Origin of the sequence: Sulfitobacter pontiacus, assembly GCF_040790665.1 — a bacterium.
In the GTDB taxonomy this organism is placed as follows: Bacteria; Pseudomonadota; Alphaproteobacteria; order Rhodobacterales; family Rhodobacteraceae; genus Sulfitobacter; species Sulfitobacter pontiacus.
In genome coordinates, this window is sequence record NZ_CP160849.1 from 2,846,699 (window position 1) to 2,902,630 (window position 55,932).

At 60.2% G+C, this 55,932-nt stretch carries 56 protein-coding genes, 1 tRNA gene and 1 other RNA gene (2 of these 58 only partly in view); 26 read left to right on the forward strand and 32 right to left on the reverse strand.

The window, feature by feature from the left end:
- The 3 genes in view from AB1495_RS14060 to AB1495_RS14070 are tightly spaced (at most 3 nt apart) and all read right to left on the reverse strand, a layout consistent with a single transcriptional unit that may run on beyond the window.
- A protein-coding gene (locus AB1495_RS14060; protein WP_074634889.1) for a gamma carbonic anhydrase family protein crosses the window boundary here: on the reverse strand, positions 1 to 235 show its beginning. The gene continues 287 nt to the left of window position 1, outside the view; 235 of the gene's 522 nt are visible here — the first part of the coding sequence; it begins with the start codon at positions 233 to 235; the stop codon falls past the left edge of the window.
- Positions 232 to 873, reverse strand: coding sequence for a guanylate kinase (gene gmk, locus AB1495_RS14065; protein WP_005853615.1), 642 nt, complete (start codon positions 871 to 873; stop codon positions 232 to 234). Before gmk ends, AB1495_RS14060 begins: the two co-directional genes overlap by 4 nt.
- Before the next feature lie 3 nt (positions 874 to 876).
- Positions 877 to 1,767, reverse strand: a complete 891-nt coding sequence (locus AB1495_RS14070) for a YicC/YloC family endoribonuclease (protein ID WP_074634888.1) — start codon at positions 1,765 to 1,767, stop codon at positions 877 to 879.
- Between the two features lie 228 nt (positions 1,768 to 1,995).
- Here AB1495_RS14070 and AB1495_RS14075 point away from each other — a divergent pair, with 228 nt between their 5' ends.
- Entirely contained in the window at positions 1,996 to 2,655 is a 660-nt protein-coding gene (locus AB1495_RS14075) for a PAS domain-containing protein (protein WP_074634887.1), read from the forward strand.
- Between the two features lie 97 nt (positions 2,656 to 2,752).
- On the opposite strand, the gene AB1495_RS14080 is transcribed toward AB1495_RS14075, so the two are convergent.
- Positions 2,753 to 4,123 (reverse strand): class II 3-deoxy-7-phosphoheptulonate synthase, encoded by a 1,371-nt coding sequence (locus AB1495_RS14080; protein ID WP_039912024.1) that lies wholly within the window; start codon positions 4,121 to 4,123, stop codon positions 2,753 to 2,755.
- A 204-nt stretch (positions 4,124 to 4,327) separates the two neighbouring features.
- Between AB1495_RS14080 and AB1495_RS14085 the strand changes: the two genes are divergently transcribed.
- Entirely contained in the window at positions 4,328 to 5,332 is a 1,005-nt protein-coding gene (locus AB1495_RS14085; protein WP_180827738.1) for a GlxA family transcriptional regulator, read from the forward strand.
- On the opposite strand, the gene AB1495_RS14090 is transcribed toward AB1495_RS14085, so the two are convergent.
- Positions 5,329 to 6,438, reverse strand: a complete 1,110-nt coding sequence (locus tag AB1495_RS14090) for a PQQ-dependent sugar dehydrogenase (RefSeq protein ID WP_074634886.1) — start codon at positions 6,436 to 6,438, stop codon at positions 5,329 to 5,331. The genes AB1495_RS14085 and AB1495_RS14090 overlap by 4 nt on opposite strands.
- Before the next feature lie 159 nt (positions 6,439 to 6,597).
- Between AB1495_RS14090 and AB1495_RS14095 the strand changes: the two genes are divergently transcribed.
- The 7 genes from AB1495_RS14095 to AB1495_RS14125 all read left to right on the forward strand — a co-directional run bounded on the left by AB1495_RS14095 (position 6,598) and on the right by AB1495_RS14125 (position 12,815).
- Positions 6,598 to 7,788 carry an ABC transporter substrate-binding protein gene (locus tag AB1495_RS14095; RefSeq protein WP_074634885.1) on the forward strand — a complete coding sequence of 397 codons (1,191 nt, stop codon included), beginning with the start codon at positions 6,598 to 6,600 and terminating at the stop codon, positions 7,786 to 7,788.
- Positions 7,789 to 7,878: 90 nt separating this feature from the next.
- Positions 7,879 to 8,658, forward strand: coding sequence for an ABC transporter ATP-binding protein (locus tag AB1495_RS14100; RefSeq protein WP_005853630.1), 780 nt, complete (start codon positions 7,879 to 7,881; stop codon positions 8,656 to 8,658).
- Entirely contained in the window at positions 8,655 to 9,221 is a 567-nt protein-coding gene (locus tag AB1495_RS14105; protein ID WP_074634884.1) for a hypothetical protein, read from the forward strand. Before AB1495_RS14100 ends, AB1495_RS14105 begins: the two co-directional genes overlap by 4 nt.
- A gap of 11 nt (positions 9,222 to 9,232) precedes the next feature.
- Positions 9,233 to 10,054: an ABC transporter ATP-binding protein gene (locus AB1495_RS14110; protein ID WP_074634883.1), complete on the forward strand. Its 822-nt coding sequence runs from the start codon at positions 9,233 to 9,235 to the stop codon at positions 10,052 to 10,054.
- A 21-nt stretch (positions 10,055 to 10,075) separates the two neighbouring features.
- Positions 10,076 to 10,504: a hypothetical protein gene (locus AB1495_RS14115; RefSeq protein ID WP_037964480.1), complete on the forward strand. Its 429-nt coding sequence runs from the start codon at positions 10,076 to 10,078 to the stop codon at positions 10,502 to 10,504.
- Positions 10,504 to 11,514 carry a branched-chain amino acid ABC transporter permease gene (locus tag AB1495_RS14120; RefSeq protein WP_005853635.1) on the forward strand — a complete coding sequence of 337 codons (1,011 nt, stop codon included), beginning with the start codon at positions 10,504 to 10,506 and terminating at the stop codon, positions 11,512 to 11,514. Before AB1495_RS14115 ends, AB1495_RS14120 begins: the two co-directional genes overlap by 1 nt.
- Positions 11,511 to 12,815, forward strand: a complete 1,305-nt coding sequence (locus tag AB1495_RS14125) for a branched-chain amino acid ABC transporter permease (RefSeq protein ID WP_005853637.1) — start codon at positions 11,511 to 11,513, stop codon at positions 12,813 to 12,815. Before AB1495_RS14120 ends, AB1495_RS14125 begins: the two co-directional genes overlap by 4 nt.
- Before the next feature lie 71 nt (positions 12,816 to 12,886).
- On the opposite strand, the gene AB1495_RS14130 is transcribed toward AB1495_RS14125, so the two are convergent.
- A complete protein-coding gene (locus tag AB1495_RS14130) occupies positions 12,887 to 14,437 on the reverse strand; it encodes a helicase HerA-like domain-containing protein (RefSeq protein WP_074634882.1) in 1,551 nt (516 codons plus the stop codon).
- A 524-nt stretch (positions 14,438 to 14,961) separates the two neighbouring features.
- Here AB1495_RS14130 and AB1495_RS14135 point away from each other — a divergent pair.
- Positions 14,962 to 15,600, forward strand: a complete 639-nt coding sequence (locus AB1495_RS14135) for an invasion associated locus B family protein (RefSeq protein ID WP_235208529.1) — start codon at positions 14,962 to 14,964, stop codon at positions 15,598 to 15,600.
- An 85-nt stretch (positions 15,601 to 15,685) separates the two neighbouring features.
- Here the strand turns inward: AB1495_RS14135 and AB1495_RS14140 are convergent, their stop codons facing one another.
- Genes AB1495_RS14140 through AB1495_RS14155 form a run of 4 tightly spaced genes read right to left on the reverse strand, consistent with a single transcriptional unit; the run spans position 15,686 to position 19,902 of the window.
- Entirely contained in the window at positions 15,686 to 16,894 is a 1,209-nt protein-coding gene (locus tag AB1495_RS14140; RefSeq protein ID WP_074634881.1) for a beta-ketoacyl synthase, read from the reverse strand.
- A 3-nt stretch (positions 16,895 to 16,897) separates the two neighbouring features.
- On the reverse strand, positions 16,898 to 17,155 hold the full coding sequence (locus tag AB1495_RS14145) for an acyl carrier protein (RefSeq protein WP_009824672.1): 258 nt from the start codon (positions 17,153 to 17,155) through the stop codon (positions 16,898 to 16,900).
- 35 nt (positions 17,156 to 17,190) lie between these two features.
- On the reverse strand, positions 17,191 to 18,288 hold the full coding sequence (lpxD, locus tag AB1495_RS14150) for a UDP-3-O-(3-hydroxymyristoyl)glucosamine N-acyltransferase (protein ID WP_074634880.1): 1,098 nt from the start codon (positions 18,286 to 18,288) through the stop codon (positions 17,191 to 17,193).
- A gap of 27 nt (positions 18,289 to 18,315) precedes the next feature.
- Entirely contained in the window at positions 18,316 to 19,902 is a 1,587-nt protein-coding gene (locus AB1495_RS14155) for a murein L,D-transpeptidase (RefSeq protein ID WP_074634879.1), read from the reverse strand.
- A gap of 355 nt (positions 19,903 to 20,257) precedes the next feature.
- On the opposite strand from AB1495_RS14155, the gene AB1495_RS14160 reads away from it, so the two are divergent.
- A complete protein-coding gene (locus AB1495_RS14160; protein WP_037944325.1) occupies positions 20,258 to 20,827 on the forward strand; it encodes a DUF882 domain-containing protein in 570 nt (189 codons plus the stop codon).
- An 82-nt stretch (positions 20,828 to 20,909) separates the two neighbouring features.
- On the opposite strand, the gene AB1495_RS14165 is transcribed toward AB1495_RS14160, so the two are convergent.
- The 10 genes from AB1495_RS14165 to acuI form a co-directional block, all read right to left on the reverse strand.
- Positions 20,910 to 21,365, reverse strand: coding sequence for a YqaA family protein (locus AB1495_RS14165; RefSeq protein ID WP_244268836.1), 456 nt, complete (start codon positions 21,363 to 21,365; stop codon positions 20,910 to 20,912).
- 65 nt (positions 21,366 to 21,430) lie between these two features.
- Positions 21,431 to 21,520: transfer RNA gene (locus tag AB1495_RS14170), tRNA-Ser, on the reverse strand.
- Between the two features lie 82 nt (positions 21,521 to 21,602).
- A complete protein-coding gene (locus AB1495_RS14175) occupies positions 21,603 to 22,322 on the reverse strand; it encodes an alanyl-tRNA editing protein (RefSeq protein ID WP_074634878.1) in 720 nt (239 codons plus the stop codon).
- Positions 22,319 to 24,661 carry a DUF3772 domain-containing protein gene (locus tag AB1495_RS14180; RefSeq protein WP_074634877.1) on the reverse strand — a complete coding sequence of 781 codons (2,343 nt, stop codon included), beginning with the start codon at positions 24,659 to 24,661 and terminating at the stop codon, positions 22,319 to 22,321. Before AB1495_RS14180 ends, AB1495_RS14175 begins: the two co-directional genes overlap by 4 nt.
- The gene (locus AB1495_RS14185; RefSeq protein ID WP_005853660.1) at positions 24,658 to 25,692 is read right to left on the reverse strand and encodes a cysteine synthase A; all 1,035 of its coding nucleotides are present in this window, start codon (positions 25,690 to 25,692) and stop codon (positions 24,658 to 24,660) included. The genes AB1495_RS14180 and AB1495_RS14185 overlap by 4 nt, the downstream gene beginning before the upstream one ends.
- Before the next feature lie 14 nt (positions 25,693 to 25,706).
- Complete coding sequence (locus AB1495_RS14190) at positions 25,707 to 26,840, reverse strand: NUDIX domain-containing protein (RefSeq protein WP_074634876.1); 1,134 nt, start codon at positions 26,838 to 26,840, stop codon at positions 25,707 to 25,709.
- A gap of 4 nt (positions 26,841 to 26,844) precedes the next feature.
- Positions 26,845 to 27,285, reverse strand: a complete 441-nt coding sequence (locus AB1495_RS14195) for a TrgA family protein (protein ID WP_005853664.1) — start codon at positions 27,283 to 27,285, stop codon at positions 26,845 to 26,847.
- Between the two features lie 32 nt (positions 27,286 to 27,317).
- Positions 27,318 to 28,526: a cyclopropane-fatty-acyl-phospholipid synthase family protein gene (locus tag AB1495_RS14200; protein ID WP_037964449.1), complete on the reverse strand. Its 1,209-nt coding sequence runs from the start codon at positions 28,524 to 28,526 to the stop codon at positions 27,318 to 27,320.
- Positions 28,527 to 28,603: 77 nt separating this feature from the next.
- A complete protein-coding gene (locus AB1495_RS14205) occupies positions 28,604 to 30,025 on the reverse strand; it encodes a deoxyribodipyrimidine photo-lyase (protein ID WP_074634875.1) in 1,422 nt (473 codons plus the stop codon).
- A 134-nt stretch (positions 30,026 to 30,159) separates the two neighbouring features.
- Complete coding sequence (acuI, locus tag AB1495_RS14210) at positions 30,160 to 31,152, reverse strand: acryloyl-CoA reductase (RefSeq protein WP_074634874.1); 993 nt, start codon at positions 31,150 to 31,152, stop codon at positions 30,160 to 30,162.
- 189 nt (positions 31,153 to 31,341) lie between these two features.
- Between acuI and AB1495_RS14215 the strand changes: the two genes are divergently transcribed.
- The 9 genes from AB1495_RS14215 to AB1495_RS14255 all read left to right on the forward strand — a co-directional run bounded on the left by AB1495_RS14215 (position 31,342) and on the right by AB1495_RS14255 (position 37,654).
- A complete protein-coding gene (locus tag AB1495_RS14215) occupies positions 31,342 to 32,085 on the forward strand; it encodes a FadR/GntR family transcriptional regulator (RefSeq protein WP_037964440.1) in 744 nt (247 codons plus the stop codon).
- Positions 32,086 to 32,115: 30 nt separating this feature from the next.
- Positions 32,116 to 32,462, forward strand: a transfer-messenger RNA (tmRNA) gene (ssrA, locus tag AB1495_RS14220).
- 262 nt (positions 32,463 to 32,724) lie between these two features.
- Entirely contained in the window at positions 32,725 to 33,546 is an 822-nt protein-coding gene (locus tag AB1495_RS14225; protein WP_074634873.1) for a glycosyltransferase, read from the forward strand.
- Between the two features lie 154 nt (positions 33,547 to 33,700).
- The gene (chrA, locus tag AB1495_RS14230) at positions 33,701 to 34,957 is read left to right on the forward strand and encodes a chromate efflux transporter (protein ID WP_074634872.1); all 1,257 of its coding nucleotides are present in this window, start codon (positions 33,701 to 33,703) and stop codon (positions 34,955 to 34,957) included.
- A gap of 72 nt (positions 34,958 to 35,029) precedes the next feature.
- Positions 35,030 to 35,500: an SspB family protein gene (locus tag AB1495_RS14235; protein WP_005853671.1), complete on the forward strand. Its 471-nt coding sequence runs from the start codon at positions 35,030 to 35,032 to the stop codon at positions 35,498 to 35,500.
- Between the two features lie 113 nt (positions 35,501 to 35,613).
- Positions 35,614 to 37,008, forward strand: a complete 1,395-nt coding sequence (gene fumC, locus AB1495_RS14240) for a class II fumarate hydratase (RefSeq protein WP_005853673.1) — start codon at positions 35,614 to 35,616, stop codon at positions 37,006 to 37,008.
- On the forward strand, positions 37,005 to 37,181 hold the full coding sequence (locus tag AB1495_RS14245; protein ID WP_005853675.1) for a DUF4169 family protein: 177 nt from the start codon (positions 37,005 to 37,007) through the stop codon (positions 37,179 to 37,181). Before fumC ends, AB1495_RS14245 begins: the two co-directional genes overlap by 4 nt.
- Complete coding sequence (locus AB1495_RS14250; protein WP_064216470.1) at positions 37,178 to 37,411, forward strand: ribbon-helix-helix domain-containing protein; 234 nt, start codon at positions 37,178 to 37,180, stop codon at positions 37,409 to 37,411. The genes AB1495_RS14245 and AB1495_RS14250 overlap by 4 nt, the downstream gene beginning before the upstream one ends.
- A gap of 9 nt (positions 37,412 to 37,420) precedes the next feature.
- Entirely contained in the window at positions 37,421 to 37,654 is a 234-nt protein-coding gene (locus AB1495_RS14255) for an N-(5'-phosphoribosyl)anthranilate isomerase (RefSeq protein WP_074634871.1), read from the forward strand.
- A gap of 48 nt (positions 37,655 to 37,702) precedes the next feature.
- On the opposite strand, the gene AB1495_RS14260 is transcribed toward AB1495_RS14255, so the two are convergent.
- The 4 genes from AB1495_RS14260 to AB1495_RS14275 form a co-directional block, all read right to left on the reverse strand.
- Complete coding sequence (locus AB1495_RS14260) at positions 37,703 to 38,596, reverse strand: fructose bisphosphate aldolase (protein ID WP_074634870.1); 894 nt, start codon at positions 38,594 to 38,596, stop codon at positions 37,703 to 37,705.
- 69 nt (positions 38,597 to 38,665) lie between these two features.
- Positions 38,666 to 40,018, reverse strand: a complete 1,353-nt coding sequence (locus AB1495_RS14265) for a cytochrome P450 (protein ID WP_074634869.1) — start codon at positions 40,016 to 40,018, stop codon at positions 38,666 to 38,668.
- Positions 40,015 to 41,241 carry a hypothetical protein gene (locus tag AB1495_RS14270; protein WP_074634868.1) on the reverse strand — a complete coding sequence of 409 codons (1,227 nt, stop codon included), beginning with the start codon at positions 41,239 to 41,241 and terminating at the stop codon, positions 40,015 to 40,017. The genes AB1495_RS14265 and AB1495_RS14270 overlap by 4 nt, the downstream gene beginning before the upstream one ends.
- 56 nt (positions 41,242 to 41,297) lie before the next feature.
- Complete coding sequence (locus tag AB1495_RS14275) at positions 41,298 to 42,050, reverse strand: cytochrome c biogenesis CcdA family protein (RefSeq protein WP_037945030.1); 753 nt, start codon at positions 42,048 to 42,050, stop codon at positions 41,298 to 41,300.
- A 104-nt stretch (positions 42,051 to 42,154) separates the two neighbouring features.
- On the opposite strand from AB1495_RS14275, the gene AB1495_RS14280 reads away from it, so the two are divergent.
- The gene (locus tag AB1495_RS14280; protein WP_074635194.1) at positions 42,155 to 42,382 is read left to right on the forward strand and encodes a sulfurtransferase TusA family protein; all 228 of its coding nucleotides are present in this window, start codon (positions 42,155 to 42,157) and stop codon (positions 42,380 to 42,382) included.
- A 99-nt stretch (positions 42,383 to 42,481) separates the two neighbouring features.
- On the opposite strand, the gene AB1495_RS14285 is transcribed toward AB1495_RS14280, so the two are convergent.
- Positions 42,482 to 45,409, reverse strand: a complete 2,928-nt coding sequence (locus tag AB1495_RS14285) for an Rne/Rng family ribonuclease (RefSeq protein ID WP_074634867.1) — start codon at positions 45,407 to 45,409, stop codon at positions 42,482 to 42,484.
- Between the two features lie 567 nt (positions 45,410 to 45,976).
- On the opposite strand from AB1495_RS14285, the gene AB1495_RS14290 reads away from it, so the two are divergent.
- Positions 45,977 to 46,261: a hypothetical protein gene (locus AB1495_RS14290; RefSeq protein WP_074634866.1), complete on the forward strand. Its 285-nt coding sequence runs from the start codon at positions 45,977 to 45,979 to the stop codon at positions 46,259 to 46,261.
- A 22-nt stretch (positions 46,262 to 46,283) separates the two neighbouring features.
- On the opposite strand, the gene AB1495_RS14295 is transcribed toward AB1495_RS14290, so the two are convergent.
- Genes AB1495_RS14295 through purC form a run of 5 tightly spaced genes read right to left on the reverse strand, consistent with a single transcriptional unit; the run spans position 46,284 to position 51,131 of the window.
- The gene (locus tag AB1495_RS14295) at positions 46,284 to 47,618 is read right to left on the reverse strand and encodes a sigma-54 dependent transcriptional regulator (protein ID WP_009824697.1); all 1,335 of its coding nucleotides are present in this window, start codon (positions 47,616 to 47,618) and stop codon (positions 46,284 to 46,286) included.
- Positions 47,619 to 47,622: 4 nt separating this feature from the next.
- Positions 47,623 to 49,383 carry an ATP-binding protein gene (locus AB1495_RS14300; RefSeq protein ID WP_005853695.1) on the reverse strand — a complete coding sequence of 587 codons (1,761 nt, stop codon included), beginning with the start codon at positions 49,381 to 49,383 and terminating at the stop codon, positions 47,623 to 47,625.
- A gap of 36 nt (positions 49,384 to 49,419) precedes the next feature.
- A complete protein-coding gene (gene purQ / locus AB1495_RS14305) occupies positions 49,420 to 50,088 on the reverse strand; it encodes a phosphoribosylformylglycinamidine synthase subunit PurQ (RefSeq protein ID WP_074634865.1) in 669 nt (222 codons plus the stop codon).
- On the reverse strand, positions 50,088 to 50,318 hold the full coding sequence (gene purS / locus AB1495_RS14310; protein WP_074634864.1) for a phosphoribosylformylglycinamidine synthase subunit PurS: 231 nt from the start codon (positions 50,316 to 50,318) through the stop codon (positions 50,088 to 50,090). Before purS ends, purQ begins: the two co-directional genes overlap by 1 nt.
- 51 nt (positions 50,319 to 50,369) lie before the next feature.
- Positions 50,370 to 51,131: a phosphoribosylaminoimidazolesuccinocarboxamide synthase gene (gene purC / locus AB1495_RS14315; RefSeq protein WP_074634863.1), complete on the reverse strand. Its 762-nt coding sequence runs from the start codon at positions 51,129 to 51,131 to the stop codon at positions 50,370 to 50,372.
- Positions 51,132 to 51,355: 224 nt separating this feature from the next.
- On the opposite strand from purC, the gene bmt reads away from it, so the two are divergent.
- Complete coding sequence (gene bmt, locus AB1495_RS14320; protein ID WP_074634862.1) at positions 51,356 to 52,369, forward strand: betaine--homocysteine S-methyltransferase; 1,014 nt, start codon at positions 51,356 to 51,358, stop codon at positions 52,367 to 52,369.
- Here the strand turns inward: bmt and AB1495_RS14325 are convergent.
- The gene (locus AB1495_RS14325; protein ID WP_074634861.1) at positions 52,366 to 53,451 is read right to left on the reverse strand and encodes a PA0069 family radical SAM protein; all 1,086 of its coding nucleotides are present in this window, start codon (positions 53,449 to 53,451) and stop codon (positions 52,366 to 52,368) included. The genes bmt and AB1495_RS14325 overlap by 4 nt on opposite strands.
- A 202-nt stretch (positions 53,452 to 53,653) precedes the next feature.
- Between AB1495_RS14325 and AB1495_RS14330 the strand changes: the two genes are divergently transcribed.
- Positions 53,654 to 54,352 (forward strand): cobalamin-binding protein, encoded by a 699-nt coding sequence (locus AB1495_RS14330; protein WP_005853706.1) that lies wholly within the window; start codon positions 53,654 to 53,656, stop codon positions 54,350 to 54,352.
- A gap of 65 nt (positions 54,353 to 54,417) precedes the next feature.
- Positions 54,418 to 55,056 carry a DUF1638 domain-containing protein gene (locus AB1495_RS14335; protein WP_074635193.1) on the forward strand — a complete coding sequence of 213 codons (639 nt, stop codon included), beginning with the start codon at positions 54,418 to 54,420 and terminating at the stop codon, positions 55,054 to 55,056.
- 61 nt (positions 55,057 to 55,117) lie between these two features.
- Here AB1495_RS14335 and AB1495_RS14340 read toward each other — a convergent pair whose 3' ends face one another.
- Positions 55,118 to 55,528: a SufE family protein gene (locus tag AB1495_RS14340; RefSeq protein ID WP_064216568.1), complete on the reverse strand. Its 411-nt coding sequence runs from the start codon at positions 55,526 to 55,528 to the stop codon at positions 55,118 to 55,120.
- Positions 55,529 to 55,648: 120 nt separating this feature from the next.
- Between AB1495_RS14340 and AB1495_RS14345 the strand changes: the two genes are divergently transcribed.
- A protein-coding gene (locus AB1495_RS14345; protein ID WP_074634860.1) for a hypothetical protein crosses the window boundary here: on the forward strand, positions 55,649 to 55,932 show its 5' portion. It continues 238 nt past the right edge of the window; only the first 284 of its 522 coding nucleotides appear in the window; it begins with the start codon at positions 55,649 to 55,651; its stop codon lies off the right edge, out of view.

Genomic DNA, 55,932 nt, shown 5'->3' on the forward strand with positions numbered 1-55,932 from the left:
TACAGTTTTCCCCCACGGTCAACGGGCATCCCGGGTCCGTATGAAAGACGCAGTTTTCCTGCACATTACTGCCCTTGCCCACGAGGATCAGCTCGTTATCGCCGCGCAGCGTACAGCCGAACCAGACAGAGGCATCTGCCTCGAGCGTCACATTCCCGATGACATTGGCATCGGGGGCAACCCATGCATCCGCGTGAACCTGCGGGGTGATATCGGCCAGAGCGTAAAGCGTCATTTCGTGTCCTCGAATTCTGATTGCAGCGCGCGCACATGATCCACCAGTTTCGGCTGCTGCGAAAGGCGCAATCTTTCGGCGGTGATGATCGACTTCAGCTTGGCCTCTGTTTCGGTCAGGTCGTCATTGACCAGCACGTAGTCGTAGCCGTCCCAATGGCTGATCTCGTCCCAGCTTTTCTCCATTCGAAGCGCGATGGTATCGGGGGCGTCCTGACCACGGGTTTCCAGACGCCGCCGCAGCTCTTTGATCGAGGGCGGCAGGATGAAGATCGACAGCACGTGCTGCTTGAGCGTCGAGTTGCTGATTTGCTGCGCGCCCTGCCAATCCACGTCGAACAGCACATCGCGGCCACTGTCGATCGCCTTTTGCACCGGTCCCTTGGGCGAGCCGTAATAGTTGTTGAAGACGCGGGCGTGCTCCAGCATATCGCCATCGTTCACCATGGCGCGGAAATCATCTTCGGCGGTGAAAAAATAGTCCTTGCCGTCTTCCTCGCCGACACGCGGTGCGCGGGTGGTGGCCGAGACAGAGAATTCAAGCGAGGTATCCCAATCGCGCAGCTTGCGGGCCAGCGTCGATTTACCCGCCCCCGAGGGCGAGCTGAGGATGATCAATAGGCCGCGTCTGTCGCTCATGTCTTACTCCACATTTTGCACTTGTTCGCGCATCTGATCTATCACCGCCTTCAAGGCCAGCCCGATCTGGGTCAGCGCGGTGTTTTGTGCCTTGGCGCACAGTGTATTGGCCTCGCGGTTGAACTCCTGCATCAGGAAATCCAGCTTGCGCCCCACGGCCCCGTCCTGCGCCAGCAAGGCGCGGGCCGCATCCACATGGGCGTGCAGGCGGTCGATCTCTTCGGTGATGTCGGATTTGACGGCGATCAGCGCCAGTTCCTGCGCCAGTCGGTCAGCGTCCACGCCTTCGGCATTGTCCAGCACCCGCGAAAGATTGCGTTGCAGCGTCTGTGCCATCTCGTCCTTGCGCGTCTCGGCCAGCGCGGCGGCCTGTGTTGTCAACTCTGCCACCTGCGCCAACTGCGCCTCAAGAACCTGCGCCAAGGCAGCCCCTTCGCGGGCGCGCATGTCGTTGAAATCGGCAAGCACCGTGGGGAATTCCGCCAGCAGTGTCGCGCAAAGGGCGGCCACATCATCCACCGTCGTCGCCTGTTCAAGCACGCCGCGCATGGTGACGATATCGGTCGCCTTGGAGGGCGCAAGCGAGATCCCCGCATCCATCGCGCGCGCTTCGATCTGGTGCAGCGCGTCCAGCACGACATCAAGCTGATCCGCGTTCACCGTCAATGCGCCAGAGCCATCCTCGCGGGTGATCCGTAGATTGCAGGTGACATTGCCGCGGGCGATGGCGGCGCTTAGCGTCTTGCGCAGGCCCGCCTCCAGCCCGTCGATCCAGTCGGGCACACGCAGGCGCAGGTCGAGCCCCTTGCCATTAACCGATCGCAATTCCCACCCCCAACTGTGCGGGCCGGACGCACCACTGGCCGAGGCGAAACCCGTCATTGAACGTATCATGGCATGGTCCTTGTCGATTGCGATTGTTGCGCGCCTTAAAAGGGAAAGTCGCAAATGGGGCAAGTAAAAAGCCATTCTGCCGCACGAGGTCTCCCCTTAACGGTCTGTTAACCAAGTTTGCTGTTATATCTACAAATTACCGCTGATTTGACTAAACTCAGGCAATACATCGCGGCCCTGCTGCCGCCCCCCGTCCTGCTCTTGTCCCGACCGCAATAAGGCTGCCCGATGAAACATCTTCCCCCTCTGGATGATATGCCCCAGACCGGCTCTCGCCGCGTGATGCCGCCCCCGACACCCGCGATGGTTGACGTGCGGGCCTATTGGCAGGGGCTTTGCCGTGGTCAGCCGGTTCCGTTCCGGTCACAGATCGACCCTGCACAGATCACCTCCGTGCTGGATCGCGCCTTTGTTCTGGAACGCAGGCGGTCTGAACTGGCGCGGTTTCGCGTCGCCGGATCGCAGCTGTGCACTGCCATGGGGATGGATCTGCGCGGGATGCCGATGATCTCTCTGTTCGACCCGTCCGAGCGTCGCCGCTGCAGTGATTGGCTGGATCACATTCTGTCACAGCCCGCCACCGGAGAGATGACGCTCACCGCGGGGGATGCGGCCGTTCAGGCGCGTATGCTGGTGCTGCCGTTGCGCAGTGACATGGGGCAGATCGACCGGATGCTTGGCTGTCTGGAGATCACATCCAATGCCATCGAGCATCCGGGCTTGTATCGGATCGGCGATCTTGCCACGACACCGATCCCGCGCCCGCCACGGGCCGATGTGGCAGAGGAAACGCGCGCGCCCTGCCCCGAAGGTTTCGCCGATCCCGCCGCGCGTTTTGCCGCGCGGTCCGGTCGCAACCGGCCAGCCTATCTACGGGTCGTGAAGTAAACGGGGTAACCCCGATGGGACGCCCCCCGATGCCGCAAAAGAAAAAGGCCGCGCATGACGATATGCGCGGCCTTTCTTATTGCATGAGCTGCGGCAGTTAGCCGACGGCTTTGACCTGTTGGTTCGCCCGGCGTGCCGACAGTTCCTCGGCCACGAGGAAGGCAAGCTCCAGCGACTGGCTGGCGTTCAAACGCGGGTCGCAGGCAGTGTGGTAGCGGTCAGACAGGTCTTCGTCCTGAACGGCGCGGACACCACCAGTACATTCTGTCACATCCTGACCGGTCATCTCAAAGTGGACACCACCGGGCACGGTGCCCTCGGCCCCATGTACCGCAAAGAATTCACGCACTTCGCGCAGCACGGAATCAAAGGGCCGCGTCTTATAGCCGCTTGAGGATTTGATCGTGTTGCCATGCATGGGGTCACAGGTCCAGACGACATTCGCGCCCTCTTCCTGCACGGTCTTGATCAGACGCGGCAGGTGTTCACCGACATTGCCGGCCCCGAAACGCGCGATCAGGGTCAGGCGACCCTCTTCGTTTTCGGGGTTCAGCTTGTGCATCAACAGCTTGAGGTCATCGCTGGTCATCGTCGGGCCACACTTCAGGCCGATGGGGTTCTGAACGCCGCGGGCAAATTCCACATGCGCGCCATCGGGCTGACGTGTCCGGTCGCCGATCCAGATCATGTGACCCGAGCCCGCCAGCCATTTCCCGGTCTGGCTGTCCTGACGGCACAGTGCCTCTTCGTATTCCAGCAGCAGCGATTCGTGGCTGGTATAATATTCCACCGATTGCAGGGTATGCGCCGTCTCGGACGTGACACCCGCCGCCGCCATGAAATCAAGCGTGTCTGAAATGCGGTTCGCGATCTCGCGGTATTTTTCCGCCTTTTCGCTTTCGGTAAAGCCCAAAGTCCAGCCGTGCACCTGATGCACATCGGCATAGCCGCCGGTCGAGAATGCGCGGATCAGGTTCAGGGTCGCGGCGGCCTGTGTGTAGGCGCGCAGCATCTTTTTAGGATCGGGAATACGGGCGTCGGCGGTAAAGGCGAGCTCGTTGATGATGTCACCGCGGTAGCTTGGCAGTTCCACCCCATCCACGGTTTCAGTCGGCGCTGAACGCGGCTTGGCGAACTGACCCGCCATGCGGCCCAGCTTGATCACCGGCACTTTGGCACCGTGGGTCAGCACGATGGCCATCTGCAACATCACCTTGAAGGTGTCGCGGATCATATCGCTGCTGAATTGTTCGAAGCTTTCGGCGCAATCGCCGCCCTGAAGCAAGAACGCCTCGCCACGGCCCGCCGCCGCCAGATGCTTTTTCAGCCGCCGCGCTTCACCCGCAAAGACCAACAATGGATAACGGGACAATTCAGCTTCGACCGCGCGCAGCGCGTCCTGATCAGGATAGTCGGGCATCTGGATCCGCGGTTTGTCGCGCCAGCTTGATTTTGTCCAATCGGTCATCATTTTTCTCCGAAGTCCGCAGCGCCCGAAGTGTCAGGCGCAAACATTGTGAAATTGTGGTATATAAAGGTCTGGCCCAAGTGACCAGAACCGAAATTCAACCTATTGACCTTCGCCCCCGCCCGTGGGCAAGGTTTTCGGCAGGTTTTTGAGGGCAGCGCCCACTTTGCCCCAACGTATAACGCAAACCTGAAAGGCGACGTGATGAGTGACACCCGTCTGGCCAACCGCATTCTTCCTGACGCTGAAAAGACACGGCGCTTTGTCTTTGTGCTGCTGGAAAACTTTACCATGCTCAGCTTTGCCTCGGCGGTGGAATGTCTGCGCATCGCCAACCGCATGGCGGGTCGTCCGGCCTATGACTGGCGTCTGATCGGCGAGGATGGCGGGCGCGTGCGCTGTTCGGCTGGGGCGGAATTTACGCTGGATGGCGATCTGGACGATCTGGGCCGCGACGACACGCTGGTGGTGTGCAGCGGCATCGACGTGCAGGCGGCGACGACCAAGAAGCTGCTGGGATGGCTGCGCCGGGAGGCCCGCAAGGGCATGATGGTCGGCGGTCTGTGCACGGCCGCCTTCACGCTGGCCAAGGCCGGATTGCTGGACGGGAAGAAAGCCACGATCCACTGGGAAAATCAGGATAGTTTCAGCGAAGACTTCGAGGATGTCACCCTGACAAAATCGGTCTTTGTGGTGGACGGCAACCGGATGACGACAGCGGGCGGGACATCCTCGATCGATCTGATGCTCAAGCTGATTGCCGACGATCTGGGCGAGGATCTGGCAAATGCCGTTGCCGACCAGCTGATCTATAGCTCCATCCGCACGGACCAGGACACGCAGCGTCTGTCGGTGCCCACCCGTATCGGCGTGCGGCATCCCAAGCTGGGTCAGGTCATCCAGATGATGGAGGCCAATATCGAAGAGCCGATCAGCCCGTCCTCATTGGCGCGCGATGTCGGCATGTCCACGCGGCAGCTTGAACGGCTGTTCCGCCGCTACCTCAACCGCAGCCCCAAACGCTATTACATGGAACTGCGCCTGCAAAAGGCGCGTAACCTGCTGATGCAAACGGATATGAGCGTGATCAACGTGGCGCTGGCCTGTGGCTTTGCCTCGCCGTCGCATTTTTCCAAATGCTACCGTGCGCATTATAACACGACACCTTACCGCGAACGCGGGTCGCATGCGGCCAAGCCCGTCGCCTAATCGTTACTGATCCGGTACACCGCACCGTTCCCGACCGAGATAAACCAGATCGCGCCGTCCGGTGCCTCTATGATGTCGCGCACCCGTGCCGTGGCGGGGGTAGAGATTTGCGCCACCTCGGCCAGCGGATCGCCCTGTAGCCGCGCGATATAATTGAACTTGAGCGAGCCAACGAAGATATCGCCCCGCCACTCGGGAAACATCTTGCCCGAATAGACCAGCAACCCCGAGGGCGCGATAGACGGGTCCCAGTAGAAGGCGGGCTGCTCCATCCCCTTCTTCGCGGTGCCTTCGCCGATCTTGGCACCGGAGTAGTGACGCCCGTAGGATATCACCGGCCATCCGTAATTCGCGCCCTTGCGGACCGCGTTAACCTCGTCTCCGCCGCGCGCCCCATGTTCTGACACCCAAAGATTGCCCTCCAGATCAAGCGCTGCCCCTTGCGGGTTGCGATGCCCGTAGGACCAGATTTCCGGCAGCACGTCGTCGCGCCCGACAAACGGGTTATCGGCGGGCACAGTACCGTCACGGTTCACCCGCACGACAGAGCCGTTGTGCTGCCCCAGATCCTGCGCCGCCGGACGGTCGCCGCGCTCTCCGACGGTGACGAAAAGCGTGCCATCGCGCGCCTCGACCACGCGGCTGCCAAAGTGCTGACCGGCGGCAGACCCGCGTGACATGGTAAAGAGATCGCGTAGATTTTCGAGCCGCGCACCATCCTGCGACAGCTCTGCCGCGGCAAGCGCGGTACCGGCCCCACCCTCAAGCGCCTTGGCATAGGTCAGGAATACAGTGCGCGATCTGTCAAAATCCCGTGCCAGCGTGATATCCAGCAAGCCGCCCTGCCCTGCGTCAACGACCTGCGGTGCGCCGGTAACCTCTTGGCTGGTGCCCTCGCGGACCCGCAGCAAGCGGCCGTCGCGTTCGGTGACCAGCACGTCCCCATTTGGCAAAATCGCCAGCGCCCAAGGCGTCTCCAGCCCTGACACCTGCTGGGTGATCCGCAGCTCTTGCGCGCCAAGGCCCGACGGGCCCATGACCGATCCGGCTATGACCAACGCCCCGATGGCCCGTGCGGCCTGATGTATCATCCCCCCGCGAAACATGGCTTTCCCTCTTCATACAACCTATCCCTGCAAACCTAGCGCAGACAAAGCGTCGATCCACATCATCTTGCGCCACTTTACCTAGGGATAACGCTTTTCTTTTCCAAAATCGCCGCATAGGCTCTGGCGCAGAACACCATGTTCAACAGGGAGAGAAACATGAAAAAGATGCTTATGGCCACAACGGCTGCAGCATTGCTGGCCACCAATGCCTATGCTGACGCGCATAGCAAGGACGTGAAGCTTGGCGTGATCTTTGGCTACACCGGCCCGATTGAATCGCTGACCGGCATCATGGCATCCAGCGCCGAGCTGGCCATGAAAGAAGTCACCGACAGCGGCATGCTGATGGACGGGGCAACAGTCACCCCCTCGCGCGCTGACACGGGCTGCGTCGATAACGCGCTTGCGGTATCCAGTGCGGAACGCCTGATCGCCGAAGGGATCAACGGCATCGTGGGCGCGGCCTGCTCTGGCGTGACCGGCGCGATCTTGCAAAACGCGGCGCTGCCCAACGGGATGGTGATGATCTCGCCCTCCGCCACATCCCCCGGCTTGACATCGATGGAAGACGACGGTCTGTTCTTCCGCACCGCCCCCTCCGACGCCCGTCAGGGCGAGGTCATGGCAGAGGTGCTGATGGAAGAAGGCATCAAGGAAGTCGCGGTCACCTATACAAACAATGACTACGGCAAGGGTTTGGCCGACGCGTTCCAGCAGGCCTATGAAGCTGCGGGTGGGACAATTACCATCTCTGCCGCACATGAAGACGGCAAGGCCGATTACTCTGCCGAGGTTGGCGCGCTGGCCTCTGCCGGTGGCGACCGTCTGGTGGTTGCGGGCTACGTCGATCAGGGTGGATCGGGCGTTGTGCGTGCAGCGATTGATTCAGGCGCGTTCGACACGTTCCACTTCCCCGACGGGATGATCGCGGCGAACCTTGAAAACAACTTCGGTTCCGAGTTGGACGGCTCCACCGGCCAGCACCCCGGCACCGATAGCCCCGGCGCTGACAAATTCACCGCGCTGGTCGACGGTGCCTTCGACACCACATCGCCCTTCGCACCGGAAAGCTATGACGCGGCAGCTCTGCTGATGCTGGCGATGCAGGCCGCAGGGTCTTCCGATCCGCAGGTCTATAAGGATCAGGTCATGTCGGTTGCGAATGCCCCCGGCGAAAAGATCTATCCGGGTGAGCTGGCCAAAGCGCTGCAAATCCTCAAGGACGGCGGCGAAGTCGATTATGAAGGCGCAACCGCGGTTGAACTGATCGGCCCCGGTGAATCCGCTGGCAGCTACCGTCAGATCAAGATCGAAGACGGCAAGATCACGACGGTTCAATACCGCTAACATCACATGACGTGACAGAAAACAGCCCGGTGCATTGCGACCGGGCTGTTTTTGCAACGGGGCTTCGGCACCGCACGGGGAGACTACAAAATGATCGTCGTAGACGACATCCATAAACATTTCGGCGGGTTCCACGCCGTGGACGGGGCCAATCTGACCATTGGCAAAGGCACGATCACCGGTTTGATCGGCCCGAACGGTGCTGGCAAAACGACGCTGTTCAACGTGATCGCGGGGGTGTTGAAACCGACCTCGGGGCGCGTGACGATGGACGGCGAGGATATCACCGGCCTGCCCCCCCATACGCTGTTTCACAAAGGGCTGCTGCGGACCTTCCAGATCGCGCATGAATTTTCGTCGATGACCTGCCGCGAGAACCTGATGATGGTGCCCGGCGATCAGGCGGGCGAGACGCTATGGAACACGTGGTTCGGGCGCAAGCGCATCGCCGATCAGGAACGCGCCTTGCGCGCCAAAGCCGACGAAGTGCTTGAGTTTCTGACGGTGGAACATCTGGCCGAGCAGAAAGCGGGTCAGATCTCCGGCGGTCAGAAAAAGCTGCTGGAACTGGGGCGCACCATGATGGTCGACGCCAAGATCGTGTTCCTTGACGAGGTCGGGGCCGGTGTGAACCGCACGCTGCTCAATACCATCGGTGACGCGATCATCCGTCTGAACAAGGAACGCGGCTATACCTTTGTTGTGATCGAACACGACATGGATTTCATCGGCCGTCTGTGTGATCCGGTGATCTGTATGGCCGAGGGCAAGGTTCTCGCTCAAGGCACCCTGCCCGAGATCAAGGCCAACGAACAGGTGATCGAAGCCTATCTGGGCACCGGGCTCAAGAACAAGGCCGTGTCTGCATGAGACGGATGGCCACCGCATTGACGCTCTGCGCGGGATTTGCCCTGCCGCAGGCCGCTGCGGCCTGTGCGCAGCTGTCGGCGCAGGTCTGGATGTGCGATCGGGGCACCCCGTGGGAAGAAGCAACCTGGGACACGGTCGGCGACGGCTCTACCCGCTATCTGGGCGAGGTGATCCTGAACTTCACCGAAGAATGGCCCGGGTACGACATCGCCGACGGCACCTCGACGCTGGAAGAGCAATACGAGACCTATAGCGCCTGGATCGCGGCGGATGGCGGCCCTGCCCCGGACGTGCTGAAGGTCGACCGGATCGACACCCCGATGGGCACGACCCTGCGGCACATGCAATATGACGAGATCGAAGGCGACCGCACCATGAGCGCGGTCATGTTGTCGGATGTCGGATCAGCGCGGATTATGCTGTATCTCGATACCACCGACACAATGCCTTTGGATGAAATGGACAAGATGTCCTTTGAGGTGGCCATGATGCTGCGCGACACATGTGCGGATGAGATATCCTGCGCCGCGCCCATCCCCGCGGCAGCCCTGGACACCGAATGAAAGAGACTGACATGAGCAACCCATACGGCGACCGGGGCAATAAGGACCTGTCGATCGCGAACCCCAAAGGGCAAGGCACCGCGCAGCCGGTCAAAGGGGGCGGCAAAAGCCACCCCGCGCCGGCGGGCCCCTTCCTGATCGGCGACACGATGACGGGCGGCTATGGCAAGGGCCCCGATATCCTGCACGGCTGCACCATCGCCGTCGAAAAGGGTGAGATCGCCGTCATCGTCGGTCCCAATGGCGCGGGTAAATCCACGGCGATGAAGGCGGTCTTTGGCATGCTCGACGTGCGGCAGGGCCATGTGCGGCTGGACGGCGAAGACATCACCTCGCTGTCGCCGCAAGACCGTGTGGCCAAAGGCATGGGGTTCGTGCCGCAGACCTCGAACATCTTTACCTCGATGACGGTGGAAGAAAACCTCGAGATGGGGGCGTTCATCCGCCGCGATGATTTCCGTGATACGATGGCGCAGGTCTATGACCTTTTTCCGATCCTCAAGGAAAAGCGCTATCAGGCCGCGGGCGAGCTGTCGGGCGGGCAACGCCAGCAGGTCGCTGTGGGCCGCGCGTTGATGACGCAGCCGAAGGTGCTGATGCTGGACGAACCCACCGCTGGCGTATCCCCCATCGTGATGGACGAACTGTTCGACCGCATCATCGAGGTCGCGCGGACTGGTATCCCGATCCTGATGGTGGAACAGAACGCCCGCCAAGCGCTGGAGATTGCGGATAAGGGCTATGTTCTGGTGCAAGGGGCCAATGCCTTTACCGGCACGGGCAAAGAGCTTTTGGAAGACCCCGAAGTTCGCAAATCCTTTCTGGGGGGTTAAGCGATGCGATGGACCCTTCCGATGGCCCTATTGGCAACCACGGCGCCAGCCTTGGCGCAAGACAGCGTTGCCACGACCGCAGCAACAGCCCCGACCGCCGCAGCCGCTACGGCCCCCGCAGAGCCGTTCCAGCAGACGATTGCGATCGCCTGCCGCTTTACTTGGGAATGTGTGGAGAACGAACCCTGCACCGAGACAGAGTTCACCCCCGACATCACCGGCAACGCAGGCGGAGCCTCTGCCGATGCGCTGACGGTTCAATCACAAATGGTCAGCGACGCCGAAACCGTCGACATGACTGGCACGAAACAGGTCAAGGCGCTGTCCCTGACGGGGGGTGGGTTTGATGCTCGCCACCTGCTGAGCATCGCCGCCGACGGGGCCTCCCGTTATACCGTGCATTACGCTGATGGGCCGATTGTCATCAGCTATCTAGGGACATGCAAATAATGGATTTACTCAACGCTTTCATCGCCTTGGCCAACTATGTGCTGGTTCCGGGCATCGCCTATGGGTCGCAACTGGCGCTTGGTGCGCTTGGGGTGACCCTGGTCTATGGGATCTTGCGGTTCTCGAACTTTGCCCATGGCGACACAATGGCGCTTGGCGCGATGTCCGCCGTGCTGATCACCTGGGGTTTCCAGTCGCTAGGGCTGAGCCTGGGGGTCCTGCCGACTGCCCTGCTGGCGCTGCCATTCGCGATCATCATCACCATCGGGTTGCTGCTTGGCACGGACAAGCTTGTCTATAGTTTCTACCGCGAAAAGAAGGCCAAGCCGGTGATCTTTGTCATCGTCTCGCTGGGGGTGACATTCGTCTACAACGGCATCACCCGCTTTATCATCGGCGCAGAGGATCAACGGTTTCTGGATGGTGAACGCTTCATCATCTCGGCCCGCGACTTCAAAGAGATGACGGGGCTTGAGGAAGGTCTGGCGATCAAAACGACCCAAGGGCTGACCGTGGTGACGGCTGTCATCGTGGTTGCCGCATTGTTCTGGTTCCTGAACAAGACACGCTCGGGCAAATCCATGCGCGCCTACTCTGACAACGAGGATCTGGCGCTGCTGTCGGGCATTAACCCTGAACGCGTGGTCATGATCACCTGGATCATTGTGGCCTGTCTGGCGACCACCGCCGGCGTGCTGTACGGCTTGGACAAGTCCTTTAAACCCTTCACCTATTTCCAACTGCTGCTGCCGATCTTTGCCGCCGCGATCGTGGGCGGTCTTGGCAGCCCGATCGGGGCCATCGCGGGGGGCTTTGTTATCGCATTCTCCGAGGTGACGATCACCTATGCGTGGAAAAAGGTCTTTGGCTACCTCGCACCCGAGGGGATGGCCCCCGACGGCTTGGTGCAGCTTTTGTCCACCGACTATAAATTCGCCGTCAGCTTCGTGATCTTGTTGATCGTGCTGCTGTTCAAACCCACAGGTCTGTTCAAGGGGCAATCGGTATGAACGAGACACTGAAAAACACCGCTCTTTTCGCCATTGTCGCGCTGCTGATCGTACTGACCGGGCTTGCGCAAAGCTGGAACGCGGCGCTGCTGATCATCGCGATGGGGCTGATCTCCAGCATCATGGCACTTGGCGTGAACCTGCAATGGGGCTTTGCGGGGCTGTTCAACGTGGGCATCATGGGGTTTGTCGCCCTTGGCGGTCTGGCCGCTGTGCTGATCGGCATGCCCCCCACGCAAGGCGCATGGTCCGCGGGGGGCTGGGGAATCCTCACCGCCCTGCTGATGGGGGCCGCGACGATCATTCTGGCGGTTCAGGTGATGAAACGCATGGCCAAGGGATGGCTGCGCACGCTGGTTGTTCTGGTGGTGCTGGTGGCAGGGTTCTTTATCTTCCGCGCCCTGCTCGACCCGTCTGTAAGCGCGGTCGAGGCCGTGAACCCCGCGACCACCGGCTATCTTGGCGGGCTTGGCCTGCCGGTGATCATCGCCTGGCCCGTGGGCGGGCTGTTTGCAGCCGGAGCGGCCTGGCTGATCGGGAAAACCGCGCTTGGGCTGCGGTCGGATTACCTAGCGATCGCGACCCTGGGCATCGCCGAGATCATCATCGCCGTGCTCAAGAACGAAGACTGGCTGTCGCGGGGCGTCAAGAACGTCATTGGCATCCCGCGTCCCGTCCCCTATGAGATCGACCTGCAAAATAACGCGGGCTTTGTCGAACAGGCGGCCGGCTTCGGACTGAACCCGGTAGAGGCATCGACGCTTTGGGTGAAATTCCTGTATGTGTGTCTGTTCGCCGTGGTGCTCTTGGTGCTGATGTGGCTAAGCCAGCGGGCGCTGAATTCGCCCTGGGGCCGCATGCTGCGCGCGATCCGCGACAACGAGGTCGCGGCCGAAGCCATGGGCAAGGACGTGACCGCACGGCATTTACAGGTGTTCATCCTCGGCTCTGCCATCTGCGGGATTGCCGGCGCGATGATGACCACGCTGGACAGCCAGTTGACGCCCGGATCCTACCAGCCGCTGCGCTTCACCTTCCTGATCTGGGTCATGGTGATCGTTGGCGGGTCCGGCAACAATCTGGGGGCCGTGCTGGGGGGCTTTTTGATGTGGTACCTTTGGGTGATGGTTGAACCCATGGGGCTGTGGCTGATGCAATTGGTCACCGCAGGCATGTCCGACGGCTATTGGCTGAAAGACCACCTGATCGAATCCGCGGCCCATATGCGGTTGATGACGATGGGGGCGGTCTTGCTGCTGGTATTGCGGTTCAGCCCGCGCGGGTTGATCCCCGAGAAGTAAAAGAAAAGGCCTTATCCCTTGCGGGATAAGGCCAGCCTTCGGCGAGGATTTATTGCCATTTGGAAGCGCGTTCAGCGTCCTTTGAACAACCCGCCCAAGATTCCGCGCACGATGCGCCGGCCGGTTGTGCCTTTCAACTCCTTGATCACCACACTCGCGATGGCACCGCCAAAGCTGTCGTCGCTTTTGGTCGTGCGTTTCGAGGTCGAGCGCGTGACCCGTTTGCCCGCATAGCGCCGCGCTGCATTGAATTCGCGCAAGGCGGGGGATGTGTCTTCGGCCTCGGCTTGTTCCTCGGCCTGTGCTGCCTCTTTCGCGGCGTCTTCGGCGCGTTTGGCCAGCATTTCGAACGCGGAGGCGCGATCAAGGCGGGTGTCGTATTTCCCCGCCATCGGGCTTTGCGCCATCAGGGCGGCGCGGGTGGCCGGATCGATCGGACCAAGCTGCGAGGATGGGGGTCGGATCAGGGTGCGTTCCACGATGCCGGGGATCCCTTTTTTCTGCAGCATGGAGGTCACCGCCTCGCCCACGCCCACATCGCGGATCGCGTCTTCGGTCTCAAAACGCGGGTTCTCGCGGTAGGTTTCGGCGGCAAGGCGCAGCGCCTTGCGATCACGCGCGGTGAAGGCGCGCAAGGCGTGCTGGATGCGGTTGCCCAATTGGCCAAGGATATCTTCGGGCACGTCTGCGGGGTTCTGTGTGATGAAATACACGCCCACGCCCTTGGAGCGGATCAGCCGCGCCACCTGTTCAACCTTGTCGACCAGCGCTTTGGGGGCGTCGTCAAACAGCAGATGCGCCTCGTCGAAGAAGAACACCAGTTTGGGTTTATCGGGGTCGCCGACCTCGGGCAGTTCCTCGAAGAGTTCTGACAGCAACCACAGCAGGAAGGTCGCGTAGAGCTTGGGCGACTGCATCAGTTGGTCGGCCGCGAGGATATTGATAAAACCGCGCCCGTCCGTGTCTGTGCGCATCAGGTCGGTGAGCGCCAGCGCAGGTTCTCCGAAGAGATCCGCCGCGCCTTGGTTTTCCAGCACCAGCAAGCGCCGCTGGATCGCGCCGACCGACGCCGACGACACATTGCCGTAGCGCAGTGCCAGGGTTGAAGCGTTTTCCCCGATCCAGACCAGCAGCGCCTGCAGATCCTTGAGGTCCAGCAGCGGAAGCCCGTCTTCGTCAGCGACGCGGAAGGCGATGTTAAGGATACCTTCCTGGGCCTCCGTCAGATCGAGAAGCTGCGCCAGCAGCAAGGGCCCCATTTCCGAGATTGTCGTCCGCACCGGATGCCCCTGTTTGCCGAACATATCCCAGAAGGTGACCGGAAAGGCGCTGTAGTCGAAATCGTCAAAGCCGATGGTCTGGGCGCGCTCTGAAAAAGGGGTGTGCAGCTTGTGGCTGGTAGAGCCTGCCTGCGCCAGACCTGACAGATCGCCTTTGACGTCGGACAGAAATACCGGAACCCCTGCGGCGGAAAACCCTTCGGCCAGGATTTGCAGCGTGACGGTTTTGCCTGTGCCTGTGGCCCCCGCGACCAATCCATGACGGTTGGCATAGCCGATGTTGAGAAACTGTTTCGTCGCGTAGTCTTCGCCACCGCCGCCGATGAAGATATCATTTGTCACGTATTTAATTCCTTTTGGGCCAATAACCTGCAGCCAAAGTGCAGGGCGAGCATACAAACTTAACCTTTTCACACCATAGTGATTTTGTCGCCGGTCGTGATGTCCTTTTCGTGCTGGCGGCACTTCCTCCCTGTCAGACTTGGCCGCGCCTTCGGGTGCGGCCCTTTTTACATTTGAGGTCGGATTTACGCGCTTGAAACCGCTGTAATATTTTCTGTTGACGGTTCACGAATGCTTTCGTAACGTGCTTTCAATAAGTCGGCCAAGTCCGACGGGGAGAACGAAGAACAGGGAAAAGGACGCTTGGCGTCCTTTTTTCTATTTACGGCTTCGTCTTTTACCAAAAGTTGCTCATATCCATGTTCCAATTAGGCGAAATTTTGCCTTAAATCACGACAGTTTCAGCGCTATCGTCCTGACATTCGCTTTGGCGCATGGTAGATGGCGTCGAATTTAACTGATTTGGAACGAGCATGAAAAAGTATATCACACTTCTCCCTCTCTGCGCGGCGATGGCTCTGACTATGCCCGTTTCCGGTTACGCACAGACTGCAGCCACGGAAACACCCGCAGCAACAGACGCCCCGGAAACGGCGGAGCCGACCGCTGAAGCGGCACCCGCGACGGAAGAAAACACCACCACCGGCAGCAGCACCGACGTACAGTCGCAGCTGAGCCTTGGTGAAGATGCCGACGGGGAGCCGACCCTGGGCAAGCCCTACACCAAAGAGGTGATCGGTGCCTGGGAGATGCGCTGCATCAAGACCGAAGAAGAGGTCGACCCCTGCCAGATGTACCAGCTGATGGATGATGGCCAAGGCGCGCCTGTCGCCGAATTCTCGTTGTTCCGCCTGCCAGCGGGCGGTAAGGCGACAGCCGGTGCCACTGTGGTTGTGCCCTTGGAAACGGCCCTGCCCTCGCAGCTGACGCTGACCGTCGATGGTGGCAAAGCGCGCCGCTATCCTTTCGCTTTCTGTAACCCCGTTGGTTGCTACGTCCGCATGGGCCTGACCGAAGCCGATGTCGCCGCGTTCAAACGCGGGAAAGAGGCCGTGATCACCATCGTGCCCGCGCTGGCGCCTGACCAGAAGGTAGAACTGTCGCTGTCGCTGGACGGGTTCACCGCAAGCTTCGACAAATCTTCGGTTGTTGAAGACCGGTAAGCAAATGTTTGGCCCTCGGGCCGTTGAGACAACAAAGCCGCCCCGTTTGACGTGGGCGGCTTTTTCATGGGCGGTATCGCAGCCGTCAGATCGCGCGCAGCGCCAGTACCGCGTTCATGCCGCCAAAGGCAAAGGCGTTGGACAGCGCCACCGTAACCCGCGCATCGCGGGCCACATTGGGCACAACATCCAAGGCGCAGTCGGGGTCGGGCTCTTCGTAGCCGATGGTGGGGGCGATCACCCCGTCGCGCAGGGCCATGATGCAGGCCAAAAGCTCTACCGCGCCGGTGCCGCCGATCAGATGCCCATGCATCGATTTGGTCGAGCTGATCATCAGCCTGTCTGCATGGGTGCCGAACACATCCGCCACCGCCGCACATTCGGTTTTATCATTGGCTGCCGTGCCCGTGCCATGGGCGTTGATATAGCCCACCTCCTCCGGATTGATCCGGGCGTCGTCCAAGGCGCCTTTGATCGCGCGAGCAGCACCCGCCTTGGACGGCATCACAATGTCCGACGCGTCAGAGGACATGGCAAAGCCCGATACTTCGCACAGGATATCGGCCCCGCGGGCGCGGGCGTGGTCATACTCTTCGAACACGAAAATGCCTGCGCCTTCGCCCTGCACCATCCCATTGCGATTGGCCGAGAACGGGCGGCAGGCGTCGCGCGACATCACGCGCAGCCCTTCCCACGCCTTGACCCCGCCAAAGCACATCATGGATTCAGATCCGCCCGTGACCATCGCCGGTGCCATCCCGCTGCGGATCATCGAAAATGCCTGCGCCATCGCGTGGTTCGAGGACGCGCAGGCGGTTGAAACGGTGAAGGATGGCCCCTTGAGGTGATGTTCCATGCTCACATGGCTGGCGGCGGCGTTGTTCATCAGGCGCGGCACCACAAAGGGATGCACGCGGTTCTTCCCTTCGGCATAGACCGCACGGTAGTTATCGTCCCATGTGCTGACCCCGCCGCCCGCCGTGCCAAGCACCACGCCGGATTTCGCCGAGAGCTCTCCTTTGAACTCTAGCCCCGATTGGCGGATCGCCTCCGCCGCGGCGGCAAGGGTGAACTGGGTGAACCGGTCATAAAGCGCGATCTTCTGGCGGTTATACTGGCTTTCGCCGTCAAACCCGTGGACCTGACCGCCGATCTTGATCGACAGCCGATCCACGTCGCGGAAATCAAGCGGCCCGATTCCACACACTCCGTTGCGCATGGCCGCAAGCGTTTCGGGCACGTTCAATCCCAGCGGATTGACCGTGCCCGCCCCCGTAATCACGACACGTTTCACGCGTCAGGCCTGCTCGGCGCGCAGCCGTTCCACCCCTGCGACAATGCTGGCCACGCTAGAGATATCGAACCCCGTAGCATCCGGCTGGTTCGCGTTGAACGGCACCGATACGTCGAATGTCTCTTCAATCGCGAAGATGCTTTCGACGATGCCCATGCTGTCGATGCCAAGGCTTTCGAGCGTGCTGTTCATGGTGACATCCGATGGCGTCAGAAACGCTTGATCGGCGATAATGCTGATGACCTGATCTTTGATGTTCATCCTAAGTCTCCGTCAGAACGGGCCATGGATCGGCCCTAGCTTGTCTCACTGTCTTTGGAGGTGCCCATCTGGGATTTTAACGCCGCCACATCGCGAAGCAAGCGCGGCAAACGGCGCAGCGCTTTGTAGCCTTCGATCTGCTTGCCCATTTCCGTCGCGGGATAGCCCAGCAACGAACGGCCCGCGGGCGCGTTGGACAGGATCTTGGTGCCGCCGCCTGCGATCACTCCGTCGCCGATGGTGATATTGTCGCTGACGCCCACCTGTCCCCCCAGCACCACGTTGTCGCCGATGGTCACGGAACCGGCGATACCGACCTGCCCGCACAGCAGACAGTTTTTGCCGACCACAACGTTATGCCCCAGATGCACGAGGTTATCGAGCTTGCTGCCGTCGCCAATCACGGTGTTGCGAATGGTGCCGCTGTCAACCGTGCAGTTCATACCGCATTCCACGTCGTTCCCGATGGTCACACTTCCAAGGGTGTGAATACGGGTCCATTGTTGCGCTTTTGTGTCGCCGCGATCACCAAGGGTCTTGCGTGTCTGTTCCACTGTGCTGGGCTCGGCCGTCACGAACGAAAACCCGTCGCCACCGATCCGCGCGCCCGGTTGTGCGATGAAATCATCGCCGATGCGCACCCGCGCGCCGATGCTGACGTGATCGCGCAGATAGGCGTTCTTACCCAGAACCGCGCCTGTCCCAATGTAGCACTGCGGCCCGATGACAGAACCAGCGCCGATTTTCGCGCCCGCCGCCACAATCGCCAATGGCCCGACAGAGACGTGCTCGGCCAGTTCGGCAGTCTCATCAATAACGGCGGAGGGGTGGATGCCAGCCCCGAACCCCTGCCCCGGATCCATCATGCGGGTCAGTCCCGACATGGCAAAGCGCGGACGGTCCGGCAAGATGGCGGCGTTCAACCCCATCTCTTGCCAATCGGCATCGGGCCAGAGCATGGCCGCGCGGGCCGATCCGTCAGACAGCGATTGTGCGTATTTGGGGCTCATGGCGAGCGCGAGATCGTCGGGGCCCGCGTCTGCCGGCTCTGCCAGTTTGGCAATCGAAATGGAGGTATCGCCGACCGCTGGCAAGCCAAGCGCGTCGGCGATCTGTTGGATGGTGTAGGTCATGTGCGGTCTCCCCTTGTCAGGGACGAGTTAACCCTGAACCGCGCCCAATGCCACCCCCGCCTTGCTTAGCGCATCCCAGATACGGCCATCGCGACCATAGATGTCGGCGCGATACTGCGTATGGCCGCGCGGTGTGGTGAAGGCGGTGCGGTAGATGATGTGGACCGGCACTTCGGTATCCAGATGGACGAAAGTCTCGCGGCCTGTGGCCAGTTGCCGTTTGAAATAGGCGACAGGATCAGCCGCTTGCGGGGCCAGCAGCGTATAGGCGAAATCAAACGGATCGGCGAGCCGCACGCAGCCGTGGCTAAAGGCACGAACGTCGCGGTCAAACAGGCTCTTGGAGGGCGTGTCGTGCAGGTAGATGTTGTATTTGTTGGGGAAAATGAACTTCACCAACCCAAGCGCATTGGTCCGCCCCGGCTTTTGGCGCATGCCATAGGGGAAGGTGCGCGCTGTATAACGGCTAAAGTTCACAGACCCACGGCTGATGATCCGGCCACGATTATCGATCAGATCAATATGACCCGCGGCATTGGGGTTGCGCTGCATTGAGGGCAGATATTCCTTGGTCACGATCGACCGCGGCACCGTCCACGTCGGGTTGATGACGATATATTCCATCACATCCGAGAATTCAGGCGTCAGACGGTCCGATTGGTTCGCCCCCACGACCGAGCGTGTCTCGAAGGTGACCTGCCCGTTGTCGACAACGGACGTGGTGAAGGCGGGGATATTGACCAGCACGTGACGTGCGCCGCGTTCCTTGTTCAGCCAGCGTTCACGCTCCATCGCGACGATGACGGATTGCAGCCGCGTCTCGACGCTCTTGTTGATCTCGGCCATGGTGCCGGAGCCGGCAACGCCGTCCTCATTCAGACCGTGATCTTTTTGAAAGCTGCGCACCGCCTCTTGCAAAGTGGCGTCATAGGTCATCACGTTGGACCGTTTCAGATACCCCATCGACATCAACCGGTTGCGCAGCGCGACCACTTGCGTGCCTTGCGCCCCAGGCTTGAGCGAGGATGCAGGCACCGCGGGGCCCCAACCGCCTTGGGTCAGCAAATGCTCCATCCGCAGCTTTTCACGCATAAGGGCGTTATACTCCATCGTCCGCGGGCGCAGATTGCGCAGGAACGGTGTGGGATCGGAGGAGATGAAATCGGTGATATAGGTCTGACGGTCGCGGTATGGCACTTCGCGCACGATGGACGGATCAATGCGCGACGGCACCAGCACACCGGTTTGCAGATCACGGGCGTATTGCAGGAAAACGCGCGTCATCTCGACCTCGGCCAGCCCGCGATCCCGCGGGGTCTGCGCGTTTTTGAGCTTTTCCATCAGCCCTTGAGGGTCATAGCGTGCGACGGGCAGCCCGTGCAAATCAGCCGCGCGGATCGCTGACATAAGTGCGGCACGTCGGGCGCGCTGTGTCTCTGTCGCTTCGGTCCAGATCGGTGCATAGCCGTGGGTCCGGTAGTAGGCGGCGATATCCTCATCCCGCGCGGCGGCTTCGGCAACGGCCTGTTTGAACGCGGTCACCTGCGCAAAAGCGGGCTGCGGCGCGGTAAAGAGTGTCAGAGCGGTGGCAGCCGCCCCCAGAAAACCTGCCATGCGGCGAAATTTCCGCGATTGAATGCTTAAAATACGAGTCATTGATTCCCCCGAAATCGGTGAGCTTTGGATTTCCTAGATAGGCAGGGAACCCTATGCTCTTGTCCAATAACAATGCCCGTGAACTGAAAACTAAGGATAAATTGATGCTTATCGGCATCGCCCCTGTGGCAAATATGAACAACCAACTAAGGGTTGCGCAAAAATTCGCCTAAATTTGTTGATGGATGGAACCTTTTCGATTCAGCACTTGGTTCAAGAATCGCGCTATGCCATAAATTGTTGCATCTGGGGATCGATGGAAAACTCCGTGTAACATCATGGAACCAAAGGCAGAAGACGGGACATACAATCAATGACTGGTAAGAGCACTTCGGGCATGACCCGGCGCTCCGTATTGGGCGCATTCGCAGCGACAGCCGTAGCAGCGGCACCGACCTTCGCAAACGCAGCAGGATTTTTGCGTGGGGCCGGCGATATTCGTCGCATCAAGATGTATTCCGGCCGGACCGGCGAACGCATCGACATGATCTATTGGATCGAAGGCAACTACATCAAAGATGCCGTATCCGAGCTGAACTATTTCATGCGTGACTGGCGTACCGATGGCGTCAAATCGATGGACCTGCGCACCGTGGACATTATGGCCGCGTCGCATAACCTTCTGGATGTGTCCGAGCCCTATATGCTTCTATCCGGCTACCGCAGCCCGCAGACCAACGCGATGCTGCGTTCCAGATCGCGCGGTGTGGCCAAGAACTCCCTCCATATGCGTGGTCAGGCGGCTGACCTGCGTCTGGCATCGCGTTCGGTGAACCAGATGGCACGTGCGGCGATTGCCTGTAACGGTGGCGGTGTTGGTCGCTATTCCGGCTCTAACTTCGTGCATATGGATTGCGGTCAGGTGCGTAACTGGGGCGGCTAAGCGCCAGAGGACGACCACGGAAACAAAGCGCCCTCGGGCGCTTTTTTCGTTTCAAGACAACGCGCTATTCGGTCTCTTTCGCTCAGCCGATCCACACGAGCGTTACCCAGGCCAGCACCCCATAGCGCAATGCTTTGCCGATGCCGACGATTGCGACGAAGGACCAAAGCGGCTCTCTTAGCACCCCTGCGGTGACGGTCAGCGCATCGCCAACAACCGGAAACCAGCTGACCAGCAGCGACCAGCGGCCATAGCGCGCATACCACATCTCGGCCCGCGCCATTTGCGACGGGGATGCAGGAAACCAGCGCTTGTGCTGGAACCGCAGCACCGCGTGCCCCAGCCCCCAATTCACCACCGACCCCAAGACATTGCCCACCGTGGCAACCGCCAGCAACCCCAGAACCCCGTGCTGGCCATGGATCATCAGCCCGACCAGCACCGCTTCGGATTGCATCGGTAGAATCGTCGCTGCAAGAAAGGCGACCGCGAAAAGGCTCAGGTAACCGGTCATTGACGCGCCCGAACCAACGGGCATCTGACGACCCGTTCGGGGCATCGAAACCGATCACCGTAGAGGCGGAATATATCGTAAGGGGGGTATGGCGGACAGACAGGGATTCGAACCCTGGAGACGGTCTCCCGCCTACACACTTTCCAGGCGTGCGCCTTCGACCACTCGGCCACCTGTCCATTGAGGGGGTGTTTAACGTGACCTGCAGGCGGGGTGCAAGGGGTAAAACGCGCGAATTTCAACAAGATTTCAATGCGCCGTTCAGCTGTCGAGATGGACGTAGATCCGGCGGGTGCCGCGCCCCTTTTTCTCAATCTTGCCAAGGCGTACCGCGCCAATCTCTCCGGTGCGGGCAACGTGGGTACCGCCGCAGGGCTGCAGGTCGATCCATGCGTCACCCTCTCCGATTTGCACCAGACGTACGTTGGCCGCCGTGACCGGTGGTGCGACAGATAACGTCTTGACCAGTTCAGGCGCGGCTTGGAGTTCCTCTTGGGTGATCCAGTGATCCGTAATCGGCAAATCCTGCGCGATATAGGACGCCAACGCGTCCTCGATGCCGTCGCGATCCTCTGGCGCATCGGCAAGGTCAAAGTCGAGCCGCCCATGCGTGGCAGAGATTTGCCCTCCCACCACGGGGAACGGCACGACCACGGACAACAGATGCAGCAGGCTGTGCACCCGCATATGCCGGTGCCGGCGGTCCCAATCCAGCTTCTGCGTGACATGGGTGCCCGGCTGGGGGATTTCCTCGGGTTCGGCCGGAACCAGAATGATGGATCCGTCCAGCCCCTTGACCGTTGTCGCGATCGGCATGCGCTGCTTGTCCCAGTTCAGCCAACCGCTGTCCCCCGGTTGCCCGCCGCCCGTGGGATAGAACACCGTCTGGTCCAGCACGATCCCGCCCTCGTCGGTGATGGCGATGACTTTGGCGGCGCTGTCGCGGGCATAGGCGTTGGTGAGGTAGATCGGCTCGTTCAACTGTCCACTCCATCCTGCTTAGAGGGTTTTTCGCCCGCGCGGGTGCGCAGCCATACGTCCCGCTGGGGAAAGGGCACCTCGATGTTTTCGGCGGCAAAGCGTTCGACGATGGCGTGGTTGATATCGCTTTTGACCGACATCATCCAATTCACGTCCCGCAGGAAGGCCCGGATCTCGAACTCCAGCGCGTCGGCCCCGAAACGCACCAGCAGCACATTAGGCGCGGGGTTCGCAAGCACCAGCGGCTGGTCCTCCGCGATCTCGCGCAGGATCGCTTCGACACGGCGGGTATCGGTGCCATAGGCCACCCCGACCGAAATGATGACCCGCCCCACGGTATTGCCACGGGTAAAGTTGGTCACCGTACCGCTGACCAGATCGGCGTTCGGGACAATGACATCGGTGCGGTCAAAGGTTTCGATCCGCGTGGACCGTACCGAAATATCGCGTACATATCCGGACTTGCCACCGACCTCGATCCAGTCACCTTCGGAAATAGGGCGTTCGATCAGCAGGATGATCCCTGAGACGAAGTTGCTGACGATGTTCTGCAGACCGAAACCGATACCGACCGACAGCGCACCGGCAACGATGGCAAGAGAGCTAAGGTCAATGCCCGCCCCCGTAATCGCGGCCAGCGCGGCCAGAAAGATCCCGACATAGCCCAGCCCCGACAGCAGCGCGTTCTGCCCGCCGATGTCGATCTTGGTCTTGGGCAGGACATTGCTGCGCAGCGCCCCTTGCAGCAGCCGCGTGAGCAGATAGCCGATCGCAAAAATCACCGCGAAGGCCAGCAGGTTCGACGGCGAGATCTGGCTTTCCCCGATGGTGAACCCGCGCGAGAATGCGGCCCATAACTCGGTCAGGTCCGCGACCCGTGCGCCCCAGACCAGCGCAAGCACAGGCATCGCCAACAACAGCAAAATCAGACCGAAGAACAGCGGCATCAGCGCTTCGCGTGCGGCAATGCCCTGCCCCGTGATCGCGCCATAGACATCCGCAGAAAAGCGTTGCAGCGCCATGACCAGCCCCAGCACCGCCAGTGTCGTCACATAGGGACGCAGGATCGCATCCGACAGATCCTGATAGCCAAAGGCATACAGCAGCGGTGCCACCACAGAGACCGCAATAGCCCCCAGCCCGGCACTGCGTACAACCCGCGCATGGGACGACGCTTTGGTCATGCCATCGGCGTCTGGCGTATCCTCTTCGGGTTCACGGTAGCTGCGCAGGATACGACCGATCTGGAACAGCGCGAGGCTGGTCAGCACCGCCAGCGGGAATTGCACCACCGCGCGTGTTGCCAAGCTGGGGTCGCCGATTTCAAGCACCGTCAGCGCGACGATCGACAGGATCATCACGAAGGTGATCGCGTTCACGTAGAGCCGTGCGGATTTACGTTGCTGTGCAGACAGCGGCAAAAGCGCTTCGTCTTCTTCGCGGGCAAAGACCCGTTCGGACACCCAGCGGAACCCGAAGATAAGCAGGCCAATCAGCGGCAGCAATTCAACGACCTGTGTCGCGCGTGCGCCCAGAAAACCCGATTGCCGTGCCGCGATGGTCAGCAGGTAGAGCCCCACCAGCGGGAACAGGATGCGCAACAGGGAAACGACAAAGCGCCAGATCCCCATGCCGCGCGCCTGATGAACGCGCAGGGTATGCGCAATCTTCATCGCCCAGACACGGCCGCGGAACAGCAACAGCAAGCCTGCAATACCCGCGAAGAAAACGGTCGGCAGGTTGTTTTCCAACGTATTCAGCGCGCTGTCCGTATCCTGTTCAGCACTTTCCTGCCAGAAAGCGGCAAACGCATCCTGCATCTCGACCAGCGCGGGGCCCCAATAGGCGGGGTTCAGCGGCGACGGCGTGGTGCGTAACAGCCGTTCGGTCTGGCGTTCGCGAATGATCTTGTCGATCTCGCGCACCAGCCCGTCTGCGCGCAGAAACTCGCGCTCTGCGATCTGCACGGGGGCCAGCAGGGTGTTCAGCTGCTGGTTGATGTCGGCGCGGGTCTTGGCCACCTCTGGCGCTTCGGGTTCGGCATTTTCGCCCTCGGGCGCTGTGCCCAAGGCGGCAAGCTGGTCGCGCAGCGCGGCGATACGTTCAGCGTTCAGCGAGCGCGCGGCCTCGAACTCGGACCGGTAGTTGACGATACGCCCGCGCAAGCTGTCGAGTTCGGAAGTCGGTGTGTCGGCCTCTTCAACCGATTGTTCCGCCTTGACCGCAACACTATCCCATTGCTCCGCCGTTTCTTCGACGTCGGTCTGCGCGAAAGCCGCGGTCGTCAGGCAAAGCGCCAGAAGACCGCAGGCCAGAAGCCCCCTGAGCGTCGCGATCATTGGTCTTCGAAGACGCCAGGAATGGATTGTGGGGCGCGGTCCAGCCAAGCGGGCACGGGCAGATCTTTTTCGCGCAGGAAGTCGGGGTTGAACAGTTTCGACTGATAGCGCGTGCCAAAGTCGCACAGGATCGTCACGATGGTATGCCCCGGCCCCATATCCTTGGCCAGACGCACCGCACCGGCGACGTTCACACCCGACGACGCCCCAAGGCAAAGCCCTTCGTGTTGCAGCAGGTCAAAGACATAGGGCAGCGCCTCTGCGTCCGAGACGTTGTAGCTGAAATCGGGCGTGAACCCTTCGAGGTTCTTGGTGATGCGGACCTGACCGATACCTTCTGCGATTGATCCGCCTTCGGCGACCAGTTCGCCCTTGGTGTAATAGTTATGCAGCGCGGCCCCGTCCGGGTCGGCAATCGCGATTTTCACGCCTTTGGGCTGCAACGCCATGCCGATCCCGGCCAGCGTGCCGCCGGATCCTACCGCACAGCAGAACCCGTCAACCTTGCCGCCGGTCTGCTCCCAAATCTCGGGGCCGGTGGTTTCGATATGCGCCTGACGGTTGGCGACGTTGTCGAACTGGTTGGCCCAGATCACACCTTCATTCGTGGTGCGCGCCAGTTCATTCGCGAGCCGTTCCGAGTAGCGCACAAAGTTGTTGGGGTTGCGGTAGGGTGCCGCGGGCACCTGCACCAGCTCGGCCCCGGCAAGGCGCAGCATGTCTTTCTTTTCCTGACTTTGCGTTTCAGGAATGACGATCACGGTTTTGAACCCCATCGATGCGCCGACCAGTGCCAACCCGATACCGGTGTTGCCTGCCGTGCCTTCGACAATCGTGCCGCCGGGTTTCAGCGTGCCCTTCGCGATGGCATCCTGAATGATGAACAGCGCAGCACGGTCCTTGACCGACTGGCCGGGGTTCATGAATTCTGCCTTGCCGTATATCTCGCAGCCGGTTTCCTCGCTCGCCTTGCGCAGACGAATAAGAGGGGTGTTGCCAATGGCCTGCGCCAGATCAGATGCGACGTGCATGGGATGCTCCTAAATCAAGTTACATCCGGTGTAGCGGCGGGCGCTTCCAACCTCAAGCGTTCCCGATGCCGCGCAAGCCAGTAAGCGGCAATCACCAGCGGCGCATTGGCAGCTTCAAGCTGGTCTACCATCGTCATCAGCGCATCAAAGCCGATGAGATGGGACCGGATATCCTCGTTTTCGGCCTCAAGCCCGTTCACGCCGGTGCTATCATCGGGCAAATCGGCAAGGCCCAGATAGATATAGAAAAATTCCGTAGAATCCCCCGGAGAGGCATAGACTTCCGCGATTTTTTCAAGCTTGCGCAGGGTCAGACCCGCTTCTTCCTGCGCTTCGCGGTGCGCGGCGTCTTCGGGGCTTTCGCCCGGATCAACACGGCCCGCGATGGGTTCAAGCTGCCACTGCGCGCGATCCCCCCGCGCCACCGGCCCCATGCGCAGCTGCTCTACCAGCATCACCCGATCCCGCACCGGATCATAGGGCAGCACCAAGGCGGCATCGGTCGCGACGAAGACCGCACGCTCCAGCACATCGGTCATCGTGCCGTCGAAACGCTCGTGCGCGAGGTGATATTCGTTCAGCGCGAAATAATTGGTATAGGCGCGGTCAATCCGGTCGATCCGGACCTTGCCGTCCAGCGTCCCTGCCCCGTGTTTCGACCGAAGCGCATTCACCTGCGCCGCTGCCCGCGACCGGATCATCGGGAACATCTGCGCCACGCGGTCGGCGGTGTAGACGCCGAAATAATCCATCACCTCGCGCGCGGCAAAGCAGCTAAGCGCACCCCAATCTGCCTGCCACTGCGTCAGCGACCACGGGTCACGTGTTGTCCATTGATCGGGCCGCGCGAAATAGCCCAAAGCCTTTGCGCCGCTTTCCAACGTGATTTCTTGCAGGTCGTAGGCAAAGCTGCCCTCGTAGAAATTCAACCGGTCCAGATCGTTCTGCCCCAGCCCGCGCAGCAACACCCCTTCGGTGGATTGGCCCGGCGCTGGCACGATGCAGGGGAACGGCCCCTCGACCACGGACAAGGCGATGTGATCCGGCAAACGGTCCGGCGAGATGTCAAGCCGGTCCGCCGCGCGCCCCATCACGATTTCAAGAAGCGGCACATGGCGCAACGACCCATAGAGGAAAAGATCTGTCATCGGCTCAAGGGAACTTGCTGTCGATAAGGTTTGTGATCACGCCACTGACGGCACCGCCAATCAACACGACCGCGATGATCGGCACCGTCGCCATGATCAGGAAGTATTCGGCACCGATACCGATCATGCCCACCAGCGCCTCTCCGACACCGCCATAGCGGTGCATCATCGCATTCTCGATCATCTCGCGGCCTGCCTGGATGAACAGCCCCCAGAACACCAGAACCACGGCACCGGTCAGCCCGATGGTGATCCCTTCGGAAACGCCACCGCCCGCACGGGCCCCCATGACTCGCCACCCGACCGCGAGCCCGAGGGCAATATTGGTGGGAATGAAATACCCGAACTGGGTGGATTCAGGCATCAGGGGCATGATCATGCGCGAAAGGGCAAAGCCCATCAGCGCCAGGCAGAAAGCGGCTGTCAGGCGGGCAGCGGTCGGCATCGGGATTTCCTTAGACTACAAGCAATGCGCCCTCAGGCCGGACGCTTCACGGTAATCTGTGTCACATCGCAATTGCCGCTGTCAAAGGTAGACGCGCAAGAGGTGAGGTAGAAATCCCACATCCGCTTGAAGCGTTCGTCAAAGCCCATGCGCGCGATCTCTTCCCACTTCTCATTGAAGGTCGTATGCCAGCGGCGCAGCGTGACGTCGTAACTTTTCCCGAATTCGATAGACTTTTCAACGGCTAGTCCGGCATTCTCAACCTGTTGCTTCAACACCGTGGGGCTTGGCAGCATCCCCCCTGGGAAGATATATTTCTGAATGAAATCAACGCCTCGCTTGTAAACCTTCCAGCGACGATCCGGCACGGTGATGATCTGCAAGGTTGCTTGACATCCAGGTTTAAGACAGGCGTGCAACGTATTGAAATAAGACGGCCAGTACTGCTCCCCAACGGCTTCGAACATCTCGATGCTGGCAATACCATCGTAGGTGCCACGCTCGTCACGGTAATCTTGAAGCTTGAACTGAACAACATCGGCCAAGCCCGCGTTTTCAATACGTTCTTTGGCGTAGTTAAACTGCTCTTTGCTGATCGTGAGGCAGGTGACCTTGAGCCCGCGTTCCTTCGCTGCATATTCAGCGAAACCGCCCCAGCCGCAGCCGATTTCCAGCACATGGTCCCCAGCCGAGACCCCCATTTGATCCACCATAGAGGCATATTTCGCAGTCTGCGCCGCCTCTAGCGATTGTTGAAAGCCGTCCTCGAAAAGCGCGCTTGAATAGGTCATCGTGTCATCAAGCCACAATTTGTAGAAATCATTCCCCAAATCATAGTGATAGCTGATGTTCTTACGCGCTTGCTTCTTGCTGTTGCGCTGCAACCAGAAGCGCAGGGATTCAAATTTGCGGATCAACCCCATGCCGGGGAATGAATCGTAGATATCCTCATTCGCATGGGCCACGTCCATAAAGGCCTGCAGGTCCGGTGTGCTCCACCATTCGTCAAGGTAGGCATCGCTGAAACCAAGATCACCCTCCCTGATAAGACGCGCAAACAAGTCATTGTTATGGATACGAATTTCCGCAATGGGCAACGGGTTCTTTCCGGTTGCGCGAAAGCACCGCCCGTCGGGCAAAACAAAGTCGACCTGCCCGTTTTGCATTTCCTGCGCCATCGCAAAAACACGCGAGAAATATCGTGGAAGGGCAGTCTGCCCCTCGGTGCTGGTCAAAATCATTCGCTCTCCTGTATGCGCTCGGACGCGTATCTTATTGGTTTATGGGTGTTACGTGGGAGATCCACGTTTCATAAAGGTTAAAAGTTTCGCCCCTTATAGGCTTCAAGGGCTCGTTCGCGCCCTTCGTCCAGCGCGATGATCTTTTCGGGATAGTCATCATCCGCCGACAGGGGCCAACTGCGCGGGATCGCATCAAAGAATGCAAGCGCGTCCTTATGCGGATTGGCACGCCCTTCGGCGATCCAGCGACTGGCGTAGTCTCTATTCTTATCAAATTTATCCAGCTGTGTCTCGGGGTTGAACACGCGGAAATACGGGGACGCGTCCGGCCCCGACCCCGCCGCCCATTGCCACCCCATCGCATTGCTCGCGGGGTCCCAGTCGATTAGGCAATGTTCAAACCACTTTTGCCCGATGCGCCAGTGACACATCAAATGTTTCGTCAGATAGCTCGCGACGATCATGCGGCCCCGGTTATGCATGCGGCCGGTGACATAGAGCTCGCGCATGGCGGCATCGACAAAGGGTTCGCCCGTGCGCCCCTGTTTCCAGGCTTTCACCTCGGCACGGCGTTCATCCTCGTTCCAGGGGAAGGCATCCCATTCCTCGCGCCAGTTATCGGTCAGCATCCGTGGCGTGTGATGCATCAGGTGATAGGCAAACTCGCGCCACACCAGCTCTTTCAGAAAGGTCTCCGCCCCCTGTTTGCCGTCGTGCAGCGCGCGCTGTGCAGCGTGCCAGCATTGATGCGGACTAATCTCACCCAGCGACAGGTTCTCGGAAAGGTTCGACGTGCCATCGGTGCCGGGAATGTCACGGGTCTGCTTATAGTCGGCCACCCCATGCGCCATGAAGGCCCCCAGCCGCGACTGCGCGGCTTTTTCACCCAGACAGACAAACCGGCGTACCACATCGGCACCACGGTCCATCGCAGCCCCCAAGCCCCACCCGTCCAGCGCATCACTGTCGGGCCAGCTTTCCGGCGCGGGCAGGTCTGAAGGCGCGGACAGCGGCGGTTCAACATCGCGGGTTTTGACGTTGTTCCAGAACGGCGTATAGACCTTATAGCAGTCGCCCGCCTTGGTCTCGACCGTCCAGGGTTCGAACATAACGTGCCCCCCAAAGGATTTCGCCTCTATCCCGTCGTTGCACAGGGTCTCTTTGATCTTGCTGTCGCGCTGCACGCTGTCCGGATCATAAAGCCGCGACCAATAGACGGCACCCGCGCCCGTCTCCTTGATCAGAGCCTGTAATACCTCAAGCGCATCGCCTTCACGCAAGATCAGCCTGCTCGACACCCCCTCAAGACTGTCCGCCAGCGCCCCGATCCCCAAACCCAGACGCCATTTCGGTGCCGCGCCAAGGGCGTCGACACTCTTGTCCTTGATAAAGACGGGTATCACGGGCCGCCCCGCGTTTGCAGCGGCAGATAGGGCCGGATGATCGCTAAGCCGCAGATCGCGGCGATACCAAAGAAGGATGGGACTTTTATCGGACATGTCACACTTTGCGTTAAGGTGATGCAAAGCTAGTGCTGCCCCCGCAAGGTCAAGGCCGTACCTGTCCCTAAATACGCCAAACGGCGACCCCAAGGGGCCGCCGCCAGACAAATCGTAGCCGTCGTGCCGGTGGTTTAGCCGTTCACATCAACCACAACACGGCCCCGCACCTGACCGTTCAGGATGTCTGCCCCCAGCTTGGGCAGATCGCTCAGCGTTGCAGGCACGACCATATCCTCAAGCTTGGACAGTGGCAGGTCTTTCCCGATCCGTTGCCATGCGCGCAGACGGTTGTCATAGGGTTGCATGACGGAATCGATCCCCAGCAGGTTCACACCGCGCAGCAGGAAGGGGATCACCGTGGCCGGCAACCCTGCCCCACCCGCGAGCCCGACAGCTGCGACCGAACCGCCGTATTTCATCTGCCCCAAGACCCGCGCCAGCATCTCGCCGCCCACGGCATCAATGCAACCGGCCCAGGTTTCGGATTCCAGCGGACGTTTAACGGTTTCATTCAACTCTTCCCGTGCGACGATCTGCGTGGCACCGAGCGATTTTAGATAATCCGCCGTATCCGGGCGGCCCGTCACACCGGCGACCTCGTGACCCAATGCAGCAAGGATGGCGACCGCGACCGACCCCACGCCACCGGCGGCACCCGTCACCAGTACAGGCCCGTTGCCTGGCACCAGCCCGTGATCCTCCAGCGCCATGACAGACAGCATCGCGGTAAAGCCCGCCGTGCCCACGGCCATGGCTTGGCGGGTATCCAGCCCCTCGGGCAGCGGCACCAGCCAGTCTGCCTTCACACGCGCCTTTTGCGCATAACCGCCCCAATGGGCCTCGCCCACACGCCAGCCGGTCAGCACGACCTTGTCACCGGGTTTGTAGCGATCATCGTCCGATGCCTCCACGGTGCCTGCGAAATCGATACCGGGAATATGGGGATACTTGCGCACCAAGCCGCCGCCCGGCCCGATGCACAGCCCGTCCTTGTAGTTCACGGTCGAATATTCGACAGCAACGGTCACATCCCCCTCGGGCAAACGGTCAAGGTCGATCTGGGTGACCTCGGCATGGGTCTTGCCGGTGTCCTCATCCTTATTCACCATCAACGCATCAAACATCATTCCTCCTGTCTCGGACCGCTATTCAGGGCCCGCTTCATTTTGCCAGTAAACTCCGGGGAGCCCGAGGGGCTGGCCCCTCGGTTCCATGGGTTCAAGCTGCGCGCCAGTGGGGGTGCCCGCCGACTCACATCTTGCAAAATTAATGTCAGACAATTAAAGTTTTTCCAAACCATAAATGTAAGACATATGAATTCCACGCCAGAAACCGCCTCTGATCTGTCCAGCCATATTGCCGCGAACATCCGTGATGCCATCATCAAGGGCGTGCTGATCGTGGACGAACGCCTCCCCTCCGAGGCGGAGCTGTCGGCGCAGTTCAACGTCTCGCGCGCGACGGTGCGCGAGGCACTCAAGCGGTTGGCGGCACAATCTTTGATCCGCACGCAACGGGGGGCAACGGGCGGCGCTTTCGTCAATCGCATCAGCTTTGAAGCCGCCCAAGCGCAGCAGATCACCACCTCTACCCTGCTTTTGTCGATGAACGACGTAAGCTTCGAGACCGCCTGCGAGGCCCGCTTCGCGCTAGAGCGCGCCTGCGCGCCCCTGTCGGCGGCACGCAGGCAGGATCATCATTTGGACGCGATGCAAAACGCGCTTGCCGCGCAATCCGCCCCCGATCTGTCGGACGCGGGCTTTTGCGCGGCGGATGTCGCGTTTCACCGCGCGCTGGTCGATGGCGCGTGCAATCCGGTGCTGTCCTATCAACTCGCCGGTGCGGTCGAAGCGATGCAACCGCTGATGAACATGATCACCTTCACCGCATGGTCCCGCGACGCCATCGTCGCGCGCCATCGTGACATCGCCACCGCCATCGCCGCCCGCGACGCCGGTGCCGCCGCCCAAGGGCTGACCCTGCTTGAGGAAGAGACCCAGGCCCTCGCCCGCACCGTCTTTGCCCGCCGCAGCAAACAGATTGACGCGGCCCGATAGCCGCGGGTCACCTTTCGTTTTCAAAGCTTTCCCCTTGCAAAGCAAATCATGCCCCTTATATCTGGGGTGTCCTTCGGGACTATGGGTATAAACGCGCATGTAATAAGCGGTTCGGACCCGGGGGCGGTACCCGGCGACTCCACCAAACATCCGTCATTTGCGGATCATGGGGTCGAAATAGGATCGACGAACGTCTAAAGATGTTGCTTTATCTCGGCTGACTGCCACCGTTATCGGCGTAAAATGTACAATTGCAAATGACAATCGTGCTCCAATGGCGATGGCCGCGTAAGCGACCGGAACTATTGAAACTTAAGTCCTTACGTTTAGCGACCTAAGGCGGGGTTCGCAGGTACCTGGCAACAGAAACCTGCACTTAGCTCTCCCCCCGTAATTCCCCACCTTCAAGCGCATGATATGCAGTTTTCGCCTGCTTATGATCAGGCGGGTCATCGCCTGTGCTGCAATCAATCGGCAGCTTGCATAAGCACTTCGTCCGCTTCAGAATGAAGGGCAGAACACCCAAGCCCCTTGCCCCTGACTTTCAACGCGCACTTCGGGTTTGTTTGACTTGCAGTCAAAAAGTCCATAATTTTTAATAAGATACATTAACCGCCCACAACGCAGAGAAGCCGCTCAATGTCCCAATCGACTGAAATCCTTGTCTCAACTCGGTTCTCGTTTCTAGGGGCGTCAGGATGGCAAAGCGACTTCTCCAAAGATGCGGCGATGCTGTTCGATAAAAACAGGCTGTTGCGGCGGCTATGGCTGTTCAACAATATCGCATTGGCGAGCCTAGCGTCGCAAACGGACGATAACTTTCACCATTTCATCCTTTCCAGCGATCAGATGCCCGATTGGGCAAAATCAGAGCTGACCGATATGTGTGAAGACCGTTTAGGGGCTGGCAAGTTCACGATACAATTCGCGCCGCAGGGCCCGGCGAGGAAGTTTCAGCGCCACGCAATCGCAAAATTTGCAGGGAGCGATCCCGTGGCTCAGGTTGTCCTTGATGATGATGACGGGCTGTCTTCGGATTTCATCGCAACGCTCAGAGCGCATCTAGCGCAAGCCGAGCCGCTCGAAGCAGAGGGCACGCCCCATTTTTACACATTCCCAAAGGGGTACGCATTGGGCCTGCGTGACGACGAGGTTCAGTTATGGGCACATCGCTTTAAATTCATCAACTTGGGTCTGACGATGGTTGGCAGGAAAGACCATAAAAACATATTCGGCATCGGCCATATGGATGCACCGAAACGGTTCGGCTACACCAGCGACACTCGGAAACTCATGTATATCCGGACGTTGAGCGACGTGAACGACTCGCGTGTCAGCGTCGGTGAAAGATGGACAGAGGTCGAGAATTGGCGCGACGACGAGGACTTTAAATCAAGGTTCCCTTGGATGCTGGACGTGCCGTTCAAAGAGTTCAACGATTTCGATAGTTTGGCGCAATAGCAACCCGCGCCCCCTAACCTGACAATCTGCATCCTTTGAATGCCACCGCGCGTATATGCGGGCCGGGCCATGATCGCTGCCCCACCGGCGCTTGACCTCGGGGGCCGGTACTGCGACCTCTGGCGCGGGGCATCGTGAGAGGCATATGCGAGATATGAGTGTACCGGAATGGGGCCTGCTGGCGCACGTGTTCGGGCGGATCGGGGTGCTGTCCTTTGGGGGGCCAGCGGCCCAGATCGCCCTGATGCACAAAGAGTTGGTCGAGCGTCATCGCTGGCTTTCGGAAGACGGGTTTTTGCGCGCGCTGTCCTTGTGCATGTTGTTGCCCGGGCCAGAGGCGATGCAGCTGGCGACCTATGCCGGATGGCGGCTGCGCGGCACCCTTGGCGGGCTGTTGGCGGGGCTTTTGTTTGTACTCCCAGGGGCTGCGGTCATTCTGGTGCTGGCCTTTGGCTATGCCTATTTCGGCCAGCTTCCCTTGGTTCAAGCCGCGTTTATGGGGATCAAGGCGGCGGTCATTGTCGTGGTCTTTCAAGCCTTGCGCAATCTGGGACGGAAGGCGTTGCACGGGCGCGCGGGATGGGTGCTGGCCGCGCTGGCTTTTGTGGCTTTGTTCGTCTTTGGCCTGCCCTTCCCGCTGATCATTCTGGGTGCGGGCCTTTGGGGCGCTTTCGGTGCCACCGGGCACGGCAGCATGGCCGAGATTGAGGGGCTACATCACCGCCCTGCCCGCCCCTTCGGCGTCATCGGACTTTGGGTCGCGCTATGGGCGTCTCCGCTGCTGTTTGTCTGGGGTATGGGGAATGAATTCCTGCTCAAGATCGGGCTCTTCTTCTCGAAGCTCGCGGTGGTGACCTTTGGCGGCGCCTATGCGGTGCTGGCCTATATGGCGCAGACCGTGGTGCAGGATCACGGGTGGATCACCACCGAACAGATGATCGACGCCCTGGGGCTGGCCGAGACGACGCCGGGCCCTCTTATTCTGGTGACGGAGTTTGTCGCCCTGCTGGCGGGTTTTGCCCAATCGGGGCCATGGGGCGCGGTCTCGGCCGGGGCTCTGGCGCTCTGGGTGACGTTTACGCCCTGTTTTCTATGGATTTTCCTTGCCGGCCCGTATCTGGAGGCGATCTCGGCGCAGCCGCGGCTGGCGGGGGCCTTGCGCGCGATTACCGCCGCCGTCGTCGGCGTGATTGCCAATCTATCGGTCTGGTTCGCGCTGCATGTGATGTTTGAACGCGTGCTGCCTATGGCGCATCTGGCCGTGCCTCTTCCTGATTGGAGCAGCTTTGATCCCCTGGCCGCTGTGCTGACCGGTGTGGCGGGAGTGTTGATGCTGGGGCTGCGGTTCGGCTTTGTCCTGACGATGACGATAAGCGCTGCATTGGCCCTTTGCTGGCGCCTGTTGCTATAAATTTTTGCGCCCCCTTTTCACTGGTGCGAAATGCCGTATGCTATCGCCATCAACCAAGGCCGGAGAGAAGTAATGAGCCGAAGCATTGAGTATGGCAATCTGATGCACGATGCCATGCGCGGGTTAATTCGTCAGGTATTACTTGACGTTGCAGCCAATGGACTGCCCGGCAACCATCACTTCTTTATCACGTTCGACACCTCTCATCCGGATGCGGAACTGGCCGATTGGCTGTCCGACCGCTACCCCGGCGAGATGACCGTTGTCATGCAGCATTGGTACGACAAGCTTGAGGTCACCGAGGAAGGATTCTCGGTCACGTTGAACTTTGGCGATGCGCCCGAACCCATGTATATCCCATATGACGCGATCCGCACCTTTGTGGATCCGTCGGTGGAATTCGGCCTGAAGTTCGAACAGCAAGAACCCGGCCAGCAGGACGAGGACGAAGACCTGCCCCAGCAGGACGAAAGCGAGCTTGAGGTAGAGGAAGAAGCCCCCAAAGCCGCCGAAATCGTATCGCTGGACAGCTTCCGCAAGTAATCGACCGGTCAGCGCTGCCTTGTCGCCAAGGTTAGCGCCATCGGCTCATTGCACCGCTGCGGCCAGCGAGGTAAACCCTGATCAGACATAAGCCCAAGATCAGGAGCCTTTTCATGGCCGATACCCGTACAGAAACCGACAGCTTTGGCCCATTGGAAGTGCCGTCCGATAAATACTGGGGCGCGCAGACCCAGCGGTCGATCATCAACTTCCCCATCGGGTGGGAAAAACAGCCCGTGCCGATCATCCGCGCCCTTGGCGTCGTGAAAAAAGCCTGTGCGATGGAAAACCTGAACCAGGGCAATCTGGACCAGAAGCTGGCTGATGCAATCACCGCCGCCGCGACCGAGGTGATCGAGGGTAAGTTCGACGACAACTTCCCGCTGGTCGTCTGGCAGACCGGCTCCGGCACCCAGTCGAATATGAACGCGAACGAGGTGATCTCGAACCGCGCGATCGAGATGCTGGGCGGCGAGATGGGGTCGAAAGATCCGGTCCACCCCAATGACCACTGCAACATGGGACAGTCGTCCAACGATACCTTCCCGACCGCGATGCATGTGGCCATCGGCATGCAGGCCCGCGATGTACTGCTGCCCGGTCTGCAAAAACTGCACGACGCCCTGGTCGCGAAGTCCGAAGAGTTCAAGGACATCATCAAGATCGGCCGGACCCATACCCAGGATGCGACACCGCTGACCTTGGGTCAGGAATTCTCGGGCTATGCGCATCAGGTGAAAAAGGGGATCGAACGGGTCAACGCCTGCCTGCCTGACATCTATGAACTGGCCCAAGGCGGTACTGCCGTTGGCACCGGTCTGAACACCAAAAAAGGCTGGGCCGAAGCCGTGGCCGCGCATATGGCCGAGATCACCGGCCTGCCCTTTGTCACCGCGCCCAACAAGTTTGAATCGCTGGCCGCCCATGACGCGATGGTCATGTTCTCGGGTGCGCTGAAAACCGTGGCGGGATCGCTGTTCAAGATCGCCAATGACATGCGCTTACTGGGGTCCGGCCCGCGTTCGGGTCTGGGCGAGTTGATCCTGCCCGAGAACGAGCCCGGGTCGTCGATCATGCCGGGCAAGGTGAACCCGACGCAGGCCGAAGCGCTGACCATGGTCTGTGCCCATGTCATGGGTAATGACGCCGCCGTCGGCTTTGCCGGCTCGCAAGGGCATTTCGAGCTGAACGTCTACAACCCGATGATGAGCTATAACGTCCTGCAATCCATGCAGCTTTTGGGCGACAGCGCCTCGGCCTTCACGGACAATATGGTTGTCGGCACACAGGCCAATGTCGAACGTATCGACAAGCTGATGAAAGAAAGCCTGATGCTGGTCACAGCGTTGGCCCCCACGATTGGCTATGACAACGCGACCAAAGTCGCGAAGACGGCGCACAAGAACGGCACGACGCTCAAGGAAGAAGCAATCGCCTTGGGCTTTGTCGATGCCGAAACATTCGACCGCGTGGTGCGGCCGGAGCAAATGATCGGACCCAAAGAATGAGCGCCCCCATCAACCTCAACAAGGTCAAGAAAGAGCGCAACCGCGCCTCGCGCAAGGCCCGTGCCGATGAAAACGCGGTACAGTTCGGCCAGAGCAAGGACCAGAAAGAGGTTTTGAAAGCCCGTCTGGCGCAAATCTCGCGCAATCTGGAAGCCCATAAGCGCGACACATGAGCGCCCGACCGGTGAAACATTCGGTGACCCTTCGGGGTCACCGTACGTCGATCTCGCTGGAGGATGAATTCTGGCAGGAATTGCGCGACCTTGCGCAAGAGATGGACATGCCGATCAATGCGCTGGTGGCGCAGATCGATGCAGAGCGCGGCGTTGAAGCGGGGCTGGCCTCTGCGATCCGCGTCTATGTCCTGCGTGCATTAAAGGAACGTTTACCTTCGCGGGGGTAAGTTTCCCCCATGGTCAAACAACAGTATTCTCCATTGTCGCCCGAGGGCTGGATGCTCGCCCTATTCAGTTCGAAGGCCGCCCGCAGCGGGTGTGTCGTGCGGCGGAATGTCAGGGATGTCGAAAGATATGTAGGCCGCTACGCATTCGAGCAAGAACTGCTACGCCGCGGTTATCACGCTGTGGAAAATGCGGGCCAGCTCGTAATCTTTTGCAATCAGGAACCGATCCGCATTATTGTTTAGGGGTTTTCTTCCCAAGAAAACCCCCGCGGAATTTAGGAAAATTCCAATTTAGGCGACAGAGGCGTCGTAGATCTTGCTGATGTTCTGCCCCAGTGCCGTGTTGAACTCGGCATCCGACATCTTGACGTTCAGCCCTTCGGTCAGCGCACGCGAGAAGCTGGCGATCATCTTGGGGTTTTGCGTCAAACGCGCGCAGGCGTCTTCGGTGGAATACCCACCCGATAGCGCCACGACCCGCAGCACATTGGGGTGATCCGCAAGGCTGTCATAAAGCCCCGCAACTTCTGGCAGGGTCACCTTGAGCATCACCAGTTCCTCCGCCGACAGCGTGGCCAAGTGCTTCTCGAGCTCGGATTTCAGGATGTCTTCGGCTTCCGCCTTGCTCTCGGAATGGATGTTCACCTCTGGCTCGATGATCGGGACCAGACCGGCGGCGCAGACGGTTTTGGCGACGGCGAATTGCTGCGCCACAACCGACGCGATCCCTTCGGCGTTGGCGGATTGGATGACCGACCGTTCCTTGGTGCCAAAGATACCGGCGGCTTTCGCGCGCTTCAGCAGATCGTCCAGCTCGGGCATGGGTTTGAGCAACTGCACGCCGTTTGCTTCGTCTTCCAGACCTTTGTCGATCTTCAGGAAAGGCACGACGCCGCGGTCTTCCCATAGCAGTTGGGCCACAGGTTTGCCGTTAATCGTGTTGTCCATCGTGCGTTCAAACAGGATCGCGCCCAGAACTTTGTCAGAGGTGAAATCATCGGCCAGAATGATCCGCGCGCGCATGTCGTGCATGGCTTGAAACATCTCGGCATCGCCCGAGTAATCGGAAGGTTCAACGCCATAAAGGCTCAGCGCCTTGGGGGTCGATCCGCCCGACTGGTCCAATGCGGCCACAAACCCCTGCCCTGTTTCCATTTGTGTGCGCTGTGCGTCTGTCGTGGTCATGATGATCCTGGCCCTTATTGATTCCGTCGAATGTTCGTTTAACGCATCTATTCCCGCGATGATATATCGTTAGCGCCGGACAAAGCGCAGCAAAATGCCGTCTTTTGAACGAACTGTCAGATGTGCCACGGGAACAGGTGGCTTTTCGCCGACAACCTCTATGCGGTAATCGCGCAGGATACGCGACAGGATCAACGGGCCTTCGACCATGGCAAAGCCCGCCCCCGGGCAGACCCGCGCACCGGCGCTGAACGGCAGATATGCCTCGCGCTGGCATTTCTTGCCGTTCTCGCTGTGCCATCGCGCCGGATCAAACCCGTCGGGGTTGTCCCACAGGCGTTCGTGACGATGCAGATGCCACGGGCTGATCACCACCTGTGCCCCACGCGCCACGGTTCGGTCGCGGAACGTCGCGGGGCAGCTCGCTTCGCGCACCATCATCGGCACGGGGGGATAAAGGCGCAGTGCCTCGCGGAAGACATCGCGGCTTTGTTTGAGCTTGCCCATAACCGCAAAATCGCACTGATCGATTGACTGCGCCTCTTCGGCCAGACGGTCCTGCCAGTCGGGATGGGTCGCCACCAGATACATCGCCCATGCCAGCGCCGAGGCGCTCGTTTCATGCCCTGCAAGAAAGAAGATCGCGACCTGATCGACCATTTCATCGGTGGTAAAAGTAGAGCCGTCTTCGGGGTCGGGCGTGGTCATGATCTTGGTCGCCAGATCGTCGGGGGCGGTGCCCGCCTTGATCGCCTCCATCCGGTCGGCCGTCAGTGCGGTGATCAGTCGCCGGATCTTGGCGGCGCTGCGTTTAGTGTCGCGGCGGAACAACCGTGGCAGCCAGCGGGGCAACGGCACAAAGGCCGCGATGTTCAGGATCGGCTGGCTGCGTTGATAGGTTTTGAATTCGTCAAAGACCTCGCGCGCCATGTGGTGTTCGATGGGTAGAGAAAACAACGTGCGAAAGATCACATCCGCCGCCGCGTGGCTGGTCTGCGCCTCCACCTCTAGCGGCGCGCCATCATGAGGCGCAAGCCGTGCCGCCGCTGCCTCTGCCGCGTCCCAGATGGCGGGGAAGGTTTCGCGCAAGCGGCCCCCTTCAAACGCGGGGTCAATGATGCGCCGCTGCCGTTTCCATATCGCCCCGTTGGTCAGGAACACCGAATTGCCAAGCAGCGGGCGCAATCCTTCGCCGATCCGGTCTGACTTGGGATAATCGTCCGGGCGCGTCTTGAGCACGGTCTGGATCAGATCGGGCTGATTGATCAGATAACTGCGGAAGAACGGCGTCTTGAACTCTGCCATCCAGGCCCGATACAGCCGTGCGGGCTGCGCCGACAGGATGTCTTGGCGAAAGAGCCGCGCATAGCGCCAAAGCGACACTTTCGCGGGGCGGCTCTCGGGTTTGGGGGGCAGCATCATGGCGCGGTAGAGGTGAATTTATTCACCGGTTTGACAATGCGCGACCGGGATGCAGGCCGTCCGGCATAGCGTTCGGCCAGACTATGCGGGCCGGCGGTGATCTGGAAATAATCATAGTCCTTGGGCGCATCAAAGGCGCAGAGGTATTGGAAATGCAGCCGGAAAAACCGCCAGCGCAGCTCTTTCCAGCGGGCTGGGGTCAGCGATTGAGTGAAGGCCGCGGAAAACACCAGCGGCCAGCGTTTATCCTCGGGGGCAACGCCCGACACCGCTACCGGATCGCAAAGCGCAAAGGCACAGCCGTCGCCGGGGGCCGTGACATCGACCCATGTCAGACCCTCGCATTGGGACAGAAAGCGCAAATCGGCGCGCAGACGGTGGGCATCGCGCAGGAAGGACACCATCGGCACCACCTGCCCCAAGGTCATAAAGGCCAGCGCAGGCCCGTCAGCAGGGACACGGCCCGCCCGGATCAGATCGGCAAGGATCGACACCCCCAGATGCGCGCCGGAGGAATGGCCCACGACCAGCACCTCGTCCACATCAGACTTCAGCGCCTGTGCGATGGCATCCCCGAATTCGGTCATGCGCGTTTCAAGCGCGGGCGGGTTCGCCCCTCGCGTCGCGGCCCCGAAAGCGTAATCATGCATCAGGTAATAGGCGAAAAGCTTGCCATCGTGTTTCTTGAACCAGCGCAGCACCTGCCAGCCCAGCCCCACGCCAGCGGCGGCGACGATCCCCTTGAACCACGCAGGCCCGCCAAAGAAGGTCAGCCCCGCGTAGAGCAGCTTGCCCGCGAGGGCCGCGATCAACAATTGCAGCAGCAACATCCCCACCGGATAAAGCGCCGCAATCACTGGCCCCTTGCGCAGCTTCATCAACCGCCAAAGCGCACCCGACGCGATATAGACCCAAGCCGTCTGCACCAACTGCCCATAGGTCGCGAGGATCGAATTGCTCATGGAGATGCGCACGATGTCGGACCAGACGAGCACGTCGACCTGAGCCTCAACATCAACGCCATCGATATGCGCGGCGACGTTCCAGCCGTAGTTCCCGCCGCCCTTCTTGGGCGACAACGCGATCTGATAGTCCGAGATCTGCGCCTGTGCGCTGCCTTCCTTGCGGTAAAGCTCGCGGTAGCGGCGCGGATGAATGGGGTCATAGCCCGGGATATAGAAAACCCGTCGCGTCCTGACTGTCTGCTCTATGTTCTCGGCCATCGTTCACCCTGTATTTCGCCGCAGCTTAAACAGGTTTTCCGGCAAGAGTAAGGCGCCTAACCCAAGGATCCCAATGCAGGAAATGTTTCCAGCAACCAGAAAGAGAAGGTTGTAAACGCCCCCGTCAGCAGCGCCAGACCGACCACCACCAGCAAGATCCCCATGCCGCGTTCGATCAGCTTCATATAGGGCTTGATCCGGTTCATGACGTGGGTGGCGCGGGTAATGAACATCGCCGCCAGCAAAAAGGGAATACCCAAGCCCGCCGCATAGACCCCCAGCAAAAGCGTGCCGCGCGTGACCGAGGCTTCGGACGCCGCGAGCGACAGGATCGCGCCAAGCTGCGGCCCGATGCAGGGTGTCCAGCCGAAGGCGAAGGCCAGCCCAAGGATATAGGCCCCAAAGGACGTGCCGCCCTTGTCGCCCGCATCCAGACGCGCCTCTTGATCCAGAAAGGGAATGCGGAAGACGCCCAGGAAATGCAGACCAAAGATGATCACCACGATGCCCGACAGCCGCGCGAAGAGAACCTGATTTTGCAGGAAGAACGCCCCGAAGACCGAGGCCGTGAACCCCAGAATCAGGAACACCGTACTAAGCCCCATAACAAAGAACAGGGCCGCGATGACAGCCTTGCGGCGCGCGGCGGCGACCGATGACATATCGTTCAGGGTCACCCCGCTCATATAGGCGAGGTACGGGGGGACGATGGGCAGGACGCAGGGGCTCAGGAAGCTGATGATCCCGGCGGTCAGCGCGATGAGTATGGCGGGCAGTAGTCCCGCGTCGATCAGGTCAAATCCAAACATGACATCAGCCATAATCTGCTTTGTCCGGCGCGTCACCTGCTGTTGCGCGTGATCTCCGTCACAAGGTTGTGGACGCGTTGAAACATGTGGCTTATCTGAGGATCATGACAGATAAAAACTTTCTCGACGCGACGGGGCTTTTGTGCCCCCTGCCCGTGCTCAAAGCCCGTAAACGCCTGCAATCATTGGACTCTGGCGATCTTTTGACCGTGCATGCGGATGATCCCGCCGCGATCATCGACATCCCGCATTTCTGTGCCGAGGCAGGTCATAGCCTTGAAAGCGCCGCGATGGACGAAACGCCGCAGGCCTATGTGATCCGGAAAAGGTAGCTGACCCGCGGCATCACGCACCGCGGATACCGCAGATAAAAAAAGGCAGACCCGAAGGTCTGCCTTTTGTCGTTTCTATATGTCGGCGCAGGGGGCTATTTAGCCGCCCAAGGACCACCAGCCGCGCCGCTTGGGCTTGGCGGGTTTTTCGGGCTCCGCCTGCGGGGTCGCCTCGGGCTGAGGTACTTCGGTGACCGGTGGCTCCGGCTGGATTTCCTGCGCGGGCGGCATTTCCGTCGGGGTGCTATCGGGCACTTCGGTCGGGGCCGGCGTTTGCTCCACCTCGGCGGGCTGGGACGGCTGCGCGGGCGTGGGTTCAGGCGTCGGGATCGGCGTCGGCTCCTTTGCGGGCTCGGGCGTCGGCGCGTCTGGTGTCACCTCAGGCTCGGGCTTGGGCTCGGGGGTTGGCTGCTCTTTTGGCGCAGGTGTTTCCTCGGGCTCGGGTGCCTCTTCGACAGCCTCAACAGGGGCGGCCTTGGGCTTGCGCGTGCGGGTCCGCTTGGGTTTTGGCTTGGGCGCGTCTTCGGCGGCGTCCGCGTCGGCGGGGGCCGTCTCGGCCGGTTTCGCGTCCTCGGAGGTCTTGGCGTCCGCGTCTACGGTCGCTTCTGCCGCGGCATCAGCCTTGGGTTTGCGGGTCCGGCTGCGGGTGCGCTTGGGTTTGTCCTGCGGTTTCGCGTCATCAGAAGCGGCGTCTGCAGTCGCATCCGTTTTCGCGTCATCCTTGGCACCAGCAGTATCCGCCTCGGTTTGCGCGGGCGCGTCGCTATCGCCGTTGTCACCGTTGGTGTTGCTATCGCCGTTGTTTTCACCGTTGGCGGCATCATCCCCGTTGGATTTGCCACCCCGACGCCGCCGGCGACGACGACGGCGCTTGGGTTTCCCTTCGCCATCATTGTCATCGTCAGAGCCATTGTGCTGGTTCTGCCCGCCATTGCCGTTGCCGGTAGGTTCATTGTCAGCATTGTCCGCATCTGCTTCCGCATCGACATCCAGATCATCGACCTCGTCCATGATGGAGGTATCAACTGACACCACATGTTCGATCGGCGTGACAACGCGTGTCGCGGTCTTGAACTTTTCAAGCGAGAAATCGGGGCTGACCAAAGCGGGGTCGCCTTCGATGCGCACGGCCATGCCATAGCGGCCTTCGATGTGAGCGATATGTTCGCGCTTCTGGTTCATCAGGAAGTTGGCGATGCCCACGGGTGCCGTAATCAATACCTCGCGCGACCGTTTGCGGGTGCCCTCTTCCTCAATCTGGCGCAGGATCGACAGCGCAAGGTTGTCGTCCGACCGGATCAGGCCGGTGCCGTGGCAGGCGTGGCAAGGCTGGGTCGTCGCCTCGATCATACCGGGACGCAAACGCTGGCGCGACATTTCCATCAGGCCAAAGCCGGAAATACGGCCCACCTGAATACGCGCACGGTCGGTTTTCAGCTTTTCCTTCATCAGCTTTTCAACGGCGGCGTTATTGCGACGCTCGTCCATGTCGATAAAGTCGATGACGATCAGACCGGCCAGATCACGCAGACGCAACTGACGAGCGACTTCGGCGGCGGCTTCAAGATTGGTCTTGGTCGCGGTCTGTTCGATGGAGCCTTCCTTGGTGGCCCGGCCCGAGTTCACGTCGATCGCAACAAGCGCTTCGGTCACACCGATCACGATATAGCCACCCGAAGGCAGCTGTACCGTGGGGTTGAACATGCCCGACAGGTAGCTTTCGACTTGATAGCGTGCGAACAAGGGCAGTGTTTCGCTATAGAGCTTCACGTTCTTGGCGTGGGACGGCATGATCATCTTCATGAAGTCCTTGGCGATGCGGTAACCGCGTTCACCTTCGACAAACACCTCGTCAATCTCGCGGTTATAAAGGTCGCGGATCGAGCGTTTGATCAGGTCGCCTTCTTCATAGATCTTGGCGGGCGCGATGGATTTCAGCGTCAGCTCGCGGATTTGTTCCCACAGGCGTTGCAGGTATTCGTAGTCGCGCTTGATCTCGGCCTTGGTGCGTTGTGCACCGGCGGTGCGCACGATCAGACCGGCACCTTTTGGCACCTGAATTTCGTTTGCGATCTCTTTCAGCTTCTTACGGTCCGCGGCGTTGGTGATCTTGCGGCTGATGCCGCCCCCACGCGCGGTGTTGGGCATGAGCACACAATAGCGGCCGGCCAGCGACAGATAGGTTGTCAACGCGGCACCTTTGTTGCCACGTTCCTCTTTAACGACCTGCACCAGCAGGATCTGACGCACCTTGACGACTTCCTGGATTTTATAGCGCTTGGGCCGTGGCTTGCGCGCGGTGCGCAGATCGTCGTGATCATCGTCATCCGCCACGGATTCGATGCTGTCATCCTTGGAGGACGCATCTTTAGCCTTGGGGCTATCGTCGCTGTCATCCGCGTCGTCGCTGTCGTCCTGATCATCGGCATCAGGTTTTGCGGCGTCTTTCGCATCTGCTTTGGCGGCCTTGGGAGTGTCACCCTCTGCCTTGCTGTCATCGCCGTCTGGCTCTTCGACAGGCGTTTCGGCAACCCGCTCCATCGGAGAGGAGCCTTCTTCATCGTCCAGATCGACGGTCTGCATGCCGTTGATCTGGTCGCTGTCGGTGGCATCGGCGTCTTTGCTGACGGTCGCGTCATCGGACACGGTGTCTTCGGCCTTGGACTTGCTGCGGCTGCGCGAGCGTGTCCGGCGTTTGGGCTTTTCGTCTTCGTCTTCCTTGGCGGCCTGCGCTTCGGCATAGGCACGCTCTTCCTCCATCAACGCCAGACGGTCAGCGACGGGGATCTGGTAGTAATCGGGGTGAATTTCCGAAAAGGCGAGGAAACCATGACGGTTGCCGCCATAATCCACAAACGCGGCCTGTAACGAAGGTTCGACCCGCGTGACTTTCGCGAGGTAGATATTGCCAGCTAGCTGGCGTTTATTCTCTGATTCAAAGTCAAATTCTTCGACCTTGTTTCCGTCAACCACAACAACGCGAGTTTCCTCAGCGTGGGTGGCATCGATAAGCATTTTCTTAGGCATAAATCCATTTTGCACAGCTGCGCAAACAGCAGCCCCGGTGGGGCGCTGCGAGGCAGGGTATGTCTTGTCAGGGCGATGGGTGACGCGGCTAAAACAGGGCCCAAAAGGCCGCCTGTCTGTCTGCTCTTGGCGTCTGCGCGCGTCATCGCGGTTCTTCTCCGACATGGGTGGTGCGTACCGCGCCCCCATATCCATTAATTTACTGCGGTTGTCCGGCCAAAGGGACGGCGCAATCGTCAGCGGTTCTTGAGCCTTTTTTAAGGGCCTAATCGGTCTGCCTGGTCACCACATGCCGGGGAACCGAGGCATCGAAACTGTCTGGGGTCTGGTTTGCCATCCAAAGAGGCAAACAGTCCTACCTACAATTAACGGCAGAAGGCACCAAATGACAATGGGAAATCGCGTTTAGCGGCTTTGCAGATACGGGGGCCGATAGCGGTATCACGCCCCCCGCCGCCTTGCTTGACAAGCGTCGGTGCTATGGGAAAAGCTTTGCCAGCGGGTTTATGCCCGTGCCGCAGCCCTGTGACGGGATGCACAAAAATAAGACAGATAAGGATGATACGAATGCATATTTCCCTGCGCGCAGCCCTGTGCCTGCCGTTTCTGGCGCTTGCCGCCTGCGAAGACATGAGCACGATCGGCGGCAGCGACCCCGAGGGCCCGTCCAAGCGCAGTTGCATCCGTGCCGTGGAAAAACATACCGGCAAATCGGGCGGTACGCTCAACACGACCATCCCTATCGTCGAGACGGGCCAGCATATTGTCGATATCCCCGGCGGCCCGTCGTGGACCTGCTACACCGATGAAACTGGTGCAGCACGCGAGCTGATCGAGACGCGGCTCGGCTGAGCCTGTCTGCAAAATGCGGCGCTCAGAGGTAATCCGAGCGCTGCAATCCGTATTTCGCCATTTTCTCGTTCAGCGTCCGGCGCGGCAGGCACAACTCCTCCATCACACTGGCGATAGACCCTTTGTGCCGGCGCATGGTATTGTCGATCAGCATACGCTCGAAGGCTTCTACATATTCCTTCAGCGGCTTGCCGTCGGTGGTCATCACCGGCTGCATCTCTTCGTGGTCCGACATCAGCAGCGATGCGATAGAACCGGACCCGCGACGCGACTGCAACACGGCGCGTTCTGCCACATTGATCAATTGGCGCACGTTCCCGGGCCAAGGCGCTTGCAACAGTTGCGCGGCCTCTTGCGCGGAAACCTGCGGAGTCTCGCAGCCATATTCATCCGCGAATTCTTCGGACAAACGTGTGAACAACGTCAGAATATCCTCGCCCCGTTGGCGCAGCGGCGGCACGGTGATGCGCAGGGCGGCCAGACGATAGAAAAGGTCAGAACGCAGCGCATCTTCGGAGGTGCGCCCCGCTTCTTGCAGGTTCGAAATCGCAACGATCCGCGTTTCCGCAGGCGTGCCTTGGTCATTAATCGCACTCAGAAGACGGGCTTGCAGCGTCTCGCTGAGCGATTCAACACCTTCCAGCACCAAGGTACCGCCGCGGGCCTCCTCGATCGCGGGAAGCTGGGCGTCTTCTGGCATCATCGGACCAAACAAACGCTTGCTCAGCGCGTCTTCCTCTAGCGCGCCGCAGCTCACCAGCACGAACTTCTTGCCCGCGCGCGATCCCACGGCATGCAGCGCATGCGCCACCAGTGTCTTGCCCGTACCGGTTTCACCATCGATCAGCACGTGACCGTCGGCCTGACCAAGATCCAAAATATCCTCGCGCAGCCGTTCCATCACGGGCGAGCCGCCGATGAGCTTTTTCATCAGCTGGCTGCCGTCAGACAGCTCCCGACGCAGGGCGCGGTTGTCCATGACCAGACGGCGCGCGTTGGTGGCCTTCTTGGCCAGTTCGCTCATCCGGTCGGGGTTAAAGGGCTTTTCAAGGAAGTCGAACGCGCCGACGCGCATCGCCTCGACCGCCATGGGCACATCGCCGTGGCCGGTGATCATGATCACGGGCAGCGCACTGTCGGTCCCCATCAGCTTTTTCAGGAACTGCATGCCGCCCATGCCGGGCATCTTGATGTCGGAGATCACGATACCGGGGTAATCCGGCCCCAGCGTTTTCAACGCATCCTCGGCGCTGCCGAACGTCTCTGTGTCATAGCCCGAAAGCGCCAGCCACTGGCTGATCGACTGACGCATGTCTTGTTCATCATCAACGATCGCGATTTTCATTGCCTGAGCCATTGGTTTACTCTGCCGCCTGTGTCTTCTCTGTGCTGTCCATAATGGGCAGCTGCATTTCAAAAACCGCACCGCCATGTTGGCCGTTGCGGGCTGTCAGCCTGCCCCCCAGATCGGATACAATACCCGACGAGATCGCAAGCCCCAACCCGACACCATCGCCGGGCTGCTTGGTCGTGTAAAACGGCTCGAACAGGCTATCGAGATCTTCGATCCCGGGGCCATTATCGCGCACGGTAAGCGTCGCCGTCTCACCCGCTGATAGTATAATCTCTACCGTCGGGTTTCGTTCCGATTTGGTGGCATCCAATGCGTTGCGCAAGAGATTGACCAATACTTGTTCGATCCGCATGCGGTCCCCCATCACCTGAACAGGCTCTGCGGGCAGGATACGGTTGATCTGCACCTGACGCTGACGTAGCTGCGGCTCCATCATCGACAAGGCAGAGGCAAGCGCCTCCCCCATATCAAAGGGCGAAAACTGTTGCTGGCCCTTGCGCGCATAGCTTTTCAGCTGCCGCGTAATGGCCCCCATGCGTTCGATCAGATCGTCGATGCGCCCGAATGACGCCAACGCTTCCTCCAGCCGGTTGCGCTGCATCAACAGACGCGCGCCCGCCAGATAGGTTTTCATCGCGGCCAGCGGCTGGTTCAGCTCGTGGCTGACGGCGGCGGACATTTCGCCCAAGGCGGCGAGCTTGCTGGATTGTTCCAACGTCTGCTCGGCCACGGCCAAAGTCTGCTGCACCCGTTTGCGTTCCGCCACCTCGCGCTGAAGGGCGGCGTTCAGCGCGCGCAGCTCGGCGGATTCACGCTGAAACAGCGCGGCGCGCCCCGCCGTCCGACGGCTGAGAGCATAAAACGTCAACGCCAGCAGGATCGCAAAGCCCATCACCTCAAGCGCCAGTACCCCGTTCACCTTCTCGCGGACCGAAGCGTAGGTGGTGTAACTCGTGATCCGCCAGCCCCGAAACGGTATCCGTGACGACAGACGCATCACCGCCTCGCCCTGCAGATAGGCATCGGCAGGCAATGCGGTCCAGTCGGCGGTGGCCTTGATCGCGCGCTCGATGGCGCTTTGCGGGGTCTGGTTCGACAAAGCCTCGCTTTCCGTCAGACCGCGCCAGCGCGGTTCGGTCGCCATGATGATGTCACCCGTGCTGTCAGTGACAATCACCGCATCCGAGATACCGGCCCAGGCCCGTTCAAACCGTTGCAGATCCACCTCGGCCGCGATCACCCCAAGGTTGGTACCGCCTTCCTGAATACGGCGCGAATAGAAGAACCGGTAGCCGCCGGTATCGCGGGGAATAACGCTGAACACGGTCGAATTCGATCGCAGCGCGTCAACAAAATAAGCCTCTTGCCGGTGCGATGCCCCCAACCGGTTGCGGTCGGTCGCTGCCACCGTGCGCCCATCGATATCATAAAGCATCAAGGACGCCGCGCCGATCTCCTCTACAAAAGAGATCAATCGCTGGGTCGACAGGGAGTAATCAGATCGGGTCAGCGCCTCGATCAAGGCGGGATCGCGCGACAAAAGCTGTGGCACAATCGCGTTCTGGCGCAGCTCGGCCAGCAGGTTGCCGCTGTAGAGCGCGATCCGAAGCTCGGCCCGGTTACGTGTGCTTTCGGTAAAGCGATCCGTCAGCAGCTTGTTGGTGACCGAAATCGTGGCCACCGCAATGACCAAAAGCAAAGCAACCGCCAGCCGGACGCGCCAGCTGACAGATAAAGGGGCTTCACTAGAGGACGCAGACCGAAACATGGCGGCAATCTACGCGTCCTCACCGGTGCACTCAAGTCACGCTGTGACCAGAGCCCCCGCCAATGCGCGGAAGAGCGCCGCCCCGTCCGTGCCCCCATGCCCCGCATCCGCGGCGCGTTCGGGGTGTGGCATCATCCCCAACACACGACGGTTCGACGAAAGGATGCCCGCGATGTCGGACTGCGACCCGTTGGGGTTATCACCATAGGTAAAGGCAACACGATCCTCGCCATGCAGTTTGGCAATTGTATCGCCATCGGCAAAATAATTGCCATCATGGTGTGCGATCGGGATGTCGATCATCGCACCGGCCTCGTAGCCCGATGTGTAATCGCTGTCCGCCGTGGCCACGCGCAGCGGCACGGTGCGACAGATGTATTTTAGCCCCGCATTGCGCAGCAGGGCACCGGGGAGCAGACCGGTTTCGGTCAGCACCTGAAAGCCGTTGCAGATCCCGATGACATAACCGCCACGCTCCGCATGGGCCGCCACTTCGCGACAGATCGGAGAGTTTGCCGCAATGGCACCACAGCGCAGGTAGTCGCCATAGGAAAAGCCGCCGGGCACACCCACGATATCGACGCCCTCGGGCAGGCTCGTGTCCTTGTGCCAGACCATCGACACTTTGGCACCGACCGCCTTGAATGCCACCGCCAGATCGCGGTCACAGTTAGAGCCGGGAAAAACGATGACCGCTGCGTGCATCAGCTCATCTCCACTGTGTAGGATTCGATCACCGTGTTCGCGAGCAACTTTTCACACATCACCTCGACGTCGGCCTTGGTTGCGCCCTCGTTCAGGTCCAGCTCGATCACCTTGCCCTGACGCACGCCATTGACGCCTTCAAAGCCCATGGCCCCAAGCGCGTGGCGCACGGCCTCGCCCTGCGGATCCAGAACACCGTTTTTCAACATCACATGCACCCGTGCTTTCATGACGCGTCCCCTATCTTCATTTTGCAAAATAAACTCATCTGCGACGCCAGCCTAGTTGATCAACGTCGGTTTCATCATCGGTGTCGACGTCTTGGGCATGACCCCCAAACGTCGGGCGACTTCGGTATAGGCATCCGTCAGCGACCCCAGATCGCGGCGGAACACATCCTTGTCCAGTTTCTGGCCGGTTTCGATATCCCACAGACGGCAGCTGTCGGGGCTGATCTCGTCGGCGACGATCAAACGCTGGAAATCGCCCTCGTAGATCCGGCCCACCTCAAGCTTGAAGTCCACCAGCCGGATGCCCACGGCCATCATCACGCCGGACATGAAATCATTGACCCGCAGCGACAGGCTCAGGATGTCTTCCATGTCCTGCTGACCGGCCCAGCCAAAGGCGGCGATATGTTCCTCGGTGACCAGCGGATCGCCAAGGTCGTTGTTCTTGAAGTGATATTCCACAATCGGGCGCGGCAGTTGCATGCCCTCGTCAATGCCAAGCCGCGTGGACAGCTCCCCCGCCGCATAGTTGCGCACGACGATCTCGAGCGGGATAATCTCTGCCTGACGGATCAACTGTTCGCGCATGTTCAGACGTTTGATGAAATGCGTCGGCACGCCGATGTTGTTCAGACCGGTCATGAAGAATTCGGACAGGCGGTTGTTCAGCACGCCCTTGCCTTCGATCACCGCTTTTTTCTCGGCGTTAAAGGCGGTTGTGTCGTCTTTGAAGTGCTGGACAATGGTCCCCGGTTCCGGTCCTTCATACAGGATCTTCGCCGTACCTTCATAGATTTTCGTGCGACGGGCCATGCACATCCCTTCCAGACAACAGGCCGGTTGGAATACCCATCAGCCATTTCTAGCCTGTCACATAGTCCAAGCGCCCCTGCCACGCAAGCGCGCGCCCTGCCCTCATGGCGGTCATGCACGCAGAAACCATGGCGGCGGCTCATGACGATCATGAGAATAATGAAGTTGCGTCAACAGGGGCGTTGTGGGAAACGGCAAAATCACCCATTTAGCGGAGCGTTTTGATGTCCAACCCCCTCACCGATCTTCTGGCTGAAAAAGGCACGCTGCTGGCCGATGGTGCCACTGGCACGAACCTGTTCAACATGGGCCTGATGTCCGGTGATGCGCCAGAGATGTGGAACACCGAACAGCCGCAAAACATCATCAAGCTGTATCAGGGTGCGGTGCAATCGGGCAGCGATATCTTCCTGACCAACTCCTTCGGCGCGAATGCCTCGCGTCTGAAACTGCATGGCGCTGAAAAACGCGCCCATGAGCTTAGCCGCGTGTCCGCCGAGCTTGCGCGCGAGGTCGCGGATAAGGCCGGTCGCAAGGTCATCGTTGCAGGCTCCGTCGGCCCCACGGGCGAGATCATGGAGCCGGTCGGCCCCCTCACCCACGCGCTGGCGGTCGAGATGTTCCATGAAACCGCGGACGGGCTGAAAGCCGGCGGTGCCGATGTGGGCTGGCTGGAGACGATCAGCGCCCCCGAGGAATACCGCGCCGCCGCTGAAGGCTTCAAGCTGGCAGGGCTCGACTGGGTCGGCACGATGAGCTTTGACACCGCAGGCCGCACCATGATGGGCATGACATCCGAGGCGATGGTCGACATGGTGCATGACCTCGATTATGGCCCGCTGGCCTATGGGGCCAACTGCGGCACCGGCGCGTCGGATGTGTTGCGCACGGTGTTGGGGTTCGCCTCCAAAGGCATGCCGACGCCGATCGTATCCAAAGGCAACGCGGGCATTCCGAAATACGTCGAAGGCCACATCCACTATGACGGCACGCCCGAACTGATGGCCGATTACGCCGAGATGGCCCGCAACTGCGGCGCGTCGATCATCGGCGGTTGCTGTGGCACCATGCCGGAACATCTGGTGCATATGCGCGCCGCTCTCGACAGCCGGCCCAAGGGCGACGCCCCCACGCTGGAACAGATCGTGGAGGCCCTTGGACCGTTCTCGTCGGCCAGCGATGGCACCGATGGCGAAGGCCCCACCCGCGCACCACGCCGTGGCCGCCGCCGGGGTTAATCCCCGAAAAGATCCAACTGCGCGCTCGCCCGTTTGGGCGGGCGGAACAGATCGCAGCGCATCGGCGGCAATAGCGTATCCAGCCCCAACCGTTTGACCGCCAAGGTAAACCGCTGCGCAATCATCTCGGCATAGGGGCCTTCGCCGCGCATCCGTCGGTGCCAATTTGCGTCATATTCCTTCCCCCCGTGCATCTCGCGCAGCCGCGCCATGATGCGACCCGCGCGGTCAGGGTAATGCGCCGCCAACCATTCCTGCATCAAGGGCGATACCTCGCGCGGCAAGCGCAGCATGATCCAGCTGGCCGCGACGGCCCCCGCATCGCGCCCCGCTTCCAAAATCGTCTCAAGCTCGGGATCGGTCAGCGCCGGCACCATGGGGGACGCCATCACCCGCACCGGAATGCCTGCCTCTGCCAAACGTGCGATCACCTGCAACCGGCGTTTCGGTGCAGGCACCCGCGGCTCCATCAACCGTGAAAGCGTCGCATCCAGCGTCGTCACCGACACGCCCACGCGGCACAGCCCGCGCGCCGCCATATCCGACAGAATATCAATATCCCGCTCGATCAGACTGCCCTTGGTCACAATGGCAACGGGATGGTTCGCATCTGCCAACACCTCTAGCAACGCGCGCATAATCCGATGCTCTTTCTCGATCGGCTGATAGGGATCGGTATTCGTGCCGATCGCAATGGGGGCGACCTGGTATTTCTTCGCCGCCAACTCTCGTTTCAACACCTCGGGCGCCTCGGGCCGCGCGATCAGCCGCGTCTCGAAATCCAGGCCCGGCGACAACCCCAGATAGGCATGGCTTGGCCGCGCAAAACAATAGACACAACCGTGTTCGCACCCGCGATACGGGTTAATCGACCGGTCAAACGGCAGGTCCGGCGACTGGTTGTAGCTGATCACGGAGCGCGGAATTTCAACGCTTACTTGGGTGCGCAAGACCGGCAAAGGGTCATCATCGCCCGCCCATCCATCGGCCACAGCGCTGACGGTCAGCGGCTCGAACCGGCCCGGGCGGTTGCTGGATGTGCCCCGTCCGGGCAGTCTGTATTTGCGCTGTGCCTGATCCATTCAAATCTTTTGGAACAAACTAGGAACATGGTCAAGTATATTGGCCCAAGCCATTGTTTTACAGCACGATTGAGCGTAATTTCCCACCAACCAAAGCGTCGCACGCGGTGCCGGGTTTGTCGCAAAAAGCACGAAGCTTTCGACGTGTATGTGACAAAAAGGCACAAGCCCGCGCGGGTGAGTTAACCGATGAGGAACGACTATGTCGGATGAAGACGAAATTATCCTTGCCGATCTGGACGACGAAGAACTTGTTCAGCAGATGTTTGATGATCTCTATGACGGTCTGCGCGAAGAGATCGAAGAAGGGGTCAATATCCTGATCGAACGCGATTGGGCACCCTATGATATTCTGACCAAGGCGCTTGTTGGCGGCATGACCATCGTCGGGGCCGACTTCCGCGACGGTATCCTCTTTGTCCCCGAAGTGCTTCTGGCTGCGAACGCGATGAAAGGCGGCATGGCGATCCTAAAGCCGCTGCTGGCCGAAACCGGCGCGCCACGCGTGGGCAAGATGGTGATCGGCACGGTCAAGGGGGACATCCATGACATCGGCAAGAACCTTGTGTCGATGATGATGGAAGGCGCGGGCTTTGAGGTTGTCGATCTTGGCATCAACAATTCGGTCGAAGCCTATCTTGAAGCGATGGAAACCGAAGGGCCGGACATCCTTGGCATGTCCGCGCTGCTGACCACGACCATGCCCTATATGAAAGTCGTGATCGACACGATGGTCGAACAGGGCATCCGCGATGACTATATCGTGCTGGTCGGCGGGGCCCCGTTGAACGAAGAATTCGGCAAGGCCATCGGTGCCGATGCCTATTGCCGCGATGCCGCCGTCGCGGTGGAAACCGCCAAGGAATGGGTCGGGCGGAAACACAACGCCGCAAAGGCGTAAGCAGTTGATCTAGAACATAAAGGCCCTTCCCTACCGGAGGGGCCTTTTGCATGACGGAGCGTGAGATGAAGCCGCCCTCGGACCGTGATCTGACAGAAAAAGGCCTGCCGCTCGCCCCGCAGACGGGCCGCATTCTGCTGATCGCCTGCGGGGCGCTGGCGCGGGAAATTCTCGACCTGAAAGAGGCGAACGGCTGGTCGCATCTGGACCTGACCTGCCTGCCCGCCAAGCTGCATCTCTACCCAGAAAAAATCACCAACGAAGTCCGCGCAGCCGTTGAGAAGCACCGCGACAAATACAACGATATATTCGTTGTCTACGCCGACTGCGGCACCGGCGGATTGCTAGAGGTGGAGTGTGAGAAACTTGGCGTGCAGATGGTCGCCGGGCCGCATTGCTATAGCTTTTTCGAAGGCAACGACCGCTTTTCCAAGATCTCGGAGGACGAGATTACCACCTTTTATCTCACCGATTTTCTGGTCCGCCAGTTCGACGCTTTCATTATCAAACCCATGGGGCTCGACCGGCACCCCGACCTGCGCGATATGTACTTCGGGAACTACGAAAAGCTTGTGTATCAGGCGCAAACAGATGATCCCGCGCTCACCGCCAAGGCGAAAACATGCGCTGATAGGCTCGGCCTTGCCTTTGAACGGCGCTTTACCGGCTACGGCGATCTGGCGCGCACGCTCAAGGCGCTCTGATCTTCATTTTGCCAAATAAACTCAAATGGCACAGCCGTCGCCACACCCCACAGGCGCGCGTTCAACCCTGCTGTGCAGCCTCGCCGCGAATCCGTTCGATCATCGCGGTCAACCCGTTCGACCGCTGCGCTGAAAGATGTTCGTTCAACCCAAGGCGCCCCATCTCTGCGCGGGCATCGATGGCGCTGACCTCGGCCGCGGGCACGCCGTTATACAGTTTTTGAAGCACCGCAATCAGGCCTGAAACGATCATCGCATCGCTGGCCCCGTCGAAATGGAGCACGCCGTCCTCGAACTGCGTATGCAACCAGACCTGACTGGCGCACCCATCTACTTTGGTTGCGGGCACGCGCAGCTCTTCGGTCAGCGGCTCCATCGCCTTGCCCAGATCGATCACATGGCGATAGCGGTCTTCCCAATCGTCCAGAAACTCGAAATCCTCGACCAGTTCTTCAAATGCCTCTGTCGCCACGGTGCGTCCCTCTTTTCGCTTGCCAAACAGGTAGGTTGCACGATGCCAAAGGTCCACCCCCTTCCCAACGGGTCTGGGATGGGTTAGTCAAATATTACCGAAATTTCTACGGCGGACCCCATGCGCAAGACCTTTTCAGCCATCCTGGTATCGACCCTTGTTTTGACAGGCTGCGCGACCGTGCGCGACAGCCGTGTGAACCCGTTCAACTGGTTCGGGACCGCGCGGTCTGAACCGATCACCCGTCAGGAAGCCTCGACCAACCCTTTGATCCCGCAGCGGACCGGATTGTTCTCCTCCTCGCGGAATAAAGAGGTGGTATATGGCGGTCGCCCCTTCGACCAGATCATCGATCTGACGATTGAACAGGTGCCGGGCGGTGCCGTCGTGCGCGCCACCGGGCG

Coding starts and splice junctions, on each gene's coding strand:
- gmk (WP_005853615.1), bottom strand. CDS start 873: ATGAGCGACAGACGCGGCCTATTGATCATCCTCAGCTCGCCCTCGGGG.
- AB1495_RS14070 (WP_074634888.1), bottom strand. CDS start 1,767: ATGATACGTTCAATGACGGGTTTCGCCTCGGCCAGTGGTGCGTCCGGC.
- AB1495_RS14075 (WP_074634887.1), top strand. CDS start 1,996: ATGAAACATCTTCCCCCTCTGGATGATATGCCCCAGACCGGCTCTCGC.
- AB1495_RS14080 (WP_039912024.1), bottom strand. CDS start 4,123: ATGACCGATTGGACAAAATCAAGCTGGCGCGACAAACCGCGGATCCAG.
- AB1495_RS14085 (WP_180827738.1), top strand. CDS start 4,328: ATGAGTGACACCCGTCTGGCCAACCGCATTCTTCCTGACGCTGAAAAG.
- AB1495_RS14090 (WP_074634886.1), bottom strand. CDS start 6,438: ATGTTTCGCGGGGGGATGATACATCAGGCCGCACGGGCCATCGGGGCG.
- AB1495_RS14095 (WP_074634885.1), top strand. CDS start 6,598: ATGAAAAAGATGCTTATGGCCACAACGGCTGCAGCATTGCTGGCCACC.
- AB1495_RS14100 (WP_005853630.1), top strand. CDS start 7,879: ATGATCGTCGTAGACGACATCCATAAACATTTCGGCGGGTTCCACGCC.
- AB1495_RS14105 (WP_074634884.1), top strand. CDS start 8,655: ATGAGACGGATGGCCACCGCATTGACGCTCTGCGCGGGATTTGCCCTG.
- AB1495_RS14110 (WP_074634883.1), top strand. CDS start 9,233: ATGAGCAACCCATACGGCGACCGGGGCAATAAGGACCTGTCGATCGCG.
- AB1495_RS14115 (WP_037964480.1), top strand. CDS start 10,076: ATGGCCCTATTGGCAACCACGGCGCCAGCCTTGGCGCAAGACAGCGTT.
- AB1495_RS14120 (WP_005853635.1), top strand. CDS start 10,504: ATGGATTTACTCAACGCTTTCATCGCCTTGGCCAACTATGTGCTGGTT.
- AB1495_RS14125 (WP_005853637.1), top strand. CDS start 11,511: ATGAACGAGACACTGAAAAACACCGCTCTTTTCGCCATTGTCGCGCTG.
- AB1495_RS14135 (WP_235208529.1), top strand. CDS start 14,962: ATGCCCGTTTCCGGTTACGCACAGACTGCAGCCACGGAAACACCCGCA.
- AB1495_RS14145 (WP_009824672.1), bottom strand. CDS start 17,155: ATGAACATCAAAGATCAGGTCATCAGCATTATCGCCGATCAAGCGTTT.
- lpxD (WP_074634880.1), bottom strand. CDS start 18,288: ATGACCTACACCATCCAACAGATCGCCGACGCGCTTGGCTTGCCAGCG.
- AB1495_RS14155 (WP_074634879.1), bottom strand. CDS start 19,902: ATGGCAGGTTTTCTGGGGGCGGCTGCCACCGCTCTGACACTCTTTACC.
- AB1495_RS14160 (WP_037944325.1), top strand. CDS start 20,258: ATGACTGGTAAGAGCACTTCGGGCATGACCCGGCGCTCCGTATTGGGC.
- AB1495_RS14165 (WP_244268836.1), bottom strand. CDS start 21,365: ATGCCCGTTGGTTCGGGCGCGTCAATGACCGGTTACCTGAGCCTTTTC.
- AB1495_RS14180 (WP_074634877.1), bottom strand. CDS start 24,661: ATGATCGCGACGCTCAGGGGGCTTCTGGCCTGCGGTCTTCTGGCGCTT.
- AB1495_RS14185 (WP_005853660.1), bottom strand. CDS start 25,692: ATGCACGTCGCATCTGATCTGGCGCAGGCCATTGGCAACACCCCTCTT.
- AB1495_RS14190 (WP_074634876.1), bottom strand. CDS start 26,840: ATGACAGATCTTTTCCTCTATGGGTCGTTGCGCCATGTGCCGCTTCTT.
- AB1495_RS14195 (WP_005853664.1), bottom strand. CDS start 27,285: ATGCCGACCGCTGCCCGCCTGACAGCCGCTTTCTGCCTGGCGCTGATG.
- AB1495_RS14200 (WP_037964449.1), bottom strand. CDS start 28,526: ATGATTTTGACCAGCACCGAGGGGCAGACTGCCCTTCCACGATATTTC.
- AB1495_RS14205 (WP_074634875.1), bottom strand. CDS start 30,025: ATGTCCGATAAAAGTCCCATCCTTCTTTGGTATCGCCGCGATCTGCGG.
- acuI (WP_074634874.1), bottom strand. CDS start 31,152: ATGTTTGATGCGTTGATGGTGAATAAGGATGAGGACACCGGCAAGACC.
- AB1495_RS14215 (WP_037964440.1), top strand. CDS start 31,342: ATGAATTCCACGCCAGAAACCGCCTCTGATCTGTCCAGCCATATTGCC.
- AB1495_RS14225 (WP_074634873.1), top strand. CDS start 32,725: ATGTCCCAATCGACTGAAATCCTTGTCTCAACTCGGTTCTCGTTTCTA.
- chrA (WP_074634872.1), top strand. CDS start 33,701: ATGAGTGTACCGGAATGGGGCCTGCTGGCGCACGTGTTCGGGCGGATC.
- AB1495_RS14235 (WP_005853671.1), top strand. CDS start 35,030: ATGAGCCGAAGCATTGAGTATGGCAATCTGATGCACGATGCCATGCGC.
- fumC (WP_005853673.1), top strand. CDS start 35,614: ATGGCCGATACCCGTACAGAAACCGACAGCTTTGGCCCATTGGAAGTG.
- AB1495_RS14245 (WP_005853675.1), top strand. CDS start 37,005: ATGAGCGCCCCCATCAACCTCAACAAGGTCAAGAAAGAGCGCAACCGC.
- AB1495_RS14250 (WP_064216470.1), top strand. CDS start 37,178: ATGAGCGCCCGACCGGTGAAACATTCGGTGACCCTTCGGGGTCACCGT.
- AB1495_RS14255 (WP_074634871.1), top strand. CDS start 37,421: ATGGTCAAACAACAGTATTCTCCATTGTCGCCCGAGGGCTGGATGCTC.
- AB1495_RS14260 (WP_074634870.1), bottom strand. CDS start 38,596: ATGACCACGACAGACGCACAGCGCACACAAATGGAAACAGGGCAGGGG.
- AB1495_RS14265 (WP_074634869.1), bottom strand. CDS start 40,018: ATGATGCTGCCCCCCAAACCCGAGAGCCGCCCCGCGAAAGTGTCGCTT.
- AB1495_RS14270 (WP_074634868.1), bottom strand. CDS start 41,241: ATGGCCGAGAACATAGAGCAGACAGTCAGGACGCGACGGGTTTTCTAT.
- AB1495_RS14275 (WP_037945030.1), bottom strand. CDS start 42,050: ATGTTTGGATTTGACCTGATCGACGCGGGACTACTGCCCGCCATACTC.
- AB1495_RS14280 (WP_074635194.1), top strand. CDS start 42,155: ATGACAGATAAAAACTTTCTCGACGCGACGGGGCTTTTGTGCCCCCTG.
- AB1495_RS14285 (WP_074634867.1), bottom strand. CDS start 45,409: ATGCCTAAGAAAATGCTTATCGATGCCACCCACGCTGAGGAAACTCGC.
- AB1495_RS14290 (WP_074634866.1), top strand. CDS start 45,977: ATGCATATTTCCCTGCGCGCAGCCCTGTGCCTGCCGTTTCTGGCGCTT.
- AB1495_RS14295 (WP_009824697.1), bottom strand. CDS start 47,618: ATGGCTCAGGCAATGAAAATCGCGATCGTTGATGATGAACAAGACATG.
- AB1495_RS14300 (WP_005853695.1), bottom strand. CDS start 49,383: ATGTTTCGGTCTGCGTCCTCTAGTGAAGCCCCTTTATCTGTCAGCTGG.
- purQ (WP_074634865.1), bottom strand. CDS start 50,088: ATGCACGCAGCGGTCATCGTTTTTCCCGGCTCTAACTGTGACCGCGAT.
- purS (WP_074634864.1), bottom strand. CDS start 50,318: ATGAAAGCACGGGTGCATGTGATGTTGAAAAACGGTGTTCTGGATCCG.
- purC (WP_074634863.1), bottom strand. CDS start 51,131: ATGGCCCGTCGCACGAAAATCTATGAAGGTACGGCGAAGATCCTGTAT.
- bmt (WP_074634862.1), top strand. CDS start 51,356: ATGTCCAACCCCCTCACCGATCTTCTGGCTGAAAAAGGCACGCTGCTG.
- AB1495_RS14325 (WP_074634861.1), bottom strand. CDS start 53,451: ATGGATCAGGCACAGCGCAAATACAGACTGCCCGGACGGGGCACATCC.
- AB1495_RS14330 (WP_005853706.1), top strand. CDS start 53,654: ATGTCGGATGAAGACGAAATTATCCTTGCCGATCTGGACGACGAAGAA.
- AB1495_RS14335 (WP_074635193.1), top strand. CDS start 54,418: ATGAAGCCGCCCTCGGACCGTGATCTGACAGAAAAAGGCCTGCCGCTC.